Below are 57671 nucleotides of genomic sequence, written 5' to 3'. Positions count from 1 at the left end.
TATCCGTCCCGTTCGTCGCATCTTGCAACCGGAACGTGAGATTACGATAAGCATTACGTAACTTATCCAAGTTATTAGCTGCTTCGTCTAAGTTGGCCTGCGTATATTGAATCGGTCGCCGGTACTGGGTCGTCGCCATGAAGAACCGTAGCACTTGCGGATCAACCGTTTTAATAATATCGTGAACCGTCACAAAATTACCTAATGACTTACTCATCTTTTCGTTGTCATCGCCAACCGTCACAAAACCGTTGTGTAACCAATAATTGGCAAACGTCTTGCCGGTCTTCGCTTCACTCTGGGCAATTTCATTTTCATGATGTGGGAATTCAAGGTCCTGACCACCACCATGAATATCAAACGTATCGCCCAAGTACTTAGTAGACATGACCGAGCATTCAATATGCCAGCCGGGCCGACCCGCACCCCATGGCGATTTCCATGAAATTTCACCGGGCTTGGCCGCTTTCCAGAGTGCAAAGTCAATTGGATCTTCTTTACGATCGGTTTCTTCATCGGCAGTATGCTGACTGGCACCCACTTCTAAATCATCGATTCGCTGGTCAGATAACTGACCATACTTTTTAAACTTCCGTGCGCGGTAATATACGTCGCCAGCTGATTCGTAAGCATAGCCCTTTTCAATCAATGCTTGTACAAATGCAATGATTTCTGGGATATTCTCAGAGGCCCGCGGGTGAACCGTCGCTGGTTCAATATTGACCGCAGTCGTATCTTCCATAAAAGCTTTAATAAATCGGTCAGCAACTGCTGGTACCGTGGTGTGATCTTCAGCGGCACGTTTGATCAGCTTATCATCCACATCCGTGAAGTTGGAGACATAGTCAACGTGGTAACCGCAATATTCAAAATACCGTCGGATAGTATCAAAGGCAATTGCAGAACGCGCATTACCGATATGAATATAGTTATAAACGGTCGGCCCACAGACATACATTTTCACGACTCCGGGGGTGATAGGCTTAAACGGTTCTTTTTGACGCGTTAACGTATTAAAAACACTTAACATATTGGCGACAACTCCTTTCAATTGAATCATTACTTTTGATGATAGTTTACCATGTTTGAAACACAAATAAAAAGCATCCCTCGCACGGCGGAACCGAAACTCCACCATACAAAAGATACTTTCATATGCAGTCACGCGCCACTGGGTAACTTTCGCGATACTGAGATAACGCTCACCCGGGGACTAGCTTGCTGACCGCACGATGTATTAATTGCGTTGTCTTGCTGACGACGACCGCCACTTACGACAACCAACTAATATTTTAATAATCCATTCATTACTTGGCGAGTTCCGCAATCATAGCATCGAGATGCTTCTTGGTCGTTTCACGCCCTAATAATTCAATCGTTTCTGGTAATTCTGGCCCGTGCATTTCGTGAGAAACGGCGATCCGGATCGGCATGTATAATGCCCGGCCCTTGATCTTCGTATCCTTTTGAATGCTCTTGATCGTCTTTTGAATTGCGGTTGCTTCGAAGACGTCAATATCTTCGATTCGTTGCCGGAATTCCTTCAAGACAGGGAGTGCCGTGTCATTATCAAGTTCGGCCTTAGCTTCATCATTGATATCAGCCGGACCATTGAAGAAGAGATCTGCTAAATCAACGATTTGACCAGTATAGCTCATCTGGTTCTTAAATAATGAAACCAACGTCCGTGTCCATTCAATCTGGCTCATATCTGGGCGTTGTGGTAACCGGCCAGCCTTGATCAATTGGCGAATTGACATTGCAAAGACTTCATTTTCGTCAGCCTTCTTAATGTACTGGTTGTTCACCCATTCCAACTTCTTGCCATCAAAAGCTGCTGGTGACTTGCTCAACCGCTTTTCATCATACATTTTGATGAATTCGCGCTTACTGAACAATTCACTTTCGCCAACTGGTGACCATCCTAGTAGGATGATGAAGTTAAGCATTGCTTCTGGTAAGTAACCCAATTCACGGTATTGTTCGATAAATTGCAATACGGTTTCGTCACGCTTGCTTAACTTCTTACCGGTTTCGGTATTGATAATTAAGCTCATGTGGCCAAACTTCGGTGGTTGCCAACCAAAGGCTTCATAAATCATCAATTGCTTAGGCGTGTTGGCAACGTGGTCATCACCACGGAAGACGTGGCTAATTTCCATCATATGGTCATCAACAACCACCGCAAAGTTGTACGTTGGCATCCCGTCACGCTTCTTGATGACAAAGTCGCCACCAACCGTCTTGGATTCAAACGAAACTTTACCTTTAACCATGTCATCCCAAGCATAGGTCGTATTTTCTGGGACGTGGAAGCGAATAACGGGTTGGATACCAGCCGCCTTAGCAGCCGCGATCTTCGCCTGTTTTTCGTCTTCCGTCATGCCAGCAAATTCGTAGACGTAGTGTGGCATTTCCTTACGCGCTTTTTGAGCTTCACGTTGTGCCGACAATTCGTCTTCCGTCATGTAAGATTCGTAAGCTTTACCTTCATCAATTAATTGTTGAATCAACGGGTCATAGATTGATTTCCGTTCTGATTGACGGTAAGGGCCAAAGTCGCCACCCTTATCCGGACCTTCGTCCCAATCAATCCCTAACCACGTCAAATTGTCCATCTGACTCTTTTCACCGTCTTTAACATTCCGCTTTAAATCGGTGTCTTCAATCCGAAGAATGAACTTTCCCTTATTATGCCGGGCAAATAAATAGTTAAACAATGCAGTCCGAGCATTACCAATGTGTAAATGGCCAGTTGGACTTGGTGCGTAACGCACACGAATCTTGCTCTTTGCCAATGTGATTAACGCCTCTTTCGTATTTTTTCATCTTAAATGTTACGCCGGAACCTTTCTATCGACCAGAATATTCCGACTTTCACTTGCTTTTCCAGTTTACCATGTTTACCGCTAAAAATTAAGGTTTCAGACTGAACCCATTGTAAAAATATCGAAACAGGCCCTAATCGTACACTAACAACATCCCAATTTATTGACAATGAGCATTAACCCTCCTATTTTGTTGCGATTCGGCCGCCTCCCTTACGACGTCCTGGATTAGTCATCATTGAACAAAAAAACGGTAGCCCCCATCAAATGAGTTGCTACCGTTGAATCGCTTAACCTAGTGCCGATTATCGCGATTATTATTTCGATTATTACTATGATTATTGTTGTGCTTATTATTTCCATCCGCATGATCCGGAATTCCGCGATTAGCGTGCGCTAAACGGGCAAAAATCATTCGACCAGCATCCGTTTGTAAGGCGCTCGTTACAACGACATCCACCTTTTCATTGATGTAAAACTTCCCATCTTCGACGACAACCATCGTCCCATCGTCCAAGTAACCGACCCCTTGTTGGCGTTCGCTACCATTTTTGACGACCATGACATTCATCTCTTCACCAGGAATAACCCGTGGTTTCAACGACTTAGCCAACTGATTAATATTGAGAACTTGTACGTTTTGGAACTCAATCACCTTATTCAAGTTGTAGTCATTCGTCACGATCACACCGTTGACTTTTTTAGCCAATTGAATGAGTTTACTATCAACTTCTGGAATATCCTCAAAATCGCCCTCGTACATTTCAACCGGGATAATATTTTCATTTTGTAGCTTATTTAAAATATCTAGCCCGCGACGACCCCGCACACGTTTAATACTATCAGCTGAATCCGCAATGTACTGTAATTCATACAAGACGAAGTTCGGTACTAACAGTGTCCCTTCTAAGAAACCAGTCTTGACAATGTCGTAAATCCGGCCGTCAATCAAGATGTTGGTATCTAGAATCTTATAATGATGATAGTTCTGATCTGGCTGAGCATCAGTAATCTCCGGACTTGTTTCCTTTTCACGACGGCGGAAGTTGAAAACTTTCCGCCACTCGTCGATCCGGGTAGTCCCGACTCGCGCACCAATGTAACCAAAAAACAACATCAAAATAATTGGGACGACCGTGTTCAATAGGAATAATGGACTACGATTAAATAATTGCGAAATCAGAACCGCGATCAATAACCCAATAATAAATCCGATACTGCCAAATAAAAGTGTCATTGGGTTTTGCTTGGATAAGTTCTTTTCGACTCGATCCACCAGTCGTACAGCGGCATTGGCTAAGAACAATGACAAAACCCATAGAATCAGCGCCCCCAACAAAAAGTTGGTAAAAACGTTATTCAATAACACATTTGGTTGCGACAAAATTGTCGTCCACAAGAACGGCAGGTAAGTTAGTCCTAACGTACCCCCGACGACAATAAATACTAGTCGCACCGTTAACTTCTTCATGGCATCAGCCCCTTTTTAATAATTTGGTTGTTGTAATGCTAATTGGAGCGCTTCTTTTAGCGTGGCAACTCCAATTACTTCGATTCCAGTTGGGATATCCCAACCTTGCAGATTATTCTTAGGAATAAAGATACGTTTAAAACCTAGCTTAGCCGCCTCACCAACTCGTGATTCAATCCGGTTGACCCGCCGAATCTCACCAGTCAAACCGACTTCACCAACAAAACAGTCACTCGGACGAGTCTGCTGGTCACGATAACTAGAAGCCACACTGACCGCAATAGCTAAGTCAATCGCCGGTTCATCTAACTTAACGCCACCGGCCGCTTTCAAATACGCGTCCTGGTTCTGAAGCATTAGACTCGCCCGTTTTTCCAACACTGCCATAATCAAGGAGACTCGATTATGATCCAAGCCACTTGCGGTCCGCTTCGCATTACCAAAGACCGTTGGCGTTACCAGCGCTTGAACTTCTACTAAGATTGGTCGTGTTCCTTCCATTGAAACAACGATGGCGGAACCCGTAGCATCCTTCAGACGTTCTTCCAAGAAAATCTCTGACGGATTGGCCACTTCATACAAACCGCCCGTCCGCATCTCAAATATTCCCAGTTCATTCGTTGACCCGAATCGATTCTTGACTGCCCGTAAAATGCGGTACGTATGATGTAAATCACCTTCAAAGTACAAAACGGTATCAACCATATGTTCTAAGATCTTAGGCCCCGCAATGGCACCACCCTTAGTCACATGGCCCACAATAAAAATGGTAATGCCGTTAGTCTTCGCAATTTGCAGTAGTTCAGCCGTAATTTCACGGATTTGTGATACTGAACCAATCGCAGAGTCCATATCAGGTTCTTGCATCGTTTGTACCGAATCAATGACCACAAATTCTGGATGCGTCGATTCAATCGTTGAACGAATATTCGACATATCAGTCTCAGGATAAAGATAAAAGTCTTCACTGCTAACAGCCAGCCGGTCCGCCCGCATCTTCACTTGGGAGGCACTTTCTTCACCAGTCACGTATAGTACAGAACCACCCGTCTCGGCCAATTGCCCCGAAACTTGCAGTAGTAACGTTGACTTACCAATACCTGGATCACCACCGATCAAAACTAGTGAACCTGGCACAACACCGCCACCTAAGACCCGGTTGAACTCTTTCAGCTTAGTCTTGACACGCGGTGTCTTAGTCAGCGACACTTCTTTGAGTCGTTGTGGCTTAGCCGACTTACCCGCAAAGCTCACCCGCGACTTGCGGTCCGGTTTTGTATCAAAATGTTCTTCAGTTAGTGTATTCCATTCACCACAGTTCGGACACCGTCCTAAATATCGCGGTGTTGAATAACCACAGTTAGAACAAACAAACTGAGTTTTTGCTTTTGCCACGTACACACGTCTCCATTTCTCCGCCAACATATCAATTTAATGTTGGGTATTGGAATTTCTAAAATAATTACTTCATCCGCGTCACACTGTCATGAGTCATGATTAAAACGTGCCGTTTTTTAAATTTAAAAGCAGCCAGCTTAGGCCCGCTGGAAACAGTCCGGGTTAGCGTAAACTTGCTTAGTTAATTCGTCCTACACCGACCTCCAGGCATTTCTGCCAATTGCCGGAACGCGGTGGGCACAGATTTGAGCCGAAGCCCACGTCTTAAATACTGGCCTTTCACGCTTTTATGCCATATTGGTGAAACGTGTTCGGGTCAGACTGAGACTTCACACTCTTGCAGTACTGGGCATTGTCAGAAACACCTTCCAGTCGGGATGGTATTCGAATAGCTGATGAAGATGTACTCAACTTTTGATGAATTGGTCGTTGTTTTTCATAAACGGTAATTTTCTCAATCAACTGTCAGGCCGAAAATGATATTGTGATGACTTACTATTTCTGAGTTACCAGTCATAATACATTGAACGTTTCGACAAAGTAGAGAATACATTCTGATGTTTCGCTCAAAGTTTTCGTATCAAAGTAGTCAGCAACCAATTGTACCAAGTTAAGCGGCCGTTTATTTGCCATTCGAGCGGCTTCCCGGCTGGAGGGGCTGGGTGACAATGCTCAGTAGCCAAATTATTCTTAGGCGGAAGTGTCTTTCTTCCGGCTTAGAATAAGACTCGTATTTGAGATGACGCGGGTTATGCGTTAGCTCAAATCGACGTCGGCTTACGTTCCAGCAATTGTCACCCAGTCCCGGAGGTCGGAATAGGATAGTCATTGCAGACGAACAGAAATCTATCTAATTGGCACCTTTTAACCATGATTCTTACTAAACAAACAGCCAGCACGATGCAGACTTACATAATCAATCAAACTCAATTAACTGGATCGTCATTTTCATGCTATGGGTATTCACAATCATAAGTTTATTTTACCATTATTAATCATTAAAGCCTTTAAATCACCTTGGCTTTACCGATTTTTTATTATTTCCTATTTATTGGTCGAACCGAAGCCCCCAGAACGTGTCGTTGTCACATTCGTTTCATCCGTAACAGTCAGATAAGGGGTAAAAATCCCTTGGGCAATGCGTTCACCCTTTTTAATGTGAACGTCGCGAATCCCCATGTTGATTAATTGGACAAAAATCGCGCCTTCATTCTTGGGATTGTTATAGTAGTCAGCGTCAATGACGCCAATCCCATTCGGTAGAATCAAGTTACGCTTCAAGGGGTTGCTGGAACGATTGGCTAATAGTAAGTATTCACCTTCATTCATAAATGCCTTAATACCCGTTGGAACAAGCCATGGTTTAAGGACTTTAGCCGCCGCATCCAAATCGGCTGCAGAACTCGTTTCACCATGATGTATTTGCCAAAGTACTTTGATAAAGTTCATTTTCCAAATTGACGGTAACGTAAAATCTTCCGCCGCTTCGAAGTCATAGCCAGCTGCTTGCTTGGTGGTGCGGTAAGGTACATGTAACCCCGCCTGCGCGTATTGACTTACAATTTCAAATCCCCGTGCCATTTCAAATTCCTACTTTCTCAACATTAATTTAGTGTTCACATTTTACCATACTTTTATTATAGAAGTTTCGTTGACAAAACGGGCAATTACCGGTTTAATTACGGTAGATATAAAACCCTTTACAAGGTGGTGAAATCAATGGAATTCACGCGTGAAGCACACCGCTTTTATTTTAATGACGATCACGGCAAGTTGGCTGGTGAAATTACCTTCCCCGCCATCAATAATGATCAGACCTGGGTCATTGAACATACCTTTGTTCGTGACGATTTTGGTCATCAGGGCATTGCCGGCCAATTAACCAAAGCCGTTATTGACGCCGCTCGAGTTGAACACAAACGTATTCAGCCACTGTGTACCTACGCTAAGGCTTACTTTGATCGGCACCCTGAAGCTGCCGACGTATTAGTCACTAGTTCTCAATCAAAGGAGTAATTCATATTATGAATCAGGATCAGTTAAAACAACTTGTTGGTCAAAAAGCCGTTGAATACATTCAAGACGGCATGCAGGTCGGCCTCGGAACCGGCTCAACCGTTAAATTCATGGTTGATGCTCTGGGTGAACGGGTCAAAAATGAACATTTAAACATTGTCGGCGTCTCAACCTCCGACCGAACCGCTGCCCAAGCTAAGGCGCTCGGTATCCCGATGAAATCCGTTGACGAAGTCGACCATCTCGACTTAACGATCGACGGTGCCGACGAAATCGCCGATGATTTCCAAGGCGTTAAGGGTGGTGGCGCCGCCTTACTCTTCGAAAAAATCGTTGCCATCAATTCTGATAAAGTCATGTGGATTGTTGATGAAAGCAAAATGGTCCATCAATTAGGTGCCTTTGGCTTACCCGTTGAAGTGATTCCTTACGGCAGCCAACATGTCTTTGAAAAAATGGCTGCCCGGGGCTATAACCCAGTATTCCGTAAAGTCAACGATGAACTCGTCCGGACCGATTCTAATAATATTATCATCGATTTACACATCGACCCAATCACGGATCCCCACGCTTTAGCCGAAGATTTAATTCACATGGTTGGTGTGGTTGAACACGGCCTGTTCTTAGACATGGTCAACACTGTCATTGTCGGTCATGCCAATGGTCCCGAGGTTATCGAAGCACGACCATAGTTTTGTGCGACTTCCCGCTTGCCCCACCCGTCATAAACCGATACAATTAGAATTAGATTAAAGGAGAGTGATCTTTTGAGTAAAGCAATCAGTATGAACCAAATTGCTAACTTTCAAGCCGACTTGGACCAACGTCCCGAAGCAAAAGTCATCGAACGTAGTGTCACTAAGAACGGTATCTTAGCAAGCAGTCAAGATATTCAGGCCATGAGCCAAACCACACCAGTATTTTCCATTGATTTGGATACAGGTGACGTTGCGAACCAAAAGCAAAGTGGCCGTTGCTGGATGTTCGCCGCTTTAAACACGATGCGGCATTCATTAGCTGAAAAATTCAACTTGAAACATTTCGAACTATCACAAAACTACACCTTTTTCTGGGATAAGTTCGAAAAAGCGAACTATTTCTATGAAAACGTGTTGGCAACCGCTGACCAACCAACTAGCAGCCGTAAAGTTGCCTGGTTGATGACCACGCCACAACAAGATGGTGGCCAATGGGATATGCTCGTTGCCATTATTCAGAAGTACGGTATCGTGCCTAAGAGTGTCATGCCTGAAACTTACAACAGTTCAAAATCGGCTGAAATCAACAGCACACTTAACTTAAAGTTACGTAAAGATGCCGTTGAATTACGTGAACTAGTGGCTGCCGGAACTAGTGACGACGCGATTCAAGAACGCAAGGAAAAAATGTTAAATGAAGTCTATCGCATGTTAGCCTATGCCTTTGGCGAACCCGTTTCACATTTTGACTGGGAATATCGTGATGATAAGAAACAATACCACATCGACCAAAACTTGACGCCACAAAGCTTCTTCGAAAAGTACGTTGGCTGGAATTTGGACGATTACGTTTCAATCATCAACGCCCCAACCGACGACAAGCCTTATAACCATACCTACACGATTGAAATGTTAGGTAACGTCTTAGGTGGCCGTGAAGTCAAACATTTGAACGTGTCTATGGCCGACTTCAAGCAATTGGCCATCAAGCAATTACAAGCTGGCCAAAGTGTCTGGTTTGGTTGTGATGTTGGTCAATCCTCCGACCGCCAAAAAGGGGTCATGGCTACCGATGTCTACAGTAAAGATGAATTATTCGACGTTGACCTTTCAATGTCGAAGGCTGAACGTCTTGATTACGGCGAAAGTCTGATGACCCACGCCATGGTTATCACCGGTGTCGACCTCGTTGACGGCCAACCAACTAAGTGGAAGGTTGAAAATAGCTGGGGCGACAAAGTTGGGACTAAGGGCTTCTTCGTCATGAGCGATGCTTGGATGGACGAATACTGCTACCAAGTTGTTGTTAACAAGGAATTCTTGTCCGATGACTTAAAGGCAGCCCAAGCCGAAGAACCAACTGTTTTAGCACCTTGGGATCCAATGGGTGCATTAGCCTAATTAAGTTTAATGGGCCATCTAAATTAAGCACCATCACTGCTTTAGCGTGATGGTGCTTTTTGGACTGCATTAGACTTAACTACCGCTCAAGGAACTACTAACAACAAACAATAAAAAAATCGACCAAACTCGCGTGAGTTTAGTCGATTTTTTTATTATTACGTTTACTTATAGCAATCACTATTATAATTATTTATACATCTGTTTAAGCGTACTAATTTCACGAGTCGTAATATGTGCTGCTCGATGCGACTGGTAATACATCACCGCACTCTTGTTGTTCTCGTGCTCTAGTCCCAGTGCATGTCCCAATTCATGGGTCGCAACGGACAGCTTATATTCTACCGAATGATTGCTGGCTGGAAAGCGATTCGTATAAATCACACACTTCGCCGAATCCATCCAAGTTGTTCCTTGCGAACCACTTTGATAGTACGTCCGCCAAGTCCGGCCGATTTCCGATCCGGTCGTCTCCGTCTCGTCTTCACTCTCGCCCAACGTAATCTGGACTTTCGCTTGGTCCTTAGCCTCAACTAACCTCACCGCGTTAGTGTTATTCCAACGTTCCACGGCTCGTAGCCAAATCGCTCGATACACCTTGCTGTCACTCGTGATCCGATACGTGATGACCCGACTCTTAAAACGGGCCTTATAGTTCAAAACCTTAGTCCCGTTATTTATATAATCATATTGATAGTTATCCATCTGATCATTGTAGTAGACCTGATCATGCGTCGTATCGTGACCACTAGCCTTATCCGCTTCAACTCGCGACGCATTCGGGTTGATCAGCGTACTGATTTGTGGCGCGAACATCAACAGCATCCCGCAGAAACCCAAGCTCATTATAATTAATAATAATAAATTTTTATGTTTCATCATAACGTTACCCGGCTTTCTGATCAGATTTTTGGCTGTCAAGCGCGCCAAATCGCAACTTTGTCCAACTGATATGTTACAGCGTTCACCATTCTATTACAAGTTATATATTATATTTATTTATGAAAACTGAAGGATTTTATTACATTAAAAATATTTATATTAACTCAAGCAGTTGTGAAAGCACTGTTATATCAACTTTTTAAGCCTGTATCATTTTTTGAGCACTCGTCGGCAATTATTATCAATGATTATAATTACTTATACTGGGCATTTATTTAACACTTTAACTAAAAAAAGAGCTTCAGCGTCTGCTGAAGCTCTTAACTCAGGCTCGATTAATCTGATAATGGTCTAAAAAAGCAGTCCAGATTAGCACTTACTTTAAATAAAAGTACCTCTTAGGAGAACTATTACTAAATTTAATACTCTTCTTTACCGATAACGTGCAGTTGCCGATCAAGGTGATAACAAATTGGCACTCCGTTAGCAACTTCGACACCATCAATCCCAGTATCACTAATATGCTCTAAATATTTGATCATCGCACGCAACGTACTACCATGCGCCACCACGAGTTGGTTTTGGCCGTCTAACAACCGCGGTGCAATCTCATCGATCCAATAAGGCATGATGCGGTCGTAAGCCATCTTCAAGCTTTCTCCCCGCGGTTCGACGGCGGCACCGTACTTGGTGTAACGTCGATCATGGTCTAGTTCAGCTGGTGTCAACAACGGCGGCACCGTATAAAAGCTCCGCCGCCACTGTTGAACTTGCGCCTTACCGTACTCTTGACGAGTCACATCCTTATTTTGACCACGTAAGGCACCGTAATGTCGTTCATTTAACCGCCACGTCTTATACTCAGGCAGCCATAACTGATCAATTTCACTTAACATAATATTCGCGGTAACGATAGCCCGTTTTAGGACTGAGGTATGTACAGCGCCAAACTGCAGTCCCGTAGCTCGTAATCGCTTGCCAGCTTGATGAGCCTGTGCAATACCCACTGCTGTTAGCGGGACGTCACTCCAACCGGTATACGTATTATCCCGATTGGCCGTACTCTCACCATGGCGAACCAATACTAGTTCTGTCATTCTCTTTCCCACCTACTATCTTCAATACTTCCTATGATAATCGATTTGGTTCATTTTTCAAAGTCACAACCAGCTGTTACGTGCGATAACGCGCTTGCCACAAAAAAACGGTCAAGCTGATTAATATCACCCTGACCGTCCACGATTAATTAATTTTCTTGATTTGAAACGGCGTGTGCGGCTTTGATGACATGTTCATCATCAGTGGCGGCCGCTGTTGGCTGCTCAATCGCACCCATCGTATCCCGTTCACGGAACCGATTACCGACAAAGGTCACGACGGAACCAATCAAAATCACAACAATTCCGACCACTGTCGTCCACAAAATTTGTTCATGGAGGATCAACGCTGCTAAGATTGGCGCCAACCCCGGCTTAATGAAGAATACTAGGGAAGCCGTTGAAACATCGGTTTGTTCCATTGCCAAGAAATAAAACGCGAAGCCCCCACCAGTAACACAAACGCCGATAAAAAATAGTAACCAGAAATAGTTGAGATTAACATTCACCAAAACCGGAATGGCAGCAAATTGCCGCAAACCGATGGCCGTCAACCCATTGGCGACAGCCGGAATCTTAGTAATCCAAGCTAAAACTAGAAGTTCAAACGCACCAGCAAAGAAAGTAAAACAAGTCATCGTCAGCCCATTCAAGCCCCGTTTAACAGACCCATAACGCGAGATGATACTGTACAGCCCAAAAGTCACGGCAGACCCGATGGCTAATAGCAGCCCGAGCCCATTCGTCAAATGGGCCGGATTAACAATGATCAACAACCCAATCACAGAAATCACGACGGAGATCAAGTTAGCTCTACCCAACCGTTCTCGCAGAATTAAATAGGAGAATAATAGCGCAAATACCGGATTACAACTAAACAATACGGCCACAGTCGAAGCTTGATCGACCGTAATCGCGAGTTGGTAAAGCGACATACTGACAATGACACACACTAGCCCGGTTAAAGCAAATAGCCGCCAGTCAGCACTCACTAACTTTCGTCCGGTTTGCTTTAATGCCCGCAATGCAAATGGCAGTAACACAATTGCCCCAATAAAAAATCGAATTAGATTCAATTGGATTGGGTTAAAGGCACTGCCGGCCATCTTTAGCGCAATTTCCATCGAACTAAACATTAAGGTCGAAATTGCAATGTAAAGATATGCTTTCTTCACGAAACGTTCGCTTCCTTCTTAATCAAAATTTAATACGCAACGGTTCTCAGTATAGCACCATTTTCACGTGACTTTCAAATCAGCTCAGTATACTACCTCGCTTTTATCCACGGGAAAACGCCGTTTAACGCGGAATCAGGCGTTATTTTTTTCAATTTTTAATTGCCTTTGAAAACAATTTTCATCAGGCTTGAACCATTCAATGGCATCTTGCCGCCTCAAACATCATCCAGCACGCACTCATCAGCTTGTCATCAAAAACTACCAGCGAGACGTGTTGGGACGGCCCTGAGCAGAAAGTATCTAATTGGTCAAACCTTGTTGACCGAACTAAATTGAGTTTTCATCATTAACAACCAGCAAAAAAGCACCCGCAACGCCTGTCACTAGTGGCACGCATTCGGGTACTTTTAATTTTAAGTCACACAATAATTAACGAATAAAGTTGGCTTGAACGATCACCATCAAAATCGGAATAACGATTAGGCTCAATAGTGTCGTTTCTGTCACCATGACCGCGGCATAATCGGCATCCGCCCCGTACAGTTTGGAGACAACTGGTGCGTTCGTCATGACGGGCATCGCGGACTGCAGAATGAAGACTTGCTTCATCTCCAATGGAATCGACATTGGAATAAGCATCAGCGTCATCAGTACCGGCGCAAGGATAAAACGCCCAAGTAAAATTCCCAAGCTATCCCGGTCGAAGCGCATGCTGCTTAACCCGGCGTTGGCCATTGAAATCCCAATAAAGATCATGGACAGCGGAATCGTTAGACCGCCGATATATGAGAAATCATCCATCAAGAATTTTGGAACGTGAATGTTTCCTAGAACAAGCAAGACACCAATCATAAATCCTAGTAATGGCGGTGAGAAGATCTTGGTCAGTGTCTGCTTCAAGTCAAACTTAGCGGTGCCAGTACCGTCACGTTGAATCAAATAAACGCCCAGCGTCCAGAAAATGGTGGTATTGGCCATGTAATAAACTAACACGTATGGCAATGCGCTATTCCCAAACAAGGCTTGATTAACCGGTAGCCCAATAAACACCGTATTGGAGTTCAAAAACATGGAGGCAAATAAGCCGCGATGACTCTTTTTAATATTTAAGGCTCGCATCACCCCGAACGAAATGCCAAACAAAATAGCCATATTAAGAACTGGAAAACGTAATCCTGGCAACGTTGATAATAATTTATGCGCTGTAAACTGCTTTGTGATCGTTGCAATCATATAGGCTGGTAGCGCAATTTGAGTGACCAATCGGGCAATCAGCTTAGTCGCACTTTCATTAAACCAGCCCCAGCGTGCCAACAAGTAACCAACTGCAATCATCACGATGATCGTCATGACACCTTGAATACTCTGCACGAATGTCTGTAAAATTTGCACGCTCAGTCTTCCCCTCTTAACAAATTGCTCATCATTGAATATCGCTATCAAGCTATGTAAAATAATAATTCAATGAGAATTATTCAAGTATACCACTGTTTTATGATGGCTTGTACCGTAATTTATAGATGGAAACGTTTGACGCCGGTCACAATATTACTTATAGTGTTCTATAATTGTGTTACTACTGATGCCAGTAATTTTTTGATTATTAAAATCTTTTTAAATTACTAACTTTAAGGACCAATGATTTGCTAAACGTCATAAAATGACTATTGAGGGAAAAATCTAAAGTGATGAGGAACGAATATGTCAGAAAATAACAATGATAATGAAATGGGACCACGCCAACGCCGCTATCGTGAACAGCAACAGCGTAACCCACATTTGAAACCACACAAAAAACGTCCTTGGTTAATTACTTTACTAATCGTCGTTGTCCTGTTGATCGTTACGGGTGGCTGGTGGGGCTACAAGACCTGGAATGCCGCTAAGGATACGATGAATACGACCTACCAGTCGACCGGCTCGACCAAGCTTCGGAATGTTGATGCCGTTATTAAGAAGGGCAAGCCATTCTCGATTCTACTGTTGGGAACTGATACTGGTGCACTAGGTCGCGGCAAGGACTTCTCAGCCCGGACTGATACCATGATTGTTGCGACAATCAATCCTAAAAAAGAAAGTATGACGCTCACTAGTATTCCACGGGATACGCAAGTGATGATCGATGGGCAATCACAAAAAATTAACGCAGCCTACACCATTGGGGGCGCAAGTGGTGCCGTCAAGTCAGTAGAGAAGTTACTGGATGTTCCAATTGACTTCTACGTCTTACTGAACATGGGTGGTTTAAAACAGATCATCAACGCGATGGGCGGCGTGACCGTGACACCTAAGCTGACTTTCAAATACGGTAATGCCAACGTTAAGAAAGGCGTTAAGATCAAACTTAATGGTGCAGCGGCACTTGATTACTCACGGATGCGTTATGACGATCCTCAGGGTGATTATGGTCGTCAAAAACGGCAACGGCAGGTTATTATGGCCATGGTTAGTCAGTCTAACTCACTTGGGTCAATTGCCAATATTGAAAAGATTACGAAAAAACTCGCTAAGAACATGCGCACCGACTTAACTTGGAATGACATGGTCGCACTCGATACGAAGTACAAGAATGCGTCTCACCATGCCAAATCATATACCGTTCAAGGTACTGACGCGACGATCGATGGGCTCTCTTATCAAGTTGCCTCTTCGTCAGAACGTTACAAGAATTCGAAGCGCATCCGTAAAGCGCTGGGACTCTCAAACAGTAATTTAACAGAGTCAGTCTTCTCTGAGACAGCTTCAATTACAACGGGTAGCTCAAGTTCCAGTTCAAGTTCATCAAGTACCACAACGTCTAGTGATACCACTACTTATGGCACTAGTACGACACAAGATACAACGACGCAGGACCAGACCACGACTCAAGATCAAACCACGACTCAAGATCAAACCACGACTAATCAGTACTAAGCAACTATTAAAAAATGGGTTTCTTCAGAATAAAAATTCTGAGAAGCCCATTTTTTGATGATTATTTTTAATTGACCGGCCAAGATTGTAAAAAGTGTTGAAACTTTGCTTCGCGCTGTTCAATTAGATCCGGTGCCGGCAATGCTTCTAGTGCGGCAAGTTGGGTCTCAATCGCCTGGTTGATCGCAGCGACTAATGTCTGATCCTGATGGTCAATAACCAGGTCAACTAAGCCGCGCGACTGCAAAGCGCTAGCTGTCATTGGTAATAAATCGATGGCGTCACTGCTGGTCTGTTGCCCATGTAAAATCGCGGTGACTGCCTCGGGAGAAGCAACGTTGAAAAGTGCATCATCTAGCATGATAATGCGGTTGGCGTTGGCAAAGGCTAACGCCCCACCGCTATGGCCCTCACCGAGAAATACAACAACGTTCGGTACGGTCAGCTGACCAGTCGCCGCAATCAAGTCCGCAATGGCCTGACTCTGACCATAGCGTTCCGATTGGGGGCTCGCATCAGCACCTGGCATATTGATTAAGCTAACGACCGGCCACCCAAATTTAGCCGCATGGGTTACGACTCTTAACGCCGTGCGATAGCCGGGAACAGTTAATGCTCCCCCGTTTTTTCGACGCCGGCTCGCAATATCAACACCCCGGTCAACGCCCAGAACAGCTAATTGGCGACCAGTGGCAGTGCGCCCAAAGCCCGCCGTTAAAGCCGCATCCTGACCTAATAAGCGGTCACCCCGTTGTTGCGTCATTGTCGGCAATAACGCTTGAATGATAGTCGGCGCACTGATCCGATCAGCCGCCCGTAATCGCTGTAATCGTTTATCCATGGGCTGACCTCCCAATCCCATAATTCACTAATGCTTGTCCTAGCGTTGACCGCAATTGAGGTCGTTCAACAACTGCATCCACCATACCATTTTTAAACAGCTGATCCGCCGTTTGAAAATCCGCCGGCAGCTTGACAGGCAAAGTTTGTTGGATGACCCGGGCTCCGGCAAAGCCAATCTTAGCACCCGCTTCTGCGATAATCAGGTCACCCTTAAACGCAAAACTCGCCGATACGCCCCCCATAGTGGGATCTGTCAGCACTGTGATCAAGGGTAACGGCGTTGCTGCTAACCGTGCTAATTCTGCCAGAATCAAATTCATTCCGACCAAGGCATAAACACCTTCTTGCATCCGAGCACCACCTGAGGCGGTCACAATGATCAGTGGTAACCGTTGGGCCCGCGCTTGTTCACTAGCATGCAATAAGCGACGTGTGACCGCCGTGTTTAACGTCCCCATCATAAAATGACTATCCATCACTGCTAAGATACAGGGTTGTTGCTCAATCAAGGCCGTTCCACAGACAACAGCCTCGTTTAATCCGGTCTGGCGTTGGGCCCGCCGCAGTTTGTTCGTATAGTCCGGGAACCCCAGCTGATTGACAGGCCGCTCAGTCATCGTCAACGGCTGAAACGACCCTTCGTCGACGAGTTGTTCTAATCGTTGCGCCGTCGTCAGTCGTTGCCAATAGTGACAATAAGGACATTGCTGATAAGTGCCCCATTGGCGTTGGTGGACGTGCCGACCGCACTTAGGGCAGGCTTGCCAGGTCCCAGAAGCTGGATAATGACTCATTTCGACGCCTCCCAACGTGCTAGACTGTGAATCGTGTACTGATCATGAATGTAGGCCGGCCGGGCCACCGTTTGCTGTAGAAAAGTTAAGTTCGTCGTGGGTCCCGTCAATGTTACTTGCGCTAAGGCCCGTTGTAAGTTGCGCACGGCTTGCTGACGGTTCACACCGGTGACCATCAACTTGGCAATTAAACCATCATACATGGTTACTAGCCGATCGCCCTGATGATAATCCGTATCCACTCGTACATCGGCTGGCCAGCTCAGCGTTTCAATCCGCGTCTGCTTAACCGGTAAGGTAGCGGTCAATCGAGCTTCGATCGCCGTACACTTGGGCTGCAAGCCAACATGCTCTGGAAAATCAACCGTGACGCCAGCCGCCTGTTTGATTTGTTCAGCCACAATATCAATTCCGGTGGTTAATTCTGTCACCCCGTGTTCAACCTGTAAACGCGTATTCATTTCCATGAAATAGAACTGACCATCCGCAAATAAGTATTCAATTGTGCCCAAGCTTTGATAATGTGTACCCGCTAATAACTGCCGGGACAAATCGTATAAGGTCCGGCGTTGTGTCTCAGTCAAAATACTTGCCGGACTTTCTTCGAGAACCTTTTGCTTGTGCAATTGGAGGCTACAGTCACGATCACCAAGAATGAATAATTTCGTCCCCGTGCCGAGGACTTGAACTTCAATATGGCGGGCAGTTGTCAGAAATTGCTCTAAATACATCGCATCATTCAAAAAGGACGCAGCAGCTTCTTGACGCGTAGCCCGCAATTGTTGATGGAGTTCATGAACGTCGGTAAGCACTCGAATACCCTTGCCACCGCCACCATAACTGGCTTTCAAAACTAGTGGAAAACCGATCTTGGCGGCCGCGTGTTTAATATCCGGCCATGCCAAGCCTTGTAATGATTGACCTGCTAGTACCGGAACGGCTTGTTGCCGTGCAAAATCCTTAGCGCGGGCCTTATCACCCATCAACTTAATTTGCTCAGTCTGCGGGCCAATCCAGGCAATGCCACATTCCGCACACATGGCGGCAAAATCCGCATTTTCAGCTAAAAAACCATATCCCGGGTGAATCGCATCGGCGTGCGTATTAATTGCAGCCATTAGAATCGCTTCGGCATTTAAATACGATCCACTGGCAGCTGCAGGTCCGATACAGACCACTTCATCCGCTAATTGTGTGTAACCCGCATGCCGATCAGCAGTTGAGCAAACGGCGACCGTCTGAATATTCAATTGTTGACAGGCTTTGATAATCCGTACGGCAATTTCACCGCGATTCGCGATTAACAGCTTGCGAAACATAGCTACCGATCCTTTCGCATTGTAAATAACGGTTGTTCGTACTCAACAGTGGCGTCGTCAGCAACTAGTACTGCTGTTAACGTCCCATCGGTCGGACTAACTAATGGATTGAATAATTTCATACTCTCAATCTGGCCTAGTTCTTGACCAGCTGTCAGTGACTGACCAACCTTTAAATCTGGTGCCAAGTGGACCACCCCGACCATCGGACTCGGCAGTGTAACGACTTCATCTTCAGTCTCCGCAACTGTGCTGGCAGGCGTAGCGGCTACGGGAGTTACCGTTTCTGAAGCTAACGCTGGTTTTGTCACTTCAATCTCCAAGTCGCCGGCTTTAACGCGAATTTGCTGATAACCCTGTCGCGCGTATTTCTCAACTAATCGATCTAAATCTTTTAATTCCATCTGCACACCCCTACTTCTTGATCAAGACTGAGCCATACGCTAGCCCGCCACCAAATGCTGTTAACAACACTGGCCCAGTTAAGGTATCAAAAACATTGGCTAAGGCCATTGCCACCCCAGCTGAGGACGTATTACCATAATGATCAACATTATGTGGAAACTTCGTCATTGGTAACGCCAAGTTAGCCGCAATTTTTTCAATGATCCGTAAATTAGCTTGATGACAGATCACGTATTGTAAATCACTGGGTGTCAGTTGCGCACTCGCAATTAACCCACGCATCTGTTCTGGAACAACCGTCGTGGCAAATTGAAAAACATCCCGTCCAACTTGGTAAAACGCATCCGTTTGCGGGTAGTTCGTTGCGGCAACTTCAGTAATCGGCCGTACTCGTCCAGAGTGAATGACCGTAGCGTTTCCTTGCGATTCTAATTTCTCAGCGATCAAGCTGTTTTCATCTGGATTGTCAGTAGCTTGTAATAACGCGCCACCAGCACCGTCCCCAAAGAAGACGGCTGCCGTCCGGTCCTGAAAGTCCATCATCTTGGAATTAACTTCCGCACTGATCACCATCACATTCTGGTATTGCCCACTGCGAATAAACTTGTCAGCCGTCGCCAGGCCAAACGTGAACCCAGCACACGCTGCACTCAGGTCGAACGCAAACGCATTATCAGCGCCAATATTAGCTTGCACTAAACAAGCCGTCGCAGGTGTTAAGGCATCGGGCGTAATTGTCGTGACTAGGATCAAATCAATGGCACTGGCAGCTAAACCACTTTTTTGTAGTAACTGCTGGGCGACCTGGGTGGCTAAATCCGAGGTGTTTTCATCATTCATCGCGTAGTGTCGGGTTTTAATCCCAGTATGCGCCTGAATCCATTCGTCGCTAGTGTCCATAATGGCTGCTAATTCGTCATTATCAACAACGCGTGCCGGAACATATTGTCCCATGGCGGTTAATTTTGTATAAGTTGGCATTTTTAAACCCCCCGCTACTTTCCGTTTCGATTAGTTTAATTTTATCAATAAAAGCCTATCCGTCAAAGTTTACGGCTGTATTTTTGGTAAATCCTTAGAAACCTAGCCAAAATGAAAGAACAGTGGTGCCCATAACCGACACACCACTGTCCATCATAACTTTGTTAATACTTATCTGGCGCCATAAAGCCATTTTTAGCTAATAGCGGCATCACATCAACCCGTTTATCCGTCGGAACTTTCTGTGCAAACACCTTTAATCCCGCTGCTTGTAACGCATATAATGCCCGTGCTTCGGCTTGACCGATTGCAATAGCATTGGTGACCATCACCATGCCCGCTGAAAAAGCTAGGCTACCAATATCAATGCCCGTTTTGCTAAAATCAAGTCCCCCCGCTACTAAGCGCGCCATGTTCTGGGGCGTATCAGTCAGGATTAGTGGCTTTACTTCATCAAATAGCGAGTCTTGATAAATCTCGATCATTTTGTCGACCGTAATCACATTAGCTTTCACACCAGGGGGCGCGGCTTGCACAATTAGAATCTTGCGAAGTGCATCCTGGGCAACTTCGTCTGAGACGACCAAAATACGGTTAGGACTGACCGTCTTGGTCCACACCGTGGCAACTTGCCCGTGGAGTAGCCGACTATCAATGCGTGCTAAACGAATATCCATCGTCATAGCGGTTCATCTTCCCCATCGTCCTGTAACAACTTGAGATGCTTAATCCCAATCTTTCCAGTCTCTTCAAGGTGGGCAATCACCTCATCAATTGGCTTATCACGAACAGTGTAAGCCTCAATCAGCATTGGCAGATTCAGACCGGTAATCAGACCCATGCGCTCTGTATGTTCGGCAACGATCCGACTAGCGGCGTTAAATGGCGAACCGCCCCATAGGTCAACCAAGAATAAAACTTGATCATCCGCGTCAAATCTGGCAACCGCAGCAGCTAATTTATCAGCTAATTCATTAGGTTCTTCGTCTAGTTGAAAGGTAACCGTTTGGACCTTATCTTGCTTGCCAAAGATCATGTAGGATGAATCGACAACGCCCTGCGCAAAACTCCCATGACTGACAACGACAAATGCTAACATCTACTTTCCCTCCTCAGTCGGTTAAATCTACTCAATAAGATACATGCAAAAAGCATGCCAAGTTAGTGTATCAACTCATCGCGACCTTTGCCTGATGAGTCTCCAATAATTGCACAATATAATAATTTTCAGCATCTGAGAAGGTTAACTGTAGTTGATCTGTCAATTGCTGATTGGCCTGTTGCACAAGTGGGTACCACTTCGATGCCATAATGTCTGGCATCTCTTCGGTGGGTGCCGAAATTTCATCTTTGATGGCCGTTCGTTCTAGCGCACCCGCTAAGTGCATAATCAAATCAATGCGAAAAGCATTCGTCATTACACCATCCAAGTGCGTCGCAATCACTTCGCTATACTCCCATAAAATTCCCGTTAACTTCTTAGGATTTAAAAACGTGAAGTAATCGCCTAAGTACCGTTCGCAGAGTTCCGGTGTCAACTGCTGACTTTCTTCCGCCATGGTCTGTGGCGAATCGATACCCGTCGCTAACTGGTCAATAAACTTTTCGCCACCACCTTGTAGCAATTCTTCCAATGAAATAAAAGGGACGTCTAATTCGGGTTTTGTAATCCCAGTTGCCGCAATGATTTGATAATTTTGACTGATTTGTTGTATCCGTGTCTTCATTTCGACCACTGAGATTGGGAATACCGTAATACCTTCGATAAAGTTTTGAGCTAATAAACTGTCTAAAATTGACTTGATACGTTCAGCCGTCCCAACGCCGGTCGCACAAATTGCAATAATCGCCCGTTGTGCCGTCTTATCCGTCGCTAAGGCGGGCTTGACTGTTGCGCGCTGACTATCCGTTGGTAGGTTCCGTGAAATTCGCGAATAACCTTTGAAACCAACGAGCTCCTGATACATAGAATCCAGATCACTATCGACCAGGCTAGCCTTCCGAACGGCTTCCAAAACAACCGGCGTGGTCACCATGTCAATCGTTCGCGTCGCAATTCCTGTCTCCTGCTGAATTCGTTCCCCGAAGGTCGTTAACGACCCCATATCGACTAGTAACAAAATTCCTTTCCCAGAATCAAGCTTTTCTACTCGTCGCTTGACATGATCATAGGCGACACTCGGGTCCATATCGAGAGGCATGTCGAAAGCCTGAACATCATAATCATCTAACAATTGTCCGACGACCTGTGCCATGGAAGACGCGGTACTCATCCCGTGCGCTGCCACCAACACGCCAACTTTGCCGTTAAGCTGCATCGATTTTAACGAGATGAGCAAAATGGCCAGATAATAAACTTCGGACTTGGGAATCGGTAAATGATACCGTTCCTCTAATCCTTGCTTGAGCGCCTCCGCTGCTTTGATTTCAGCCGGATATTCACGCACCATCGCTAACATATCCGAACTCATTTGACGCATGGGCTTGCCTGCCTGGATGCGTTTGATAAAGGAGCTGACGTGCAAGCTCACAGCGTAAATAAAGTTATCCTTGAAATTATAACCTAGCATGTCTTGAACCGTCATCTGCGCCGTCTTGGTAAAATCAATGACGTCCTGATCAACGATCTCGGCTAACTTGTTTTCTGGTGAAACTTCTAACTGATTTTGTTTATAAAATGATTTTAAATGCACATTGATATCGGTCGTGATGAAACGATTGATGTGTTCTTTATCAAGGCCTTCCCGTCGGAGTAACGCTGCTTTATCACCAATAATCTCATATAAATTATATGGTAATTCATAATTATCGTTCTTATTACGAAGCGGCGTTGGACCATCATTTGGCTTCACGATGAGAACCGGGTCCAACAACTCAGAGATGGCCCCCAGTTCGTGACGGTTAGAGGCTACTGTCATGAGACCGCTACGGATATTTTGTGGCAAATCATCCATCGTGATTGTGATTTCACTGTCATTTTCGATGCTATTGACAAAACCCTGGGCACACACCAGCTGAATGTTCGACTTCAACTGACCGACGTTCCCAAATGTGACTGAGCCAAGTAAGGCCTGCACCACGTCCTCCGTTAACCGAATCTGTTTATTGATTCGATTAGCTTCCAATGACAATAATGCCTTCAGTAATTCTAAACGTTCCTTGGCTGAGCGATGATTGAACGCTGGTAGCTGAATCGTAATCGGAATTCGCCGAACAAAGGTCTGCAGTAGGGTACTTTCTGGGTCCTCGGTCGTTGCACAAACTAAGCGGACATTGGCATGGTGACTCTTCGCCGTCTCACCGAGTCGTGAATAAGTCCCGTGATCCATGAAATAAAAAATCATTTCCTGACCTTCTGGTGGTAGACGGTGCACTTCATCTAGGAACAACATGCCCCCATCCGCTTCTTGGATCAAACCGTCCTTATCTTCATTAGCACCTGTAAAAGCCCCCTTAACATAACCAAACAAATGCGACATCAATAATTCCGGATTATGCGCATAATCGGCACAATTGAACGTAATCAGGCCTTGCGGGTTCGTTAAGACTTGTTGGGTTTCCGCAAAACGATACATGGCGTTTGCAAAGTAAGTTTTACCAGAACCAGTCGGGCCAATGATTAATGTATTTAATCCCCGCGGTGGGTAAAGAATGGCCGCTTTCGCCTGTTCCACTTGATTAGCAAGGCTCTCATGCGAGCCAATCATGCTGGCAAATATATCATTTACAACCGGTTTAGGCACAGACGTCGCGACGGGCGCTGTCGGTATTCGCTCTGTCGTCGCTCCATTCGCTACGCCACTAGTTGTTGTGGCCGTTGTGGCTGTTGCATTCACCGGAACATAGTGCACAGGCCGCCCTGTCAGCTTGTGCAACTGGCCTTCTCGCACCAGTGCATTTAATTCCTTGCTGACGTTTGAACGCGCTATCATTAAAGCGGTCGCTACCATTTCCGTCGTCAGTCCGTGTCGATCGCTATGTTGACGGACGTATTCACAAATCTTGGATTTTCTGGTCAACTTCGCCACTCCTTTTCACCACTATCAAATAGCTGATCCGTTTTGATACACTATAACACACTATATTCTACCATAGTTCCCGACTCAGTTACTTTTTAAGACTTGTCAGTACAACTATTTCTGTTTCATGGTATTGAAATTCCATTTATGACGCACCTTAACGTGCTCAGATACTGCTTTTGATGCGTCAAAAAAAGCTTAGACACTGCAACGCGCTAACCCCACCCGTTGATACCTAAGCTTCTTAAACTAACTATTAAATAATCACCAATCCGTCGGCAAAGAACCCTCGACAGCATTGGTCATTATTTCAAATACTTATCTTTTTTACCTTTACCCTTGAATATTCTCCCAAGGACTTGGAAAAATGTCAGTGATTTTACAATTCGATCAGGCTCAATATATTGCCGAACGGCTCGTAACACTTTCTTAGGGTCCTTAGCTGAGAAAGTAATCATACCGTTCCGTTTCGTTTGAAAAGAGAACCGCGGAATCCAACGGCCACCAAACATTACGGATACGACCACATATTTCACTTCAGTCCAAGGGATTTGAATAAAATTACGAACATTGCGATCATCATAAAATTCAAATCCGTTATCACCGACCATAATTTTACCGTAATCGGTCAATCCCATATGTGAATTACCGTTCGTAACTAAATCAACCTTAGTATTGATTGATTGCACCATATTAATCCCTCCTCGTATCCATCCTCATACCGATTATACGGCGAGTTTGTCAGTTATGCAAAGTACGCTTGTAAATAAAAAGGATGAGCTCCCACGAGTCCATCCTTTAAATATGACATAAGCAAGTATTACATCCAACCAATAACGTGCATTAGAACCCCAAATACGAAGAGGCCAAGAATGATAATGATTGGTGAAACTTTCTTCTTTAATAACCACATGCAGAGGAAGGTTAACAGCAACGCCATCAAACCAGGAATCAATTGATTCAAGTTATCTTGTAAGGTGGTTACCTTGTATTTGTCAAGTGAACGGCCAGCAGCTTGTTGTGTTAAAGCTTCCTTAACACCAGAAGCACCCTTTGGCAGTTTATCCCAGTCAATGTACGAACCAGCTTGTTGCTTAATGGTCGAAACTTTAACTGGACTGAAGTCAACAACAACCCACCGTTCGATTAACGCCGCCAAGATAAACATCCCTAGCATGGAAGCACCACGGGTAATATCTTGTAAAATACCACCAGATAAGTCATCAGTAATCTTAGAACCGGCTTTGTAACCGAATTCTTGGGTATACCACATGAAGCCCATCCGAATGGCATTCCAAACAACGAAGTACAAGATTGGTCCAACAATGCTACCAGAAATAGCCAATGATGCAGCTAAGGCACCAACGATAGGCTTAACCGTGTACCAGAACACTGGGTCCCCAACACCGGCTAAAGGTCCCATCATACCAACTTTAACCCCTTGAATCGTAACGTCATCAATAGGTGCCCCATTGGCACGTTCTTCTTCAAGCGCTAAGGTAACACCAATAACTGGTGAAGCCACGTATGGATGGGTATTGAAGAATTCCATGTGACGCTTCAAAGCAGCAGCACGGTCTTCTTTAGTTGTATATAATTTCTTGATTGCTGGAATTAAAGAATAAGCCCAACCACCGTTTTGCATACGTTCGTAGTTCCATGAACCTTGGAGGAACGTTGAACGCCACCAAACATGCAGACGATCACTTTTACTTAATGTAACTTTTTTAGTAATATTTGTAGTTTCAGACATCTCAGTTTGCCTCCTTCTCTAATACTTGTCGATAATGTCGCCAACCGGATCACCCGTGTTGGAGCCACCACCATTGCCAGAGTTACCTTGCTTTGAAAGTGCCAAGTACATTAAGGCTAAGGAAATACCAATTGCACCTAAACCAATCAAAGTAATTTCACTGATCGCAGCTAAAACAAAACCTAAAGCGAAGAATGGCCAAACTTCACGAGAAGCCATCATGTTGATAACCATTGCATAACCAACGGCAACAACCATACCACCACCGATTGATAAACCATCAGTTAACCAGCTAGGCATAGCGTTTAACATTGCCTTCACTGGCGTAGCACCAACGGCCAAAATCAAAGCGGCTGGAATCGCAATACGAAGTCCTTGCATGCAGATCGCAACCCATTGCCAGAAGTCAATTTTACTAAAACTACCTTCTTCAGCGGCACGGTCCATGATGTGGACAATCCCAGTTGCTAACGTACGAGCGATGATCGTTAAGAGTAACCCAGCAACGGCTAAAGGAACGGCAATCGCAATAGCTGAAGTAACTCCGGCACGGCCTTGACCACCTAAAACTAAAATAATTGCAGATGCAATTGATGCTAACGCAGCATCAGGTGCAACGGCGGCACCAATGTTGGCCCAACCTAAGGCAATCATTTGTAAACTCCCACCTAAGATAATACATGGGACTAATTGTCCGGTTACTAATCCGATTAGGGTACATGCAACAACTGGTTGATGGAAGTGGAATTCATCCAAAATACCTTCCATACCAGCTAAAAATGATACAAGTACGACTAAAATCACTTGAATTACGTTCAAATTCATGATTTAATCCTCCATCTTTTCTGATATTCTTGGAACTACTTTTGTTCCTTCAACATATTTTCAGCTTTGTTCAAAATGTTATCCATATTTTCTTTACCATCACTTGGAACCTTCCGAACATCAAATTCGATGCCGTCTTTTTCAAGTTTACGGTAAGTGTCGATATCATCTTGATCAAATGCCAAAACCTTGTTTGGTTGAACTTTACCAGCCGAATGAGCCATCGAACCAATATTCAATGTCTTAATTGGCACACCACCCTCGATTGCACGTAATGCATCTTGTGGTGTTTCGAATAAGACCAACGCCTTTTGACCACCAAAGTGCTTGTCATCTTTAGCAATCTTAATCATTTGAGCAATTGGAATAACGTGCGCTTTGACACCAGATGGCGCTGCTTGCTTGATCATGTTAGTCCGCAGTTCGTCTTTAGCAACGTTATCAGACGCAACAATGATCCGAGTTGGGTTAACTGTCTTACTCCAAGCAGTAGCAACTTGTCCATGCAAGAGTCGCGAGTCAATCCGTGCTAACCCATATTCCAACTTCCCTGGCCGGCCAGCATTATTGTTGGTCGTTGCAGCGGCAGCAGCCTTTTCTTCCTTAGGTGCTAATGCTTCAGGACGAACCTTTACGCCATCCTTAGCAGTTTCAATGATATGCGTGGCAATTTCGTGTGCCGAATCCATTGAAAGTCGTGAAGCATACGCTTCAATTAACATTGGCAAGTTCAAACCGGCAACGATTGCCCATTTGTCCTTGTGTGCTTCAAACAAGCCGTTAACTTGATTGAATGGTGTACCGCCCCAAAGGTCGACTAAGAATAAGACTTGCTCTTGATCGTCGAATGAAGCAATGGCTTTTTCCAACTTAGCCTTGATGTCGTCAGGGCCTTCGCTAGGCATCAACGTAACGGCTTGAACGTTTTCTTGTTCGCCGAAAATCATTGATCCAGATTGATAGATGCCTTTAGCGAATTCGCCGTGACTAGCAATGATAATGCTTACCATCTTTGTACCTCCTATTTTTTCGTTACAGTCATATAAAACGAATAAATAATATCTAAATTGCCTGTAACTATTTATGTTTTTGATACTGTAAGCGCAATCTTTTTCGCACTCACTTATATATATGCAAATTCCGTGCCAAAATACACTAAAGCTAAAAGCCCTTATTTCAGGCTAGAAGTTGATACACTAGTGTGATACAGTATTAAAAACGATTATTTTGTGTGTCAAATAGCGTATTTTTAATATAAAATTATGAAACAGTAACTAATGTTAACTATGGTATCAATTTCTTAATAGCTCAGCGCCCGACGACCATTTAATTGCCACATCGTCTCAAACGCTTGGTTATCCATCTGTCCGGATTGACCACGCCAAGGATCATTGTACCTAATAGTTGCCGTTGTATATCCAGTGAGCGTCACTGTATGACTCGCAAAACCATCGAGTCCCTGAACCCAAGCGACTACCGGATGACGTTTAGTGAGCTGTGCTTTAAGTCGTTGCAGGCCCACCCCGCTGAGATCTACAGCGGACGGCAGATAGTGGCGGATCGTTGGTAACAAGCCTTGGGGGTAGATGTAGAGGCCAATACCGTAAGCCGAAGCAGGATCACCAACAAAACCAGTGTTAGGATTCGAACTGCGCGGCACGTGGCTGGCAAACTGTTCCTTATTAATATTAACGCCGGCATACTGCAGCATCATGGTAGTCGCTGTCATCTCACACCCCGTTGGCAACTCCGGTAGCTGGTCAATCAGTGGTACCCGCAGTTGAACCGAGGCCGTACTGGCGGGTTTTAGCTGATTAGCAGCTATCCAGCCGCTCTGCTGATGACCATTATGCACGTAGTAGAAGCGCTGGTAATGCCCGTTGCGATAAATATCAGCCTGCTCAGTACGCATCCACTGTGTATGCTGGTGATACTTTAAATGTAAATTAACACGCAATTGGGCACGCTGATGACGCACGACGGTTAAATGGTAACCGACACCGTTCTGACTATTCGTCTGATAGACCCGCGTCTGCACCACCTGAATCCCTGTAATCGGATAAGTCGTTACGGCCGCTTGTGCGGGGTAAACCACGCCACTAACAAGCACTCCGCCCACCAAGATACGCCACCACCATCTACTCATTCTAATCAATGCCTGGTCCTCGCCTTCTCTTAATATCGTAATCAGTAGATTAACCGTTTTCATTATAATGCTGGTAATCATGAGATTAAACAATAAGGTATGGCAAATTTGGTGAACATAGTTGAAGTAGTTGGCAAAAAAGCAAGCCTGAAATAACATGACCAGTCCAATTTACCGCAAAAAACATCGATCCATCAAGCTGACCCTAATAATCATCATATTGACAATGAAGAAGCTAAGTACATTAGCAGTTACCTTCATGATAGAATTTAAAAATGACACTGAACTATATGGTGCCTACCACGAGTTGTCTTGAAACAGGTCGAGGTCATAGATGAGTAAAGGTTCATCAGAATTTTATAAGATCATGTATCACGTTCACGGTTACTATTTAAATAGATGGAGTAAATACTTATTAGCGACAGACGTAAACTGGTTTGGTGACAACATGTTGAAAAAAGGTACAGAACATAAAGAAGTCGGCATTAAGAAAAAAATTATAGGTAAAAAAAGCAGCGCTGTCCCTGACATAACTGGGACTTAGGCTGCTTTTTGATGAATCAAGGCGCATTCTGAGATCTGTACGTGGATAAATTTTGTTCAATGTTCATGTGAACGAAAGCCTTAGAATGTGCCTTGAATTTTTGCGAATTTAAACACCTTTATGAATTTTTATCTTTAATCTCTTGTAAACCATCAACAGTATATTTCGGCATACCGGTAGCGTCTTGCATTTCGTCCATAATGGCTTGACGTTGTTTTTCTGTTTTCCCGTACTTTTGAGCAATACGTTGATTGATTTTTAAGATACCGTGAATACTGCCTGTGGACATCCAATCTTTGTGAGTTGCTCTAAACACTGCACCAGTTTTTAATTGATCTATATTATCGGCAATTAGTGCTTTTTGTACTTTATTAGAACCAGACAATTTTTCGGCCGGCTTCCTTAAATATTCAGCGTTCTCTTGAATCTTATCGATCTGATCTCGGTGACGACTCATCTTTCCAAATAGTCTTGTTTCGAATGCATGCAAAGAATCAAAAGCCTCTCGTTCTTCTTCGGTTATCTCCACACCGCCGACTGTAATTCTTTTCGATTCCTGCGTATCAGCTAAGCCCCAAAACATAGTCAACAGACAAACTACAACCAGAATACCTTTCTTTACGCTGAGTTTCTCTTTCCGATGTTTGATCAAAGAAAAAATCAAATAGATTACTGCCAATAAAGCGATAACCCCAAGTAAATATCGCATAATTACTCCTTAACTAACTAGTCATTTCCAATATTGTACATTAGATTTATCTATCATATCCTTTTAAGTACACAACAGCAATATAAAATGTTAAGTCATTATATTCTTAACTAATATAAGTCTCCTTAGTACCGGTTTTAGAAAAATCGCTTTAAGAAATTCCAAAGTTGGTTTTCTAAGAATATGAACATTTAAAGACTTTTTTTGTATGTTTCATATCATCACTTGTTTATTGCATAAAGCAGTTCATAATAAAAGTGTGTCAAAATATTTTTACGGAGGTAAATGTTATGGCTGATCAATTAGTATTAGACACGCAACAATGGTTAAATTCCACTTATGGCGATGTTGATGGTTTTGGTAGCGTTCCTGAAAATGGACTTACCGGTTGGGACACAATTTATGGTCTAACCCGTGGCTTACAACATGAACTTGGTATTACTGATTTAGTAGATAACTTTGGTCCCACAACTGCTAAGCTTTTTGATGAAATTGCTGATGATATTGTACCTGGTTACTCAGGTAATATTACATACATCATCCAAGGTGGTTTTTGGTGTAAGGGTATCGATCCCGCCGCCTTTGATGGGAAGTTTACTAGCGATACTGCTTCTGCCGTCACAACGATGAAAGAATACGCCGGATTGAGTGATACTTCCGGGACCCTGGACTCACAGTTCATGGCCGCACTGCTCAATATGAGTGCATTCACCTTAGTAGCTAATGGCTATGAAAAGATTCGTACGATGCAGCAACAATTAAATCATGACTATCTGGCTTATACTGGCATTCTACCCTGTGATGGCGTATACCAGCGTGACACAAATACCGCTTTGATTTATGCTTTACAGGCCGAAGAAGGACTTGATACGGATACCGCATCAGGAACTTATGGGCCAATGACCCAAGAGTTGACTCCAACTGTTTCAACTGGTGATGATAATAATTTTGTCCGTATATTGCAATGGGGCCTTTACGTAAATAACCAAGCGTATACGGGTGCTTTTGACGGCAGCTATACTTTAGACGTGTCAAGTTCAGTAGCAACTTTTGAGAGTGATATGGCCCTTCCAGAAACATCTGGCGTATCGGCAGGTTTAGATGTCTTCATGAGTCTCTTAACTTCCGCTGGTAATCCTGACCGCGACGCTGTGGCTTGCGACACCTCGCATCAAATAGATGCGAATGAGGCCGCGGCACTCAACTCCGCTGGTTACAAATATGTTGGTCGTTATCTAACTGGTACTGCCGGTACTGGGAGTAGTGAAGTTGATAAAAATTTAACCACCAGTGAAATCAGTATTCTAACTAATGCTGGTCTAAAGATCTTCCCAATCTATCAAGATGGCGCATCCGATGATGAAGATTACTTTACCCAGACCAAGGGTAGCAGTGATGGCCGTAAAGCTGGTTTAGCCGCCATGCAATTAGGCTTTCCTGACGATACGATTATCTACTTCGCTGTAGACGTCGATATTCAGGATGGTGACATAGCAGGCACGGTCGAACCATACTTTACAGGTGTTGCCAGCGGGATCAATAGTTTCGGTTTTAAAGTCGGTATTTACGCTACCCGAAATGTTGCCAACACGATTATTACGGATGGGTTGGCCGACAAAGCGTTCGTTTCCGACATGTCTACTGGATTTTCTGGCAATCTCGGTTTCCCAATGCCGAGCGAATGGTCTTTTGATCAGTTCAATGAAGTCGCTTTTGACGACTTCTACATCGATAAGGTCGCCTCTAACAGTAGTCGTTCGACAGCTGTTGATGATTTTTCAGCTGGTAGCAGCGTTGGAGGTAGCGATGATTTAGCTAAAATAAATGAAATTATTCAAAACCTGAGTGAAACTGATAGTATTTTTTCATTCGTAAAAGATATAACTATTGAAGCAACCAGTAAAACTTACAAAGTTGAAACTCCTGCTGTGGATCTATCTTTAACAGTTGACCTGGAAGGCAATATTAGTGATGACGATGGTGACACTTCAATTAATTATAATATTAATGATGGTTCCGTTCATTTGGCATTAGATGATGAAATCTCGCAAATCATTGCTGAAAACACAGCTGGATTTACTGATACAACGGTGACCGCTTCATTGGATGGAATAGCTTCAGTAATAAAGGATGGTGACATCAAGACTGGTATGTCTGTTAAAGCAACCGGTACATCTATCACATTTAAGGTCGATTCTACATTTGAACATGAATCAACAAATGGTAAAACCTACGAGATAGCGTATGAAATTACTTTGGTAGCAGAGTTCCATTCAATTATCAGTCCTTTACCAGCTTGGGTCACCGCTGTACAAGCGGATGAACACAACACCTCAGTGGAGGATGCAAAAGCAAATGCACCTGAAATCACAACTGTGTTACTGCGTGTTGGTACTGCCGCAGTTGTTGCTCTCGCAATAACTGGTTTAATAATGACAGCCACATTTTTACCGTCGATTATCCCCGGATTAATTACCTTAGCTGCTGCGTAATAATGTAAAATGCTATATGGTTAGACAAAACGATTGGAGTCATCCGATCGTTTTTTATATAAAAATTAGGAGTGGTAAATAATATGGACACAACACAATTTTTATTTTTTGTATGGATTATGTTTTTGGCAATTTTCATTCTGAGCTTGCTCTTTGCACTCTTTACACCAAAGGCATTCACTTACACATCACAAAATCCAAAATCTAAACAACTAATCCGTAAGATACTGATAACTAAACCAATTAGAGAATATCGGCGACAGTTAAAAATAAGTATCCTCTTTAGTACGCTGGGACTAATAGTAATGTGGATTGGAATTATTTTATTTGCGTTCAAGTTTGTGATTGTCTCACTTTTTTTACTTGCCATTGCATCAGCATCATATATTTTTATCGGGGTTGTCACTCCTTACTATGAATATAAGTACTGGTCAAGAGCAGAAAAAAAAGAATTTGGGACGCTGCCACATAAATCCTTTATAAAATTAATGACATGTCGAACAATATGTACGATAACTTTGACTCTTTTATTTTTACTACCAGCAATTTTCAACTCTGAATTTTATGATATCTTATTTAACATTTTTTCTTAAATCAAACTATTCCGGAGCCGAACAAATGCACAATTAAGGTCGATTCTACGTTTGAACATGAATCAACAAATGGTAAAACCTACGAGATAGCGTATGAAGTTACTTTGGTAGCAGAGTTCCATTCAATTCCTTTACCAGCTTGGGTCACCGCAGTACCAGCGGATGCCTTTTTGACTATGCTGCTAATTGATAAACGCCGCGGGTTACATGATCAAAATAATCTGATTGTTGCAAAGTCTGGCGAATCTTAGCTTGCCAATTACGATTATTGTTAGCCTTACGACAACCATCGAGTAGTTGATAAATAGCGTTTAAATCTGTAGCTCCGCCTAGAGTTTCAAGCGCTACTTTTACGAGGCGCGCCCAGGTCACACGGAAAAGTTGACAGAGAATCAATAAAAAAGCCGATATATCAACGATTTCTCGTATCAATATCGGCTATTCTGTATATAAAATGCGGCCAAGAAGATTCGAACTTCCACCGGGTTAACCCCGACAAGATCCTTAATCTTGCGCGTCTGCCAATTCCGCCATGGCCGCATCACAACTCACAAAAAATATCATAACAAAATTTTGCGAGTCTGACAAGCTTATTTTAAGATTTTTGTACTTTTACACCAGTTGCATCCATTGGCAATAAGAATAATTGGCCGGTGAGTGTTGTATCTTGGCTCAATTGTGCCTGCAACGTAGCGAGTTGACCGTAATCACCCAAAGTAATCACCGTCGGCCCAGCACCACTCAAATAAGTCCCCGTTAATCCCAGAGCGTGGGCATGGTCTCTAACCGTTTGTAGTGCCGGCACTAACTTAGCCCGATACTGTTCATGGAACTGGTCCTGTTCTAGCAGCGGTAACGCCACGTCCCAATTTTGAGTTGCTAGAGCAGCCACTAACGTATTCGCCACACTACTACCAGTAACGGCTTGGTGGTACGCCAATTCAGTTGGCAAGGCTTGGCGACTGGCGGTCGTCAATAACGGTTCGTTAGGCACGTAGACACTTGCAAAAAGCATCGGTAACGGTAACTTCACCGCACGGACGCGTTCATCAGTGTTCGTCGCCACAACCAAGCCTCCTAATAGGGCTGGTGCAACGTTATCTGGATGACCCTCCAGTTGAGTGGCAACTTCCAGTAGCTCAGCAGAAGAGCGCGTTGCGCCGGTCAATTCGTTTGCCAGCACTAAGCCGGCTACGATGGCCGTCGAGCTACTACCCAATCCGCGCGCTAACGGGATTTTTGAAGCCATCTGTAAATGCTGTGGTTGTAAATCTGGTACCAAATGCAACGCCGTTTTAATAATTAAGTTGCGTTCATCCGTCGGCACATCCGCCCCAAAGGGATGGTCAATCTGCCAATGGTCACTAGGTTGCAACACTTGTAGCGTTAATTGCATGTCTAGCGCCAGACCGATTGAATCAAAACCGGGACCAAGATTAGCGGAAGTCGCCGGAACCGAAATCGTTAACATGTCCTCACCTACGCATTCTTTAAAACTTTATAACTCGCTAATAGTTGCATATTCTCTTGTTCACCGATTTCACGAGTGATATCTGCTAACTGTTGATCATTCATGGCATGGGTAATGATCACAACACGAGCGTTGCCGTCACCTAATTGATTTTGAATGATTCGACTAAATGAAACTTCTGCGCGGGTCATAATCGCCGTCAATTTCATCATCATCCCCGGCACATCACGCATCTTCAAGGCAATAAAGTGAGGATACACAACATCTTCAGGCGTTGCTAAGACTGTCTCCTGGCGATAAGAGTTAAACGTGTTGCCAGTCGTATTCAACGCAATATTTTTCGCAACCGTTGTAATATCACTCAGCACACTGTTGGCGGTCGGGAGTTCTCCAGCGCCGGGACCGTAAAACATCGTGTTCCCCACAGCCGTTCCCGTTACCATTACAGCATTATTCTCATTTTGCACCGTGGCAAGTGGATGCTGATCAGAAACGAGCACAGGCCCGACTGAGACCGCAATGCGATCGTCAATTTCTTCCGCAATCCCGAGTAATTTAATTGTATACCCAAGCTGGTGAGCTTCCGCAATATCCTCTGGGCTGATTTTCGTAATTCCCTGAACTTGAACGTGGTCGAGGGAAAGACTCATCCCAAAGGCAAACTGCGTTAAAATAATCATCTTGAACGCCGCATCAAGGCCTTCGACATCATTAGTGGGATCACTTTCGGCAAACCCCAAGTCTTGTGCTGAGCTCAAGGCTTGATCATACGACCAATGCTTAGTCAGCATCTGCGTCATGATGTAATTAGTGGTCCCGTTGACGATTCCCATGACCCGTTGAATCCGGTCAGCGGCGAAACTATTATCAATCGTCCGTAAAATTGGAATCCCACCAGCAACACTAGCTTCATAGAACAGGTCACGATGATTTTCACGAGCAATCTGAACCAACTCCCGGCCATATTGCGCAATCAAGTCCTTATTGGCCGTCACCACGTGTTTGCCAGCTTGCAAGGCTTGCGTAATATATTCCTTCGCCGGATGAATTGAACCCATCACTTCGACCATAATTTGAATGGACGGATCATCAAGCAGGGTCGCGATTTGGTCGGTCATCTGAACGTCCCCCAAATCAACTTGTTCGTGCTTTTTCAAGTTGTGGACAACTACGCAGGCTAGTTCCAACTTACGACCGGTAATTTCTGAAATCTTTTCCTGATGCGCTTGAAGCATTTTTACAACGCCGGTCCCGACTGTGCCTAGTCCGACCACACCAATTTTAATCGTTTCCATCTTAATCCCTCCATATCAATAGTTAAGCTAATTCTATCGGAAGCGTACCACTTTAGCAAACCTTTTCAGACTAATTTAATTGGCCCCTGACAACGACCACACGTATAGCGGCGAGTGTCCATGCGGCGCTTGCGGTAATACCGCTGGCCACACCGTTGGCATTCATAAATATACCGATACGGCCGGGCCGTCGCCTGCTTCGGCGCTGGTGCATAGCGCGAGCCATCCACTTGCGCGAGTAATCGTTTAAAGTCTGCATCACGATGCCGATATCCCCGCTTAGTCAAATGTAAATGATAATGGCACAATTCATGCTTGATGACGCCAATCAAGGTGGCCTCATCAAAATCAGTCAGCATCTTCGGATTGATATCAATATCATGCGAGGCCAACTGATAACGACCACCCGTCGTTCGTAACCGAGCATTAAAATAAGCGCGGTGCTGGAACGGACGGTGAAAATCACGCATGGAAATGGTCGCAACGAGCTGCTGTAACTCTAAATCAGTCATTATGCTTCAGCCGGTGCAATCATCGTCAAAGCAATGCGCTGCCGCTGTTCATCAACTTCTTCGACCCACACCGTTACGATGTCGCCAACTGCCACCGCCTGACGCGGATCTTTCAAGAACTTATCCGTTAGTTTGGAGACATGTACGAGGCCATCTTGCTTGACACCAATATCCACAAACGCCCCAAAGTCGACCACGTTGCGTACGGTTCCTTGCAAATGCATCCCTGGTTTTAGATCACTCATCTTTAAAACGTCTTGCCGGAGTAACGGTGCGGGCATCGTATCACGAACATCACGCCCGGGCTTTTGCAAACTACTAATAATATCCTTTAAGGTCAGTTCACCGACACCGGTGCTGGTCGCAAGTTGCGTTAAATCTAATTGATTCAACTGTTGGGCTTTAGTCGTCCCAACGTCCGTCGTCTTCAATCCAGCCGCTGCCAATAACGCTTTGGCTGCGGGATAACTTTCTGGATGAATATCCGTGTTATCAAAAACATTCTTGCCGTCAATGATTCGCAGGAAGCCGACCGCTTGTTCATAAGCTTTCGGTCCCAACCGCGGCACTTTTTTCAATTGTGGTCGGCTCGTGAACTCGCCATTTTCATCCCGATAAGTAATCACATTTTGGGCAATCGTGCTGGATAGCCCCGAAATATGCGTCAATAGCTCCGAACTAGCGGTATTCAAATTGACCCCAACTTGGTTAACCGCGGTCTCAATCACCGTATCTAGCTGCGTTGTCAATTCCTTCTGGGGCACATCGTGTTGGTATTGCCCCACTCCCACTGACTTCGGATCGATTTTGATCAATTCTGCCAGTGGGTCTTGTAGTCGCCGGCCGATACTGATCGCACTACGTTGTTCAACGTGTAGCTCAGGAAATTCAGCACGCGCCTTAGCACTAGCAGAGTACACGGAAGCCCCGGCTTCGTTAACGATGACATAATAAACCGGTCGGGTCATAGTCTTCAATACCTGTGCCACAAACTCCTCGGATTCGCGGGAAGCCGTCCCGTTACCAATCGCAATCATTTCAACATGATACTTCTCTAAAAAGGCTTTAAACTCACCCGCAGCAGCTTCCCGTTTGGCAGTTGGGGCTGGTTTGTGTGGATAAATCACAAGCTTATCTAAGAACTTACCATTCGCATCCATCACGGCTAATTTACACCCCGTCCGGTAAGCGGGGTCGAACCCTAATACCACGCGACCTTTTAATGGTGCCTGCATTAATAAGTGGTACAAATTATCGCCAAAGACTTTGATGGCCTGTTCATTGGCAGCCGCACTCAATTCATTGCGAAGTTCACGTTCGATGGCTGGGCCAATAAAGCGTTTGTAGGCATCCTGATAAGCAGCTTCTACTAGTTCAATCGCTGGGCCGTGGTGCTGACCAATAAAGCGAAAATGACAATACCGGTCAATTCCAGCACGATCAACATCAATGCTGACTTTCAATACTTTTTCGGCTTCCCCACGGTTGATAGCCAGTACCCGGTACGGTACCATCTGCTTGATGGGACTATTAAAATCATAATACTGTTGGTAAACACCTTGTTCATCGGCTGCTTTACCCTTGGGTTTCACTTTTGCGACTAGTAAGCCCCGGTCACGCGTATAATTCCGGACCCAGTTTCGTAAACCGGCATTATCACCAAAGGCCTCAGCCAAGATTTCGTGAGCTCCAGCTAACGCGGTATTCGCGTCTGTGATGTCCTGCGCTTCGTTCACAAACTGCGCCGCGTGTTCCTGAATACCACTTGCCGGAAAACGTAATAACCAAGCTGCTAACGGCTCCAGTCCAGCATCTTTCGCAATCGTTGCCTTCGTACGTCGCTTCTGTTTGTACGGTAAGTACAAATCTTCGACATCTTGCAACTTGTCAGCTTTTTCAATGGCTTGCTTTAAAGCCGGCGTCAAGTGATCTTGTTCAGCGATCAACTTCATCACATCTGCCTTACGACTCTCTAGACTCGCAAGCCGATCATAGTTATCTTTAATTTCGCGAATTTCAACTTCATCTAAGTTACCGGTACGTTCCTTTCGATACCGTGCGATAAACGGAACGGTGTTGCCTTCGTCCATGAGTCCGAGAACCGCTTTGATCTGTTGCGGTTTAAACTTCGTTAGCGTTTGATTAACTAACGTTAAAATCTGATTATCCATTATTTCACCCAATCTTTTAATCTCATTACATTATATTATACGCGTTTTACCCCAGTTTCCGCACCGAATGACCATCTGAAAATTGTCGTTGACTGTCACTACCAATCGAAGCCATTACCGATACTGTTCACACATTGGTTGTGAGCTGACAAAAACTAGCCCCATTAGGCTAAACGAGCACGGCACGGCCGCACAGTTGGCTGCCCCGCAACCAACAATAAAACGCTCGGCAACGCATAAACGTTACCGAGCGTTTTATTAGTGTGCTAAATCCAATCACCCAGATTAGCGCTCCTACATGACTGTATTCATGATCCGTTGCACGTTATTTGAAACGCGGCCCATTTCAGTCTCTTGATCCGTTTCAGCCTGATTAAAAGCAGCCACATCAATCGTTTGATCGTCGATGTTCATGCTAGCCGTCATGGCCGCACACGCATTCGTGTAGGCTTCGTATGCTGCTAACAAATTACGATGCCGCCCCATTAACCGTGCGGGTACCGCAACTTTTTTCAACTGTGCCAAATTTTGTTGATACTGTTCAGTACCATCGCTAAATTCCATCTGAATATCATTGAATTCAGCTGGAACCATTTTGGCAACTGCGTCATTATCAATGGCCTGACGTAGTTTTTCAAAAGATGGGTTTAATTCTTCACCCATTTTTTCAGTACTTTCGATAACTTTAGACAGTACTGGCATATACGTTTGAATCGTTGCTTTTTTCATGTACAAACTCTTTTCTTTAAATTAGTTAGCCTTATTTTACCCCTAATGGGTGGGTTATGCGCGCCGCATGTGTCGACGTTGGAAGAACTTAACAATTTCAACAATCACGACCATCGATAAGGAAGCTAAGGCCACGATTCCCCATTGGTAAGCATCCAAGTGACTCACATGGAATAACCCATTCAGACCGGGAACGACGATTGTCATCGCCAGCATCACAAATGCAATTAGAATCGCCCAATTAAAGAACTTGTTTCGGAACAAGCCGACCGTAAACAACGATTCATGAATAGATTTGGAATTAAACGCGTGAAACAACTGAATCAAGCCAAGGGTCGCGAAAGCCATCGTTAACGCATCAGCATGAGCTAATGAGGCCGTTGCGTGAACCGGATACGTCAAAGCTAACCAGTACACGAGCAACGTAATGCCACCTTCCAGTAGCCCTTGATAAATAATACTGCTGAAGACCCCACCTGAGAAGAAATTAGAATTTCTCCCGCGCGGTTTATGCTGCATAATGTTCTTTTCAGTTGGTTCAACGCCTAAGGCAATTGCTGGCAAGGTATCGGTCACTAAATTGATCCATAAGATATGCACTGGTGCCAAGATTTGCCAGCCCAACATCGTCATCACGAACAAGGTTAAGACTTCCCCTAAGTTCGCTGACAAAAGGTACTGAATCGCCTTTTGAATATTGGCGAACACTTTTCGGCCTTCCTCGACAGCAACCACGATCGTGGCGAAGTTATCATCAGCCAAGACCATGTCACTAGCCCCCTTGGAAACTTCCGTCCCAGTGATTCCCATACCAATACCGATATCAGCAGCCTTCAAGGCGGGCGCATCGTTGACCCCATCACCAGTCATAGCAACAACTTTGCCTCGTTTTTGCCATGCGTTCACGATTCGAACTTTGTGTTCAGGCGCCACCCGGGCATACACCGAGTAATCGCCGACCTTTTTGCCGAATTCCGCATCACTCATTGCATCTAACTCGGCACCAGTAATCACAGCGTCATCTTCGCCAGCGTTAATGATACCAAGACGGACGGCAATTGCTTCGGCGGTATCACGGTGGTCACCCGTGATCATCAACGGCCGAATTCCAGCTGATTTAGCTTCTGCAACGGCTTGCTCAACTTCTGGCCGTTCCGGATCAATCATGCCGACCATCCCGGCAAAGACCAGGTCATTTTCTAACGTCTCCGTATTAACAGTCGTCGGAACCGTGGTGATCACTTTATAAGCAAATGCTAAGACCCGTAAGGCTTGCGTTGCCAATTCATGATTAACAGTTAGAATCTGGTCACGGCTTGTCTTGGTTAACGGCTGAACGTCACCGTTACTTTCAATCTGAGTGACCCGTTTGAGTAATTCATCAGGAGCCCCCTTGACGGCTACTAAGAAGCGACCATCTTCTAAGGGGTGCACCGTCGACATCAATTTACGTTCCGAATCAAAGGGGACTTCTGTTACTCGGGGGCGGTCCGTCAATAACTGATCGACTGGATAACCCTGGTCCAAATTATATTGAATCAACGCTGTTTCCGTTGGGTCACCTGCTAACCCATCCGGCATGATCTTCGTATCATTACTTAAAATCATCACTTGCGCTAAATGGCTATCAAGCGGCAATTCAGTAGCGCGCGCGTCCACCAGTTCCTGGTTGACGACCAACTTTTCAACGGTCATTTTGTTTTGCGTCAACGTTCCGGTCTTATCAGAGGCAATAATATCGGTACTTCCCAACGTTTCAACTGCGGGTAATTTTCGTACTAACGCATGCCGTTTGGCCATCCGCTGGGTTCCTAACGCTAACGTGATCGTAACGATTGCCGGCAACCCTTCTGGAATTGCGGCTACGGCTAACGAAATCGCCGTCAATAACATGTTGATCAAACTCTCTTGACCACGCAGCATTCCGATACCAAATACCACTGCGGCAATAACTAAGATTAAAATCGTCAGCGACTTACCTAACTGTGTCAAGTTCGCTTGCAGTGGTGTGGTCGTCTCATCGGCCGCTTCAATCATGCCGGCAATTCGACCTACTTCGGTCTGCATCCCAGTCGCCACCACAATCCCAGTGGCCCGACCATACGTCACGTTACTATTCATGTACGCCATGTTTAACCGGTCCCCGATTGGTAATTCCCCATCGGCAATCATCTCCGCCTGCTTCTCAACTGGGACAGATTCACCCGTCAGCGCCGATTCTTCAACCTTCAATGACGCACTCTCAATTAATCGTAAATCCGCGGGAACGATATCCCCGGCTTCTAGCGACACAACATCCCCAGGAACCAACGCGTCACTCTTGACCGTTTGCAGCTGACCATCCCGTAAAACAGTCGCGTCCGGCGCTGACATTTCCTTCAACGCGTTGATGGCCTCTTCCGCTTTCGATTCCTGGAAGACACCGAAAATCGCATTTAATACCACCACCAATAAGATGATAACGGCATCGACGGCTTCCCCAGTAAAGGCGGCAATCAAGGCGGCCACTAACAGGACGATAATCATGAAATCCTTGAACTGCGCAATAAATTTTTGCAACAAGGAAGTCGCTTTTTGCTGATTCAACGCATTCGGCCCATATTGTTCTAACCGTTGCGTCGCAGCACTTTGCTGTAAGCCGTGTTCATCAGTGCCTAGTTCCTCATAAACGGCGGATAACGCTTGTTGATACTTTGGTTTTGTACTCATCGTAAGCTCCTTTTCTGGCATCCGAGCCCCACTCCCTAACTGATTTCCAGATAGAAAATGAGACTCATGTATGCACGCAAAATTGTGTGAACATACATAAGTCTCACTATTTAAGACAATACCGGATTGGCTTCTTGCTGACGATATTGCCGCAGAATATTTCTGCTAGTTACTCCCTTATGATTGTATCGTAAGAATACCAGATTCCATGGGAGCTGTCTAGCAAAATAATCGCTTTGACTACCTCTGCATTCGCCACAGCACTTGGATATTCTCACATTAAGCGTTTACATATTTTAAACCATTCTACCGCTTTTCCACCAATCCCACCAATATTACGGTAGTCACCATAAAATTATGTGCCTATGCAAAAAGGCGACCTGAAGCTGAATAATCTTCAAGTCGCCTTTTTAATTAGGTTAGCCGTAATCCTGATCGATTATCAGCTAACTAGCTTATTTCCAAAAATCATCAAACACAGTGATGGCCGCGTGGCGTTTGTGGGCAGTCTTTAAGTACCACGCCTCAATCTTTTCGGCCGCAGCATCGCTGACCGTCCGGCCTTCCAAGTAATCGTCGATGTCGTCGTAACGAACACCTAACGCGACTTCATCAGGTAATGCTGGCCGATCTTCTTCCAAGTCAGCGGTCGGGACTTTGTCATACAAATGCTTGGGCGCATCTAAAGCGGCCAGCATTTGTTTACCTTGACGCTTGTTCAATCGCCATAGTGGCACAATATCCGCACCACCGTCACCGTACTTGGTATAAAAACCAGTAACAGCTTCGGCTGCATGGTCGGTTCCCACGACAGCACCGTGCATTTCACCGGCAATCCCATATTGCACGATCATGCGTTGGCGCGCTTTAATATTGCCCTTGTTGAAATCATGAATCGTCAATTGGTTAGCTTCCAATGCAGTTACCATGGCATCCGTAGCCGGTTGAATATCCACCCGATCCGTCACGTCGGCTTGCATAAAATCAATCGCTGCCATCGCATCCGCTTCATCCGCTTGATTGCCATATGGTAACCGGACTGCGATGAATTGATAGCGATCATCACCCGTTTCCTGCCGCATTTCGGTAATGGCCATCTCCGTCAATTTTCCAGCTAACGTGGAATCTTGACCGCCAGAGATGCCAAGCACATAGGTCTTCAAAAAGGTATTTTTAGTTAAATAAGCCTTCAAAAAATCAATACTTCGACGAATCTCAACTTCTGGATCAATCGTTGGTGCAACGTGTAACGCTTTAATAATCTCAGCTTGTAATGGCCGCATTAGTAAGCTTCCTCCTCATCTTTATGGTTAACGTGGTCTCTGACCGTGTTAATAATATTCATTTTATGATCATAAAGTTTTTGTGACAAGTCGACCGGGTAATCCTGAGGGTTTAAATCCCGTTTGTATTCGTCCCAAAGTGCATCTAGACTTTCAAATGAATACTCCTTGATTTCATCTAACGTTGGTAAAGTATAAACTTGTTGACCGCGGTCATAGATGGGAACCAATAGTGGTCGCGCATCAAAGTCACTGACCGTCTTATTAATATACGTATAGCTTGGATGGAACATGTAAATTGATTCTTCGTTGCGCGGATCTTCATCGTACAACGTCACATAGTCACCTTCCGACTTGCCATCCGCACGCTTCGTAATCCGCCAAACTTGTTTTTGACCAGGCGTTGAGACCTTTTCCGCGTTATTTGAAAGTTTGATCGTATCAACCATCTGATGATGATCATTCTCGATCGAAACCATCTTGTACACGGCCCCTAACGCGGGTTGGTCAAAGGCCGTGATTAGCTTCGTCCCAACACCCCAGACACTAATTTTAGCACCTTGCATCTTCAAGTTTTGGATCGTTTTTTCGTCCAAATCATTTGACGCATAAATCTTGGCATCCGGAAAACCAGCTTCGTCTAGCTGTTCACGCACGCGTTTTGATAAGTAAGCCATATCGCCACTATCGATACGAACCCCTTGGAAATTGATTTTATCACCCATTTCCTTAGCCACTCGAATCGCACTCGGCACCCCGCTACGTAACGTATCATACGTATCCACTAGAAAGACACAGTCATGATGGGTCTCCGCATAGGCCTTGAAAGCTTGATAATCGTTTCGATAAGTCTGCACGAGCGCATGCGCATGGGTCCCGCTAATCGGAATACCAAAAATTTTGCCAGCCCGCACGTTACTCGTCGCGTCAAAGCCACCAATATAAGCCGCCCGGGTTCCCCAGATGGCCGCATCAAACTCTTGCGCCCGCCGAGTACCGAATTCTAGCAAGCCATCTTCACCGACAACCGACTTAATGCGCGCCGCTTTAGTCGCAATCAGCGTTTGATAATTGATAATATTGAGTAGTGCCGTTTCAATTAACTGACAAGTGGCCAGTGGTCCTTCGACTTGTAACAACGGTTCATTATTAAAGACCAAGTCTCCTTCACGAACCGCACGAATCGTCGCATCAAATTTGAAATTCGCTAAATAATCTAGAAAACCGTCTGAGTAGCCACCCAGTTCACGTAAATATGCGATGTCAGTTGCCGTAAAATGTAAATGATTGATATAATTAACAACTCGTTCCAGACCCGCAAATACCGCGTACCCATTTTGGAACGGCATCTTACGAAAGAACACTTCAAACACCGCATGTTTGTTGTGAATACCTTGTTCCCAGTAGGTTTGGATCATATTAATTTGATAAGCATCCGTATGCAAGGTAAAACTATCATCCGGATAGATTTGCGTCATGAGTATAATTCTCCATTTCGTAGGTAATAACCGTGTTTACAGTAAGTTAAGCTTATTTTAGCATTTTTTATAAAAGAATGCGCTTAAGCATCCAAAAAGTTGCAGAATTCCTTGATTTACCTATACTTTAATTATGATTAGAAAGTGAGGTCGCTTATGTCAGTCCCTTTTGACACGGTTAACATCTTAAACGTGCCGTTTATCAAGACAACTAACGCTGGTTTTGTTCAGCAACTTCAAACCGATATTCTCGCGCATCGCAATCGCTTTGTGGTGACCGCTAACCCCGAGATCTTAATGTATGCTCGTGAACACCCCGATTACCAACAGGTGTTAACGCAAGCGGACTATATCACGCCAGACGGCATTGGCGTCATTCAGGGGGCCCAGATTCTTGGCACACCACTCCCCGAACGGATCACCGGCTATGATACTCTTTTAACACTACTAGAATGGGGTAGCCAACAGCACCAACGGATCTTTTTGTTAGGTGCCAAGCCGGCCGTGTTAAAGCAAGTGACCACGATCGTTCAACGAGCTTATCCCGGCATCGTTGTCGCGGGTGCCCGTGATGGCTATTATGACGACGAACAAACCGTTGTCGACCAAATCGTGGCCGCGCAACCCGATATGGTCTTCGTAGCCACTGGTTTTCCTAAGCAGGAATTTTTCATCGCCGAACACCGCCAACGCCTCGATGCGCTCTGGATGGGTGTCGGGGGTAGCTTCGACGTAATTGCAGGCGCGGTTAAGCGGGCGCCGTTATTTTGGCAAAAACACCACGTTGAATGGCTCTACCGTCTGATTCAAGAACCAAGTCGTTTCAAGCGGATGCTCGTGTTACCCCGCTACTTGCGGTTAGTTAAAAAAATAGCGCGCCAGCAAGCCCATTAACTGGCAATCATTACCAGTTATAAGCCACTGCGTTACGATGACAATTGCTTTTGTGCGTGTACCCAGTCTTCAGTCATAAATCCAAAAATAGCTCACCTAGAATAACATCCTAGGTGAGCTATTTTTGGTATCACCACTCTAATCAGGTGCCCAGCACCCGACTGACTGGTTATTTTTCAAGATAAAACTCAAACCGGTTACCAACGTACTGGGTCCGCACGTATTCAAACGGTTCGCCGGTTTGCAAATACGAAATCTGCCGTAACCGTAGCAACGCATCGCCACGCCGGACTGACAAGTATTCTGCGATACGCTCAGAAGCAGACATCGCCGAAACCGTCTGTTGAGCCTTACCAGGCACTAAACTTGCCTTTTCTTCCAACGTCCGATACAACGAACTCGTAATTTCGTCCTTGGTGAACTGCTTGACGAGTCGTTCTGGAACTGTTGCGACCTCAAAACAAATTGGCACATCATCACCATAGCGAATTCGTTCCATCCGTAGAACTTGTTCGTTGGCGCCTAACGCCAACTTTTCGCTCTCAGATAGCGACGGGCTCGTCACGTGATATGAAATCGTCTTACTTGATGGGACCTTACCCTGGGCCAGCATTAGATCAGTAAAACTGGTGACACCGGACATTTTTTCTTGGACCTTCTGATTCGCGACAAACGTGCCGGCACCGACTCGCCGCTCTAATATTCCTTCGTCAACCAATGTCTGGATTGCTTGTCGAAGGGTCATCCGACTAACATCGAACTGTGTAGCCAGCTCCCGCTCAGACGGAATCCGGTCACCAACGGCCCACCGACCTGCTTCAATCGCCTGCTTAATTTGGTTGTGGATTTGAATATAAATTGGCGAACTCATGGTACTCATCCCTTACTTCTAATTTATTTAGCTGCTTTTTTACCGTAGCTATATGTTGCGACTAAATCTTGATTGCCATCTAAGATGTTGATATCAGCATCTTTACCGGCTTCCAATGTTCCTTTCTTAGTCAACCCAAATTCACGTGCTTGGTTGACAGAAGCCATCTTAACCGCTTCAGCAATGCCGCAACCGGTGAACTTCTGAATATTCTTGAAGGCATTAATGAATGTCAGGACAGAACCAGCCAAGTTACCTTCTTCAAGACGTGCTTGACCATCCTTAACAATCACTTTTTGACCACCTAATTCACTGATACCGTCGGGTTCACCCTTGGCACGCATTGAATCAGTCACCAATTCGATCCGGTCAACGCCCTTTTGTTCGTAAGCGAGCTTGATCATGTCAGGCACGATATGGAACCCATCACAGATCAATTCACAGTACATGTTGTTTTCAAGCATGGCATGACCAGTAACACCTGGTTCACGGTGCTTGAATTCACGTTGCGCGTTGTATAAATGCGTCACGTGAGTTGCTTTACTTGCTAATAATTGTTCACGAGTCGCGTTACTGTGGCCCACTGAAGGCACAATGCCATTTTCCAAGCAGTACTTTTCAAATTCACGCGAACCAGGATCTTCCGGCGCGTAAGTAATCAACTTAACCCGACCACCCGACAACTTGTTCCAGTTGTCTAATAAGTCAACGTTAGGATTCTTAATGTACTTTTCAGGTTGGGCACCCTTAAACGTCGCCGAAATGAATGGGCCTTCCAAATGAACCCCTTGGATAACCGGATTTTCATCGGCGGCCTTGTTAATACCGGCCATCGAATGATCTAAGTTTTCGTTGGATTGCGTCATGGTCGTACAGAAGTATGACGTAATACCTTCGCGGGCAACCATATCATTAACCATTTCGTTAATTTCAGCTGGATTCCCGTCCATTGAATCAAAACTATAACCACCATGGCTATGAACATCAATGAAGCCCGGTACAATCGTTTTGCCACTCACAAATTCGATATCATCATCGGGTTGGGCCACGTAGTCATCCATTGGACCAACCGCTTCAATTTCCTTACCGAAACGAATGTAGCCGTCATCGATCTTTTCTAGACCAGTATAAATGATGGCATGTTTTAACACTTTGCTCATGAACAATTCCTCCTTGGATTTATCTGGTTTAATTATAATCGGTATAGACCAAACTTGCAACCACCAGCACCAAGTAATTTAAGATTCGCCAAGTTCCTTCGCAATCGTCGCATCAATTCCCTTCACCACTGCGGTCATAAAGCCGGCCTCTTCCATGGCCAGTAATCCAGCAACCGTCGTGCCACCAGGTGAAGAAACTTGATCGATCAGGTCAAACGGAATTTTATCAGAAGCTAAAACATTCTGCGCACTGCCCAGCGTGGCCTGCGCCGCAATCTTAGTCGCTGCATCCTTGCTCAAACCGTGCTTGACGCCTGCGCGGGCCATCGCGTCAATAAAGAAATAGATGTAGGCCGGCGAACTACCTGCTAAGGCTGAAAAAGTTGGAAAATCTTTCTCAGCGATGGCACTCGTGGCACCAATCGCATCGAATAATTGTTGCCCAGCCGCATATTGCTCTGGTGTTAAGGCATCATTACCAACCAACGCCGTCATCCCGGCACCAATCGCCACGTTCACATTCGGCATGATTCTCAGAACGGGGAGATCAGGGACAACCGTGGCATAATCGGCCAAACTCAATCCTGATACCATTGTAATAACCCACTTGCCCGTTAAAGCTGCTTGAACTTCTTTTAATGCGGCCAACGCAATGTTCGGCTTAACTGCCAAAACGATAACGTCAGCAGCTTGTGCCACGGCCAAATTAGTGTCACAGGCCTGTAGCCCATTTTTTTGCGCATAAGGTTGATAACTCGCAGCATGGGCACTGTGAATATAAATATCTGCTGGGACGACCGCTTGTTGTTTTAACCACCCATCAATAATCGCGCGGCCCATGTTACCGGCACCAATGAATCCGATTTTCATCCGTAAAACGCTCCTCTGACTTATAATTTATATCATTAACCACTAACCGATTAACGGCTAGGCAGGATTAAACAGACATTCCCGCTTACTCTTCTACTATACCAATATTTGTGAAACTGTGGGTAATTAATCACTTTTTTCAGCTCAACTTTCACTATCAACAAATAAATATCACGAGCCACTCTATTAAGGTGATTGCTTATCAATACTGAAACCAATTGATTAATCTATTAATAATCGGCCTTCAATATGCGCGAAGCTCGTTGACAGGTCTGCTTGAACAAGCTAATGTAAACAGCAATCAAACACAGCGTTGCTTCCGAACACGGCTGTCTAAAAACAACTAAGGAGTGTTTCACTATGAACCAGAACAACCATTTCCGACTCACCTTATCAACCCTGCTGCAACAATGCCAGCAAGACATCACTAGTCTGCCCACGGCCATGCGCGCCGTCTTCAGCTGGCAACGGGGACTTAATGAATTAAAGACGCTTCGCCGCACCACTAAGTTGATGATGAGCACGATGCTAATCGTGACCATCATTGGTTTTATTCTGGGCCGCGATTACAGCCTACATGGCTGGATTGGCCTATTGACCGGGATTATGGTCGTGATTAACTTAATTCTGGTTGATCAAGGGCGACTGACGAACTATAGTTGGGGCATTATTGCCTGTGCGGCTTGGCTGACTACGGCCATCACCAATCGGCTGATTGGTGACATTGCGTCGCAATCATTTTACCTTATCATGCAATTTGTCGGCATCACCGTCTGGCATCGTAAAATGGCAGCGCAACCCGATGCCAGCGAACTGACTGGTCGTAAATTGAGCAAATTAGCCGGTTGTTCCTGGTTCGCGTTAGCCATACTCGTCTACGCCATTGTCTTACACTTTAGTAAACAACTTAACGGTAACCAAATCTACCTGGACGCGACCCTGTTACCACTTGGGATTGTCGGTAGTGTCCTCATGGTCAACGGTTATCGTTCCCAATGGGTTGCGTGGATCACACTCGACGTGATTAACGTTATTATCTGGTTCAACCAATTAAAAGGCTTCAGTCCTGCAGCCGCCTCAATGTTAGCATTGCAACTAGTGATGCTCGCTAACGCGTTATATGGTGCCTACTTGTGGTTCTTCGGTCAAAACACTCAGCAAGATAAACTAGATACACATTAAGCAAGCTAACTGGCAATCAAAACCAAGCACTAATCGCTTCAAAGTTAAACACATAACTTTGAAGCGATTTTTTATTTGGGTTACCGTTCGGGTGGCTACATCCTTATCTGAAAAATGTCTATCAGTTTACATTTAGCGACGAGTTTGTTTAAGTTAGAACTAATTAACTGACTATTGAGGGGGACGTTTACCATGGTGACAGTCGTTCGTCGCACACTTCACGATAAAATCTTTATTATTGCATTAATTTGTGCTGGTTTAAGTTTGTTCATCGGGACACCCCAACTGACGGCAATTAATTGGGCTACGATTGGCACCTTATTTGCACTCATGATCAGTGTTCAATTACTTCGCGCGATGCATTTGCTTGATACTTTAAGGGACTGGCTCTTAGTTAAATCACACGATACCCGTCAAATGTGTCAATTATTCATCTTACTGGCCTTTGGTGGCTCAATGATTTTAACTAACGACGTTGCGATCCTAACGTTAATTCCAATCTTTCTCACACTCGCCCGGCGGCAGCACCTGGCCATTGCCTACCCAGCGACTTTAATTATCATGGCAGCCAATCTTGGTAGCGCGTTTACGCCCATTGGCAATCCCCAAAATTTATTTTTGGTCACGTTCTATCACGTTAATCTATTCACGTTTTTTAAATTATCGACCCCGTTAATGCTTGCTAGTCTAGCTTTATTAGTTGCCTTAAGCTGGCGGTTACCTCGGTTGCCGCTAACTGTAACACCAACCAAATCTACGCCCATTTCTCGCAGTCAAATCGGGCTTGCGGGCGGCCTGCTCAGTTTCATTATGCTTGGCATTTTTAATTTGGTGCCCATTTCACTAGTTATTATCGGAACGATTGTCGTAGGCCTCATGATTAACCGACGCGTCTTTCAGTACGTCGATTACGCACTACTCTTAACCTTTATCTGCTTCTTCATCTTCGTTAGCGCCATCAGTCATAATCCCGCAATAACGCATTGGCTCAACCAATTGACTCAGACAGCCCCCAGTGTCTATATTACTGGACTAATTACTAGCCAAGTCATCAGCAATGTTCCAGCCGCCATCTTACTAGCGAATTTCACGCCCCATTTATCAGCGCTATTTTTAGGCGTCAATATCGGCGGTCTGGGGTCATTGGTGGCCTCACTAGCAAATCTGCTTGCCTTAAAACAATTGTTGCCCTTCAATGATGAACAACCACTCCACCATTTTTTGATCGTGTTTACGGCCCTCAATGGACTTGGCCTGTTCATTTTAGGCCTTGGTGGCTGGTTCTATTTACAACTATAATTCAGTTACGCTGAGTAACAATTCAGTGAGAACTTGCAAACCAATCAACTTGAAATAGTGCGAAAACCAGTAACTAGCGTGACATCATAAAAGGAGCAGTCTCAATATCATGTGAGCCTGCTCCTTTTACGTTCTATCTCTGAGATGTTTAGTGATACTTAGTGCGCCTGATCCACCAACATGGCCGGAGTGACGATTTGCTGACCATCGTAGCGGTGACCCTTGATCACGCGTTTCGCCCTGACAAATTCACCATCGACCGTCAGCGTTAACGCACAAATTCCACCATCAAACAGGCCTGAACGACTGCCTGCATCAATTAGATATCGTGGAACGTCTTGCGCATCTGCCTGCATCTTTAAATAACCAGTGTGTGAACCAGTCAAGGTCTGCACCGGCGTATGACCAGTAATGATGACTTTATTGAATAAGTTCCGATGCCAACGGTGACTGCCAGTCGTGAAGTCATCATAATAGTCATCCCGAATCCACAGTAGGTCAGTCGTTGTTTGTTGTGTTAATGGGTATTGCCAGTTAACACCCGCGTGCATAGCCAGTAACCGACCATGTTGCCACATCAGCGGCAAATGTGCTAAGAAATCAGTATCCGGCTTTAATAGCGCACCATTTAATGCCCGCCGAACATGATTGGGATTGGAGGAGTAAATCCCTAATTTGCGCCAGGTCCGGTGACCACCGTTCAACACCCAAGTTGCGGTGGCATTGTCATCACCATGAGCTGTCCGTAGCCAAAATTCATCATGATTGCCTAGTAAAGCCACATCGCCGTATTCCCGTACCCGTTTTCTAACCATCGTCAGTACTTTTAGCGGCGCCAACGGAGCTGACTCGGTGGCATGACCAAAATAGCGTGCCGCCGTACCATCAATATAATCGCCCAAGAAAATCAAGCGCGTCGCGGTAACTTCAGGATCGGCTAATAAAACTGCCAGATCATCCGCGGCACTATGAATATCACCAATAAACGTATACAGCGGCATATTACTCCCTCCGTCTCATCGATAACCACGTGCATTAGTCGGGTTTAACGACCACCAATAACATCTGAAATCCTTGAACGGCATATAACGCGTGCCGGGCATCCTTAGGAATCACGATCGATTGTCCCGCAGTTAAATGATAAATGGTGCCTTCAACCGTAATTTCCGCTTCTCCACTTAAAATATTGACCATCGCATCGCCCTGGGCAGAATGGCCGCCAATCTCTTGGTCGGTTGCGACTGAAAATAGCGTCATACTTAAATCATCCCGTTGAACCAGTGTCCGGCTATTAACTTGATCATCATCCAGTGGAATTTGTTCAGTTAAATTGAGGACCTTAGCATGATCAATTTTGTTAATTAAACTCATTTGAATTCCTCCGCATCTCGCTATTAAGGCCTATTTCGTTTCTAATTGAATAAACTGGCACGGCTGCTCAGCGACCAACGTATGGACCGTATGAGCTGGCACCACTAACATCTCGCCCGCATGCACTTCTTGGTCGGTCTCCGTCGCCAAACGGACGGTCAAAGTACCATCAACAACCTCAAATAAGCGGGTCAGCGTGGATTGTTCAGCACTAATACTTTCACCCGCCGCCATTGCGTACATCGCAAACGGCAGTTCAATCCCTAATTTTCGAGCAAATGATTTACTAGTAATTGCATGCTCCCGGTAAGTCATCGTGGTTTTTAAATCAATTTTAGTTACCGCCATTTCAAATCCTCCTTGGTCATCATCATGGTCGCTTACGTTATTCATGATGGTATGGTTCCCTAAATTAAGCTTAACGCTAACAAACTCAATTTTCGAGGTTCGATTGAATAAACATCTTATAATTCTGAATAACTGACTACTAGTCATATACTTAATAACCACGTCATCTCTGGCAGGTAAATGCCTTTGCATCCAGATATGGGCCATGCAAAAAGCTGTCCAAGCGTCATTGCGACGCTGAACAGTCTGCTGTTACTACATTTGATAACAGTTCTGTGGAAAATTTGATTTATTCAGTCAACTAGTTGGGGCTGGTAGTGGGACAACTAAGGCTACGTAGCCTCTTCAACCAAATCTCATAGATCAAGTTCCAATACGACTTATTTTCGATAATAAGCCTTGGCCCAGCAGTTGCGACGCTCCCGACACCACTGTTCAAAAGTACCTACAAACATTTGGACATCTTGCGCAGGAATTAGTTCTTCCGTTCGCTGCATGTGCACAATATCAGATATCACCGGATCAAAAGTATACGTAACAACCAGATGTTGTGGGATTCTTCGAATAATCCCACCGTTACGAGTAATCTCTAATCGCATCGTCTCCAGCTCAAGTTGAACTTGCGAATAAGTCTCTCTGGAGCAATAATCGACAACATCATACTGCTCATAACATCGTTTATACCAGGCATGCGAATTAGCCGGCAAAACATCAAATTCACCACGATTCATACGATTTCGAACAGCACGGTTAGCGCGCTTCTTTCCATAACCCATATGTGCTTTAAAAATTGGTGTGCTTTTATAAGAACGACTCATAATAATTGTGATGGCCGTCATGACGCGTTAACTAGTACGTATTTTTAAAATTAACAATGCCAGCCATTAACCTCTTCCGTGTACTTACGGAATAAATAAATTCATTGACCAGACCTCCTATCCCATCTGGATCGTGCCCCAAATAGAATACTAAAACATATCACATTATTATTGATGATGGCAAATAAACAGACCGAGACAAAAAAATCCACTTCGTGAAGAATCCGTTACGCATTCTTCACGAAGTGGCACTACCCGCCGATATTAAGATAAATTTAAGCCAATAAAAAAGTCGTTACATCAAGATCCTAAGACCTGATTAACGACGAAAGGCGTAACAATTGGGCTAGCTGGGTTCGAACCAGCGCATCACGGGATCAAAACCCGTTGCCTTACCACTTGGCTATAGCCCAATAATGAAATGGAGGGGAGTGGATTCGAACCACCGAACCCGAAGGAGCGGATTTACAGTCCGCCGCGTTTAGCCAGACTTCGCTACCCCTCCGTAAATCATTCAACTATATTAGAATACATAATTTTGAATAAAAAATCAAGACTTTTTTCAAAGTTTTTTCAGTTTTTATTTCAAATCCAGAATTTGCGTATCTTGATACCACTCCGCCATAAAATTATTGGCTTGCCATTCATTGATACGCTTGAGTCCATAGCCCACTGCTTGGTCATAATAGGTGGTCTGACCAAACACCCGCGGTTGCGGATGGACGTGCAAATGACCAAATAAAACGTGCGCCACGTTAAACTGCTCCAACAGTTGTCCTAACCGGGGCGTTCCCATTAACGCGTTAGCCATATTCCAAAACCGATTATCATCAGAAAAACGCAAATAATCGATCCGGGGAACAAAGTGCGTCATAAAAATAACTTGCTTGTGATCCACAGCAGCCAAGTTAAGCTGCGCTTTTACTTGGTTGAGCATTAAATCAGTCCGCTCCTGATCGCTCATCGGCTGTTTAATAGCCCGGTCGATCCAAAACGCATTCTTCCAGTGTAAGAAGTCGGCCGCAGTCGTATCAGGGACCTGGGCAGCATACTGATAGTCATACCACCCATTATGTCCAATCACGCGCCAATCTGTACCAGAAATATCGATATACCGGTTATGCAGGTAGCCATCAAAATGCCCTGTTTCAAGCTCGTCAAACGAAATGCCATGGACCATGTCATGATTACCCGCAATCCAGTAAACACGCGTCTGTGCGCCTAATAGGGCCTGTAAATCGACGACAAACTGCTGACTACGCTGAAAGTCATTAAAAAGATCGCCAGCAATCAAATAAATCTGAACACCATTCTGTAAAAGATAGGTCGCCTGAGATCGCATCATCGCAGTCGCATCCACTCGATTAACATCAAAATGATTATCACTACTGAAAGCAATTCGTACGATGGTCAACCCCTCCAAAACAAAAAAGATATGCTACCACTAAGATAACATATCTTCGAGTAAATATTCAATTTAGCGAATGCCTTGCATCGACCGTTTAATCATTGGCACCATCATAAAGAGGATAATCCCTAAAACGACACTAACAATCCCGGTAATCGCAAAATATGGCACTTCGGTTTGCGTCGAGTAGAAACGGACAATCTGTGCATTAAGCGCACTACCAACCGAATCAGTTAGGAACCACATACTCATCATCTGAGAAGCAAAAGCCTTTGGTGCAAGCTTGGTGGTAACTGATAAACCAATTGGTGAAATCAACATTTCAGCAATTTCAACGACTGCCCAACTGGCAACTAACCACCATGGACTAACCTTCCCTGCAGTTCCAAAGAGCGCTCCAGGTACAGCCATCACTAGGTAAGAAGCCCCAGCGAATAGCAACCCAATCGCAAATTTAGTTGGTGAACTAGGTTGTTTTTTACCCCACTTAGTCCACAACCACACGAATGGTGTTGTATAAATCATGATGAACAATGGGTTTAGCATTTGGAAATCAGAAGCAGCTAGATGGGTAAAACCAAGATCCAAATTAACCCGATTAGCTGCAAATAACGCAAGTACGGACGAACCCTGTTCTTCAATTGCCCAGAATAAAGCAGCGGCAATAAACAATGGGATATAAGCCCGAACACGTGAACGTTCTGTTGCATTAGTCTTGTCAGACGTTAACATCAAAATAAAGTAAACGATTGGTGTCAAGATAACAAGCGTACTAATTAAACTAATAACATTTGCTAACGTAAGAGCATTCATTAATTGCATTAATAGTAGAATCAACCCAATCCCAACGATTCCTAAGATTGTCCACCGCATGATTTTTTTCAAATCACCGGGTTCTAATGGATCAGTTGGATAGAGGCTAGCAGAACTTAAATTCTTCTTACCATCAAAGTAGTATTGCAATAGACCAAAGAACATCCCAATCGCAGCTAAGGAGAAGCCTAAGTGGAAGTTAACATTTAAGCCGATCCGACCAACTAAGGCTGGTGCAACCAATGAACCTAAGTTAATCCCGAAGACGAAAATACTAAAACCTGCATCCCGACGTGTATCTTCCACTGTATACAATTGACCAACCATGTCAGAGACGTTTGGCTTTAATAACCCAGTCCCAATGACAATAAGTGCGATTGAAACAAATAGTGCACCAACTCCAAATGGCGTTGATAAAACGATGTGGCCTAACATGATGAAGACCCCACCAATAAAGACGGTCTTACGGCTACCCCAGACACGGTCACTTAGAAAGCCACCGAGGACACTAGAAACGTAAACTAAGGCCGAATAGATTGACATAATGGATGCTGCGGTGACTTGGTCAAATCCAAGACCACCTTTAGCGACACTGTAGTACATGTAATAGATCAGTAGCGCACGCATCCCGTAGTAACTGAATCGTTCCCACATTTCAGTGAAGAACAACGTCCGTAAGCCACGGGGTTGGCCAAAGAACGACCGATCCAGCTTTTGTTCCTTATCCAATAGAGATTCCTCCAAACTTCTTAACCAGTTTGTATTTCGTTTAAAAGTAACAAGTTTTGTTTCTTAATTAAACATAATAACTATTATACTAGCCTTAATCTTAATCAACAATAGCACTAACCGTTTTCTAATCTAATAACCATTAATTAAATTAATATCCACCATACATAAATAGTCTTAAATCCTTTTATAGCACCAAAAACTAGTTGATAGGACATTTTATAAGGCTTTTAGCTTTCTAAAATTAACACTAAATTCTAATTTAATATAAAATAATTAATAGCATTCAAATGCTGAAAATACGCAATTGGTATTAAAAATCTAATTAAACAAAAAACAAAACTGAAATTATCAACAATAAAGTACCGCTATTAAAATGGCTATGATTGTTCGCAGCATGTAATTTACAGTTATTGCGACTAATTATAATAAACCGCAAGATTGATATGTTAAGCATACCTAAAAAGCAGTGGCGACAATAGGCATCATCCTACTAAGCCCTTACGATCATTTTGATACTTCGGCATTCAAATAGCTAACATTCTTATATCAAAAAAGCAGCTTTGCGTTTGCGCAAAGCTGCCAATCATTTTATGTCTATTTAAAAATAAAAAGGCGAGAACCACGTCCCACCTCACAAGTGCCGGCTACCAGAGTCGAACTGATGACCCTCGGTTTACGATACCGATGCTCTACCAACTGAGCTAAGCCGGCATGATATAAAAATAGATGTTAACACAATTGCCAACATCTATGTCACTCCGACAGGCGGGCTCGAACCGTCGACATCTTGATTAACAGTCAAGCGCTCTACCAACTGAGCTATGTCGGAATAATCGCATGGCAACGTCCTACCCTCGCAGGGAGCGATCCCCCAACTACTCTCGGCGCTAAGAAGCTTAACTTCTGTGTTCGACATGGGAACAGGTGTATCCTTCTCGCCATCGTCACCACA

Annotated in this window: 51 protein-coding genes, 5 tRNA genes and 1 rRNA gene (1 of these 57 running past the window's edge); 10 read left to right on the top strand and 47 right to left on the bottom strand. The window is 44.6% G+C overall.

What is annotated here, in order from left to right; genetic code table 11:
- The 5 genes from cysS to MZO41_RS13465 form a co-directional block, all read right to left on the bottom strand.
- Positions 1–1030 carry the 5' portion of a cysteine--tRNA ligase gene (gene cysS, locus MZO41_RS13485; protein WP_013355229.1) on the bottom strand. The gene continues 383 nt to the left of window position 1, outside the view, so only the first 1030 of its 1413 coding nucleotides appear in the window; it begins with the start codon at positions 1028–1030; the stop codon falls past the left edge of the window.
- A gap of 277 nt (positions 1031–1307) precedes the next feature.
- Positions 1308–2798 (bottom strand): glutamate--tRNA ligase, encoded by a 1491-nt coding sequence (gltX, locus tag MZO41_RS13480; protein WP_003640932.1) that lies wholly within the window; start codon positions 2796–2798, stop codon positions 1308–1310.
- Positions 2799–3123: 325 nt separating this feature from the next.
- Positions 3124–4299: a PIN/TRAM domain-containing protein gene (locus tag MZO41_RS13475; RefSeq protein WP_003640931.1), complete on the bottom strand. Its 1176-nt coding sequence runs from the start codon at positions 4297–4299 to the stop codon at positions 3124–3126.
- 15 nt (positions 4300–4314) lie between these two features.
- Entirely contained in the window at positions 4315–5694 is a 1380-nt protein-coding gene (gene radA, locus MZO41_RS13470; RefSeq protein WP_003643928.1) for a DNA repair protein RadA, read from the bottom strand.
- A 1047-nt stretch (positions 5695–6741) separates the two neighbouring features.
- Complete coding sequence (locus MZO41_RS13465; protein WP_011101073.1) at positions 6742–7278, bottom strand: dCTP deaminase/dUTPase family protein; 537 nt, start codon at positions 7276–7278, stop codon at positions 6742–6744.
- A 126-nt stretch (positions 7279–7404) separates the two neighbouring features.
- Here MZO41_RS13465 and MZO41_RS13460 point away from each other — a divergent pair, with 126 nt between their 5' ends.
- From MZO41_RS13460 to MZO41_RS13450, 3 genes are all read left to right on the top strand, one after another.
- Positions 7405–7713 carry a GNAT family N-acetyltransferase gene (locus tag MZO41_RS13460; protein WP_015640000.1) on the top strand — a complete coding sequence of 103 codons (309 nt, stop codon included), beginning with the start codon at positions 7405–7407 and terminating at the stop codon, positions 7711–7713.
- A gap of 8 nt (positions 7714–7721) precedes the next feature.
- Positions 7722–8405 carry a ribose-5-phosphate isomerase RpiA gene (gene rpiA / locus MZO41_RS13455; protein ID WP_003640926.1) on the top strand — a complete coding sequence of 228 codons (684 nt, stop codon included), beginning with the start codon at positions 7722–7724 and terminating at the stop codon, positions 8403–8405.
- A gap of 75 nt (positions 8406–8480) precedes the next feature.
- Entirely contained in the window at positions 8481–9812 is a 1332-nt protein-coding gene (locus MZO41_RS13450) for a C1 family peptidase (RefSeq protein ID WP_003643927.1), read from the top strand.
- Between the two features lie 189 nt (positions 9813–10001).
- Here MZO41_RS13450 and MZO41_RS13445 read toward each other — a convergent pair whose 3' ends face one another.
- The 4 genes from MZO41_RS13445 to MZO41_RS13430 all read right to left on the bottom strand — a co-directional run bounded on the left by MZO41_RS13445 (position 10002) and on the right by MZO41_RS13430 (position 14361).
- Complete coding sequence (locus MZO41_RS13445; RefSeq protein WP_033607779.1) at positions 10002–10694, bottom strand: matrixin family metalloprotease; 693 nt, start codon at positions 10692–10694, stop codon at positions 10002–10004.
- A gap of 419 nt (positions 10695–11113) precedes the next feature.
- Positions 11114–11791 (bottom strand): 2,3-bisphosphoglycerate-dependent phosphoglycerate mutase, encoded by a 678-nt coding sequence (locus MZO41_RS13440; RefSeq protein WP_003640923.1) that lies wholly within the window; start codon positions 11789–11791, stop codon positions 11114–11116.
- Between the two features lie 149 nt (positions 11792–11940).
- Positions 11941–12966: a DMT family transporter gene (locus MZO41_RS13435; RefSeq protein ID WP_003643926.1), complete on the bottom strand. Its 1026-nt coding sequence runs from the start codon at positions 12964–12966 to the stop codon at positions 11941–11943.
- Positions 12967–13398: 432 nt separating this feature from the next.
- Complete coding sequence (locus tag MZO41_RS13430) at positions 13399–14361, bottom strand: AEC family transporter (protein WP_003643925.1); 963 nt, start codon at positions 14359–14361, stop codon at positions 13399–13401.
- A 309-nt stretch (positions 14362–14670) separates the two neighbouring features.
- On the opposite strand from MZO41_RS13430, the gene MZO41_RS13425 reads away from it, so the two are divergent.
- The gene (locus MZO41_RS13425; protein WP_013355227.1) at positions 14671–15882 is read left to right on the top strand and encodes an LCP family protein; all 1212 of its coding nucleotides are present in this window, start codon (positions 14671–14673) and stop codon (positions 15880–15882) included.
- A gap of 67 nt (positions 15883–15949) precedes the next feature.
- Here MZO41_RS13425 and accA read toward each other — a convergent pair whose 3' ends face one another.
- From accA to MZO41_RS13360, 13 genes are all read right to left on the bottom strand, one after another.
- Entirely contained in the window at positions 15950–16723 is a 774-nt protein-coding gene (gene accA / locus MZO41_RS13420; protein WP_003640919.1) for a carboxyltransferase subunit alpha, read from the bottom strand.
- Entirely contained in the window at positions 16716–17519 is an 804-nt protein-coding gene (locus MZO41_RS13415; RefSeq protein WP_003640918.1) for an acetyl-CoA carboxylase carboxyltransferase subunit beta, read from the bottom strand. The genes accA and MZO41_RS13415 overlap by 8 nt, the downstream gene beginning before the upstream one ends.
- Positions 17516–18838, bottom strand: a complete 1323-nt coding sequence (locus MZO41_RS13410; RefSeq protein ID WP_013355226.1) for an acetyl-CoA carboxylase biotin carboxylase subunit — start codon at positions 18836–18838, stop codon at positions 17516–17518. The genes MZO41_RS13415 and MZO41_RS13410 overlap by 4 nt, the downstream gene beginning before the upstream one ends.
- Positions 18839–18840: 2 nt before the next feature.
- Positions 18841–19242: an acetyl-CoA carboxylase biotin carboxyl carrier protein gene (locus MZO41_RS13405; RefSeq protein ID WP_003640916.1), complete on the bottom strand. Its 402-nt coding sequence runs from the start codon at positions 19240–19242 to the stop codon at positions 18841–18843.
- 10 nt (positions 19243–19252) lie between these two features.
- Positions 19253–20224, bottom strand: a complete 972-nt coding sequence (locus MZO41_RS13400; RefSeq protein ID WP_013355225.1) for a ketoacyl-ACP synthase III — start codon at positions 20222–20224, stop codon at positions 19253–19255.
- Positions 20225–20388: 164 nt separating this feature from the next.
- Entirely contained in the window at positions 20389–20907 is a 519-nt protein-coding gene (locus MZO41_RS13395; protein WP_003640914.1) for a PTS sugar transporter subunit IIB, read from the bottom strand.
- The gene (locus tag MZO41_RS13390; protein WP_003640913.1) at positions 20904–21323 is read right to left on the bottom strand and encodes a PTS sugar transporter subunit IIA; all 420 of its coding nucleotides are present in this window, start codon (positions 21321–21323) and stop codon (positions 20904–20906) included. Before MZO41_RS13390 ends, MZO41_RS13395 begins: the two co-directional genes overlap by 4 nt.
- A gap of 70 nt (positions 21324–21393) precedes the next feature.
- On the bottom strand, positions 21394–24243 hold the full coding sequence (locus tag MZO41_RS13385) for a sigma-54-dependent transcriptional regulator (protein ID WP_021356507.1): 2850 nt from the start codon (positions 24241–24243) through the stop codon (positions 21394–21396).
- Positions 24244–24548: 305 nt separating this feature from the next.
- Positions 24549–24935 (bottom strand): DUF956 family protein, encoded by a 387-nt coding sequence (locus MZO41_RS13380; RefSeq protein ID WP_003640911.1) that lies wholly within the window; start codon positions 24933–24935, stop codon positions 24549–24551.
- A gap of 128 nt (positions 24936–25063) precedes the next feature.
- Positions 25064–25996, bottom strand: coding sequence for a PTS system mannose/fructose/sorbose family transporter subunit IID (locus MZO41_RS13375; protein WP_003640910.1), 933 nt, complete (start codon positions 25994–25996; stop codon positions 25064–25066).
- 18 nt (positions 25997–26014) lie between these two features.
- The gene (locus MZO41_RS13370) at positions 26015–26821 is read right to left on the bottom strand and encodes a PTS mannose/fructose/sorbose transporter subunit IIC (protein WP_003640909.1); all 807 of its coding nucleotides are present in this window, start codon (positions 26819–26821) and stop codon (positions 26015–26017) included.
- A 35-nt stretch (positions 26822–26856) separates the two neighbouring features.
- Positions 26857–27831, bottom strand: coding sequence for a mannose/fructose/sorbose PTS transporter subunit IIA (locus tag MZO41_RS13365; protein ID WP_003640908.1), 975 nt, complete (start codon positions 27829–27831; stop codon positions 26857–26859).
- 290 nt (positions 27832–28121) lie between these two features.
- A complete protein-coding gene (locus tag MZO41_RS13360) occupies positions 28122–28976 on the bottom strand; it encodes a C39 family peptidase (protein WP_013355222.1) in 855 nt (284 codons plus the stop codon).
- A gap of 325 nt (positions 28977–29301) precedes the next feature.
- Between MZO41_RS13360 and MZO41_RS13355 the strand changes: the two genes are divergently transcribed.
- Positions 29302–29511: a hypothetical protein gene (locus tag MZO41_RS13355; RefSeq protein ID WP_016511718.1), complete on the top strand. Its 210-nt coding sequence runs from the start codon at positions 29302–29304 to the stop codon at positions 29509–29511.
- Between the two features lie 118 nt (positions 29512–29629).
- Here MZO41_RS13355 and MZO41_RS13350 read toward each other — a convergent pair whose 3' ends face one another.
- Complete coding sequence (locus tag MZO41_RS13350; protein ID WP_129318290.1) at positions 29630–30190, bottom strand: hypothetical protein; 561 nt, start codon at positions 30188–30190, stop codon at positions 29630–29632.
- Between the two features lie 320 nt (positions 30191–30510).
- Here MZO41_RS13350 and MZO41_RS13345 point away from each other — a divergent pair, with 320 nt between their 5' ends.
- A complete protein-coding gene (locus MZO41_RS13345) occupies positions 30511–32712 on the top strand; it encodes a glycoside hydrolase domain-containing protein (RefSeq protein WP_013355220.1) in 2202 nt (733 codons plus the stop codon).
- Between the two features lie 83 nt (positions 32713–32795).
- Positions 32796–33305, top strand: coding sequence for a hypothetical protein (locus MZO41_RS13340; protein ID WP_022638149.1), 510 nt, complete (start codon positions 32796–32798; stop codon positions 33303–33305).
- A gap of 174 nt (positions 33306–33479) precedes the next feature.
- Here MZO41_RS13340 and MZO41_RS13335 read toward each other — a convergent pair whose 3' ends face one another.
- The 10 genes from MZO41_RS13335 to MZO41_RS13290 all read right to left on the bottom strand — a co-directional run bounded on the left by MZO41_RS13335 (position 33480) and on the right by MZO41_RS13290 (position 44953).
- A complete protein-coding gene (locus MZO41_RS13335) occupies positions 33480–33677 on the bottom strand; it encodes a hypothetical protein (protein WP_024002616.1) in 198 nt (65 codons plus the stop codon).
- Positions 33678–33760: 83 nt separating this feature from the next.
- Positions 33761–33845 (bottom strand) — tRNA-Leu (locus MZO41_RS13330).
- A gap of 55 nt (positions 33846–33900) precedes the next feature.
- Positions 33901–34776: a homoserine kinase gene (thrB, locus tag MZO41_RS13325; RefSeq protein WP_013355218.1), complete on the bottom strand. Its 876-nt coding sequence runs from the start codon at positions 34774–34776 to the stop codon at positions 33901–33903.
- Positions 34777–34784: 8 nt separating this feature from the next.
- A complete protein-coding gene (locus MZO41_RS13320; protein WP_003640905.1) occupies positions 34785–36071 on the bottom strand; it encodes a homoserine dehydrogenase in 1287 nt (428 codons plus the stop codon).
- 65 nt (positions 36072–36136) lie between these two features.
- Complete coding sequence (locus tag MZO41_RS13315) at positions 36137–36583, bottom strand: SprT family protein (protein WP_003643868.1); 447 nt, start codon at positions 36581–36583, stop codon at positions 36137–36139.
- Positions 36583–38754, bottom strand: a complete 2172-nt coding sequence (locus MZO41_RS13310; protein ID WP_013355216.1) for a Tex family protein — start codon at positions 38752–38754, stop codon at positions 36583–36585. The genes MZO41_RS13315 and MZO41_RS13310 overlap by 1 nt, the downstream gene beginning before the upstream one ends.
- Positions 38755–39048: 294 nt before the next feature.
- The gene (locus tag MZO41_RS13305) at positions 39049–39483 is read right to left on the bottom strand and encodes a hypothetical protein (protein WP_003640902.1); all 435 of its coding nucleotides are present in this window, start codon (positions 39481–39483) and stop codon (positions 39049–39051) included.
- Between the two features lie 54 nt (positions 39484–39537).
- Positions 39538–42192 (bottom strand): cation-translocating P-type ATPase, encoded by a 2655-nt coding sequence (locus tag MZO41_RS13300; protein WP_003643866.1) that lies wholly within the window; start codon positions 42190–42192, stop codon positions 39538–39540.
- A gap of 455 nt (positions 42193–42647) precedes the next feature.
- Entirely contained in the window at positions 42648–43475 is an 828-nt protein-coding gene (nadE, locus tag MZO41_RS13295) for an NAD(+) synthase (protein WP_003640900.1), read from the bottom strand.
- Positions 43475–44953 carry a nicotinate phosphoribosyltransferase gene (locus MZO41_RS13290; RefSeq protein WP_003640899.1) on the bottom strand — a complete coding sequence of 493 codons (1479 nt, stop codon included), beginning with the start codon at positions 44951–44953 and terminating at the stop codon, positions 43475–43477. Before MZO41_RS13290 ends, nadE begins: the two co-directional genes overlap by 1 nt.
- A 156-nt stretch (positions 44954–45109) precedes the next feature.
- On the opposite strand from MZO41_RS13290, the gene MZO41_RS13285 reads away from it, so the two are divergent.
- Positions 45110–45847 carry a WecB/TagA/CpsF family glycosyltransferase gene (locus MZO41_RS13285; protein ID WP_013355215.1) on the top strand — a complete coding sequence of 246 codons (738 nt, stop codon included), beginning with the start codon at positions 45110–45112 and terminating at the stop codon, positions 45845–45847.
- Positions 45848–46016: 169 nt separating this feature from the next.
- Here MZO41_RS13285 and MZO41_RS13280 read toward each other — a convergent pair whose 3' ends face one another.
- The 3 genes from MZO41_RS13280 to proC form a co-directional block, all read right to left on the bottom strand.
- Positions 46017–46718 (bottom strand): GntR family transcriptional regulator, encoded by a 702-nt coding sequence (locus MZO41_RS13280; RefSeq protein ID WP_003640897.1) that lies wholly within the window; start codon positions 46716–46718, stop codon positions 46017–46019.
- Between the two features lie 23 nt (positions 46719–46741).
- Entirely contained in the window at positions 46742–47878 is a 1137-nt protein-coding gene (gene nagA, locus MZO41_RS13275; RefSeq protein ID WP_003644997.1) for an N-acetylglucosamine-6-phosphate deacetylase, read from the bottom strand.
- Between the two features lie 78 nt (positions 47879–47956).
- On the bottom strand, positions 47957–48748 hold the full coding sequence (proC, locus tag MZO41_RS13270; RefSeq protein ID WP_003640895.1) for a pyrroline-5-carboxylate reductase: 792 nt from the start codon (positions 48746–48748) through the stop codon (positions 47957–47959).
- A gap of 360 nt (positions 48749–49108) precedes the next feature.
- Between proC and pnuC the strand changes: the two genes are divergently transcribed.
- Positions 49109–49930 carry a nicotinamide riboside transporter PnuC gene (gene pnuC, locus MZO41_RS13265; protein WP_013355214.1) on the top strand — a complete coding sequence of 274 codons (822 nt, stop codon included), beginning with the start codon at positions 49109–49111 and terminating at the stop codon, positions 49928–49930.
- 192 nt (positions 49931–50122) lie between these two features.
- Positions 50123–51229 carry an SLC13 family permease gene (locus MZO41_RS13260; RefSeq protein ID WP_013355213.1) on the top strand — a complete coding sequence of 369 codons (1107 nt, stop codon included), beginning with the start codon at positions 50123–50125 and terminating at the stop codon, positions 51227–51229.
- A 158-nt stretch (positions 51230–51387) separates the two neighbouring features.
- On the opposite strand, the gene MZO41_RS13255 is transcribed toward MZO41_RS13260, so the two are convergent.
- The 11 genes from MZO41_RS13255 to rrf form a co-directional block, all read right to left on the bottom strand.
- Entirely contained in the window at positions 51388–52230 is an 843-nt protein-coding gene (locus tag MZO41_RS13255) for a metallophosphoesterase (RefSeq protein ID WP_013355212.1), read from the bottom strand.
- Between the two features lie 34 nt (positions 52231–52264).
- Positions 52265–52600, bottom strand: coding sequence for a cupin domain-containing protein (locus MZO41_RS13250; protein WP_003643860.1), 336 nt, complete (start codon positions 52598–52600; stop codon positions 52265–52267).
- Positions 52601–52630: 30 nt separating this feature from the next.
- Positions 52631–52948, bottom strand: coding sequence for a cupin domain-containing protein (locus MZO41_RS13245; protein WP_003644999.1), 318 nt, complete (start codon positions 52946–52948; stop codon positions 52631–52633).
- Positions 52949–53328: 380 nt separating this feature from the next.
- A complete protein-coding gene (locus MZO41_RS13240; RefSeq protein ID WP_003640889.1) occupies positions 53329–53787 on the bottom strand; it encodes a hypothetical protein in 459 nt (152 codons plus the stop codon).
- Between the two features lie 320 nt (positions 53788–54107).
- Positions 54108–54179 (bottom strand) — tRNA-Gln (locus tag MZO41_RS13235).
- A 9-nt stretch (positions 54180–54188) separates the two neighbouring features.
- Positions 54189–54271: transfer RNA gene (locus tag MZO41_RS13230), tRNA-Tyr, on the bottom strand.
- Between the two features lie 75 nt (positions 54272–54346).
- The gene (locus MZO41_RS13225) at positions 54347–55189 is read right to left on the bottom strand and encodes a metallophosphoesterase (protein WP_003640888.1); all 843 of its coding nucleotides are present in this window, start codon (positions 55187–55189) and stop codon (positions 54347–54349) included.
- Between the two features lie 54 nt (positions 55190–55243).
- Positions 55244–56716 (bottom strand): peptide MFS transporter, encoded by a 1473-nt coding sequence (locus tag MZO41_RS13220; RefSeq protein ID WP_003643855.1) that lies wholly within the window; start codon positions 56714–56716, stop codon positions 55244–55246.
- Between the two features lie 641 nt (positions 56717–57357).
- Positions 57358–57430: transfer RNA gene (locus tag MZO41_RS13215), tRNA-Thr, on the bottom strand.
- A 45-nt stretch (positions 57431–57475) separates the two neighbouring features.
- A tRNA-Asn gene (locus MZO41_RS13210) sits at positions 57476–57548 on the bottom strand.
- A 6-nt stretch (positions 57549–57554) separates the two neighbouring features.
- A 5S ribosomal RNA gene (gene rrf / locus MZO41_RS13205) occupies positions 57555–57671 on the bottom strand.

Origin of the sequence: Lactiplantibacillus sp. C232 (assembly GCF_023806725.1) — a bacterium.
GTDB lineage: Bacteria > Bacillota > Bacilli > Lactobacillales > Lactobacillaceae > Lactiplantibacillus > Lactiplantibacillus plantarum.
Note: the sequence above shows the minus strand (reverse complement) of the source record. Positions and strands in the feature narration are given on the sequence as shown.

Excerpts from the sequence above, each read along its gene's own strand:
- MZO41_RS13415 (WP_003640918.1), bottom strand. The coding sequence starts at position 17,519 with ATGAGTCATTATCCAGCTTCTGGGACCTGGCAAGCCTGCCCTAAGTGC.
- accA (WP_003640919.1), bottom strand. The coding sequence starts at position 16,723 with ATGGATAAACGATTACAGCGATTACGGGCGGCTGATCGGATCAGTGCG.
- pnuC (WP_013355214.1), top strand. The coding sequence starts at position 49,109 with ATGAACCAGAACAACCATTTCCGACTCACCTTATCAACCCTGCTGCAA.
- MZO41_RS13410 (WP_013355226.1), bottom strand. The coding sequence starts at position 18,838 with ATGTTTCGCAAGCTGTTAATCGCGAATCGCGGTGAAATTGCCGTACGG.
- MZO41_RS13445 (WP_033607779.1), bottom strand. The coding sequence starts at position 10,694 with ATGATGAAACATAAAAATTTATTATTATTAATTATAATGAGCTTGGGT.
- MZO41_RS13405 (WP_003640916.1), bottom strand. The coding sequence starts at position 19,242 with ATGGAATTAAAAGATTTAGATCGATTAGTTGAGAAATACGCGCGACAG.
- MZO41_RS13245 (WP_003644999.1), bottom strand. The coding sequence starts at position 52,948 with ATGGCGGTAACTAAAATTGATTTAAAAACCACGATGACTTACCGGGAG.
- MZO41_RS13400 (WP_013355225.1), bottom strand. The coding sequence starts at position 20,224 with ATGCCAACTTATACAAAATTAACCGCCATGGGACAATATGTTCCGGCA.
- MZO41_RS13255 (WP_013355212.1), bottom strand. The coding sequence starts at position 52,230 with ATGCCGCTGTATACGTTTATTGGTGATATTCATAGTGCCGCGGATGAT.
- MZO41_RS13380 (WP_003640911.1), bottom strand. The coding sequence starts at position 24,935 with ATGGTGCAATCAATCAATACTAAGGTTGATTTAGTTACGAACGGTAAT.
- MZO41_RS13285 (WP_013355215.1), top strand. The coding sequence starts at position 45,110 with ATGTCAGTCCCTTTTGACACGGTTAACATCTTAAACGTGCCGTTTATC.
- MZO41_RS13310 (WP_013355216.1), bottom strand. The coding sequence starts at position 38,754 with ATGGATAATCAGATTTTAACGTTAGTTAATCAAACGCTAACGAAGTTT.
- nadE (WP_003640900.1), bottom strand. The coding sequence starts at position 43,475 with ATGCGGCCATTACAAGCTGAGATTATTAAAGCGTTACACGTTGCACCA.
- MZO41_RS13375 (WP_003640910.1), bottom strand. The coding sequence starts at position 25,996 with ATGTCTGAAACTACAAATATTACTAAAAAAGTTACATTAAGTAAAAGT.
- MZO41_RS13395 (WP_003640914.1), bottom strand. The coding sequence starts at position 20,907 with ATGACGATGGATATTCGTTTAGCACGCATTGATAGTCGGCTACTCCAC.
- MZO41_RS13475 (WP_003640931.1), bottom strand. The coding sequence starts at position 4,299 with ATGAAGAAGTTAACGGTGCGACTAGTATTTATTGTCGTCGGGGGTACG.
- rpiA (WP_003640926.1), top strand. The coding sequence starts at position 7,722 with ATGAATCAGGATCAGTTAAAACAACTTGTTGGTCAAAAAGCCGTTGAA.
- MZO41_RS13280 (WP_003640897.1), bottom strand. The coding sequence starts at position 46,718 with ATGAGTTCGCCAATTTATATTCAAATCCACAACCAAATTAAGCAGGCG.
- nagA (WP_003644997.1), bottom strand. The coding sequence starts at position 47,878 with ATGAGCAAAGTGTTAAAACATGCCATCATTTATACTGGTCTAGAAAAG.
- MZO41_RS13290 (WP_003640899.1), bottom strand. The coding sequence starts at position 44,953 with ATGACGCAAATCTATCCGGATGATAGTTTTACCTTGCATACGGATGCT.
- MZO41_RS13300 (WP_003643866.1), bottom strand. The coding sequence starts at position 42,192 with ATGAGTACAAAACCAAAGTATCAACAAGCGTTATCCGCCGTTTATGAG.
- MZO41_RS13260 (WP_013355213.1), top strand. The coding sequence starts at position 50,123 with ATGGTGACAGTCGTTCGTCGCACACTTCACGATAAAATCTTTATTATT.
- thrB (WP_013355218.1), bottom strand. The coding sequence starts at position 34,776 with ATGTTAACGATTTCGGTTCCGGCGACTTCCGCTAATCTTGGTCCCGGT.
- MZO41_RS13425 (WP_013355227.1), top strand. The coding sequence starts at position 14,671 with ATGTCAGAAAATAACAATGATAATGAAATGGGACCACGCCAACGCCGC.
- MZO41_RS13250 (WP_003643860.1), bottom strand. The coding sequence starts at position 52,600 with ATGAGTTTAATTAACAAAATTGATCATGCTAAGGTCCTCAATTTAACT.
- MZO41_RS13390 (WP_003640913.1), bottom strand. The coding sequence starts at position 21,323 with ATGTTAGCATTTGTCGTTGTCAGTCATGGGAGTTTTGCGCAGGGCGTT.
- MZO41_RS13340 (WP_022638149.1), top strand. The coding sequence starts at position 32,796 with ATGGACACAACACAATTTTTATTTTTTGTATGGATTATGTTTTTGGCA.
- MZO41_RS13315 (WP_003643868.1), bottom strand. The coding sequence starts at position 36,583 with ATGACTGATTTAGAGTTACAGCAGCTCGTTGCGACCATTTCCATGCGT.
- MZO41_RS13320 (WP_003640905.1), bottom strand. The coding sequence starts at position 36,071 with ATGGAAACGATTAAAATTGGTGTGGTCGGACTAGGCACAGTCGGGACC.
- proC (WP_003640895.1), bottom strand. The coding sequence starts at position 48,748 with ATGAAAATCGGATTCATTGGTGCCGGTAACATGGGCCGCGCGATTATT.
- MZO41_RS13365 (WP_003640908.1), bottom strand. The coding sequence starts at position 27,831 with ATGGTAAGCATTATCATTGCTAGTCACGGCGAATTCGCTAAAGGCATC.
- MZO41_RS13440 (WP_003640923.1), bottom strand. The coding sequence starts at position 11,791 with ATGACAGAACTAGTATTGGTTCGCCATGGTGAGAGTACGGCCAATCGG.
- MZO41_RS13240 (WP_003640889.1), bottom strand. The coding sequence starts at position 53,787 with ATGACGGCCATCACAATTATTATGAGTCGTTCTTATAAAAGCACACCA.
- MZO41_RS13465 (WP_011101073.1), bottom strand. The coding sequence starts at position 7,278 with ATGGCACGGGGATTTGAAATTGTAAGTCAATACGCGCAGGCGGGGTTA.
- MZO41_RS13345 (WP_013355220.1), top strand. The coding sequence starts at position 30,511 with ATGGCTGATCAATTAGTATTAGACACGCAACAATGGTTAAATTCCACT.
- MZO41_RS13305 (WP_003640902.1), bottom strand. The coding sequence starts at position 39,483 with ATGAAAAAAGCAACGATTCAAACGTATATGCCAGTACTGTCTAAAGTT.
- MZO41_RS13370 (WP_003640909.1), bottom strand. The coding sequence starts at position 26,821 with ATGAATTTGAACGTAATTCAAGTGATTTTAGTCGTACTTGTATCATTT.
- MZO41_RS13355 (WP_016511718.1), top strand. The coding sequence starts at position 29,302 with ATGAGTAAAGGTTCATCAGAATTTTATAAGATCATGTATCACGTTCAC.